Genomic DNA, 57,671 nt, shown 5'->3' with positions numbered 1-57,671 from the left:
ATTGATGAAACAACTGCTTCAATGGAAGAAACTAACGGACTATCTGGTGATATTCCCGTCGTTGCAAAACGGTCTTCCCACCACTGACTGCGAATTTTCTGAACCGTATCAACGATCTTCTGTCCTTCAGATGTTAAATTCAAGATCTTAGTCTTACCCGCACCGTCAGCCTTGGTAAGATAGTTCAATTTCTCCATCTTATTAATTTCCCGAGTTGCCAAACCCTTATCAATTACCAATGAACGGGCCACTTGATTTTGACTAATATTTTCATAATCGCTTACAGCCAAAAGAATACATGCTGCCGTTGGATTTAAGTTGATTTTACTGAACTTTTCTCTGGTGTCCTTATAATACTGTCTATGTAAAATAGAAATGTCCTGTGCTAAATAGCCGATATTTTTCATTTATTTTCACTCCAGTGAAAAGCTTTCTGTGTTGACAAATCAACACGAATGATTTATTTTTTACCTATAATTAATAATTATAGAACAAAACTAATTAAAAAAGAGGTTGGAAACAATGACAGAAAAAATCAATGGTGCTAAAGCGCTTATCCAAACAATGATCAATCAAGGAGTCAAATATGTTTTTGGATTACCTGGTGCCAAAATCGACCAACTATTTGAATCTCTAGAACACAGCGATGATCCTAAGACCCCCAAGTTGATCATTACCCGCCATGAACAAAATGCGGCATTTATTGCTGCTGGTATTGGACGCCTGACTGGTAAGCCTGGAATTGTCGCTACCACTTCTGGCCCCGGGGTTTCTAATTTGGCTACTGGATTAATTACTGCCACTGCTGAAGGTGATCCAGTTGTTGCTTTAGGTGGTCAAGTTCCCAGAAATGATATTGCGCGTTTAACTCATCAAAGTATTTCAAGTAAAGAGTTACTTTCAGCAGCTACCAAAGACAGTGTTGAGGTCCAAGATGCTAACAACTTATCAGAGTCATTTGCTAATGCTTATCAAAATGCTACTGCTCCCAAAGCAGGTGCTTCTTTTATCTCAATTCCTCAAGATGTATTAAACGATACCGTAACTAGAAATACAATCAAGCACTTATCTCCAATTGAACAAGGCGGAGCTGATCAGGAAACTGTTAACGAGATCATTAAAAAAATCCAAAATGCAAAATTACCAGTAATTCTAGCTGGTATGCGTTCATCTACCAATGAAGTTACTCATAAAATTCATAAATTTTTACATAAATTCTCAATCCCAGTTGTCGAAACTTTCCAAGGAGCTGGAGTTATCTCCCAAGATCTAGAAAAGAATTATTACGGACGGGTTGGATTATTCCGCAATCAAATCGGTGATACTATCTTGAAGGAAAGCGATTTGATCATCGCTGTCGGTTACGATCCAATTGAATATGAAGCACGTAATTGGAATGTTGGACGAACTGGCGAAATCATCAACCTTGATAGCATTGCACCCGAAATCACTAATGACTACCAACCAGATTTAATTGTTCAAGCAGATATTGCCAAGACCTTAGACGAAATCAGTGAACAATTGCCTAGTGATATTGATCTCGGTGAAGACATGCACAAACACTTAGCTGAACAACAAGAAAAGTTCACTAAAAAAGATGCTATTCCTGAAAATCATTCTGATAAAAATGGTATCCATCCTCTAGCAATCATTCATGCTCTTCAAGATCAAGTTAATGACGATACAACTGTAACAGTTGATGTTGGAAGCCTTTATATTTGGATGGCACGTCATTTTAGAAGTTATAAACCAAGACACTTGTTATTCAGTAATGGTATGCAGACATTAGGCGTAGCTCTACCATGGGCCATTGCAGCCGCCCTTGAACGTCCTGAACAACCAGTAGTTTCAGTAGCCGGTGACGGTGGCTTTCTATTCTCTGGACAAGAATTAGAGACTGCCGTTCGCTTAAATCTTAACATTGTTCAATTAATTTGGGATGATGGCTATTATGACATGGTTCGTTTCCAAGAAATTGCTAAATATGGTCATGATGCTGGTGTTAAATTAGGACCCGTTGACTTCGTAAAATATGCTGAAAGTTTTGGTGCTACTGGTATGCGTGTCGAAAAATCCGAAGATTTAGAGGATACCTTAAAAAAAGCTTTTGCTACTGAAGGACCTGTAGTTATTCATATTCCAGTTGATTATTCAGATAATATTAATTTAGCATCCAAACTTGTTGACGATGTTTTGAACTAATCAGAAAGGAAATTAATTATGACGAATACAAACACACTTTATCAGCATGGTACCCTAGCGTTACTAGTCCCTGGGTTACTAGATGGAACTATTACCATGCAAGATCTATTGAAACACGGCGATACCGGTATTGGGACTGGCGAGGGACTTGATGGCGAATTAATTATTCTTGACGGCATTCCCTACCAAGTCGATAGTGACGGTAATGTTAATATCGTTAAAGATGACTTTACATTACCATTTGCTAACAGTCACTTTGCTAATTATCAATCTTTAACTAATGTAGAAAATATATCTCAAAAGGAATTAGATAAAAAAATTATTTCAATGACTAGTTCTAATACCTTTTTCTCCATCAAAGTCCATGGAACCTTTACTAATATCAAAACTAGAGCTGTTCCTAAGTCACATAAACCATATGCTACTTTAGGCAAAACTGCTGAAGATCAAAGTGTTTTTTCTAAAGACTCCGTTGAAGGAACTCTATTGAGTTACTATGCTCCTCAGATTTTTGATGGCGCCGCAGTTGGTGGGTTTCATCATCATTTTCTATCGGATAAGCACGATTTCGGTGGCCACGTTCTATCTTTCACAGTTGAATCTGGTAAAGTCGAAATTCAACAATTTGATACATTAGAACAACATTTGCCAACAAAAAATACTGATTATATGAATTATGATTTTTCTGATTGGGATATCCTAGGAGAAATTCATAAGGCTGAAAGTTAAATATAAGAAAAAAAGCCGATCCACCACCATTTAATATGGTCGTTGGGTCGGCTTTTACTATACAAAATTAACACTACCAAAAACGTCTAGCATGGTCTTCGTGCATTCTTCTTTCAAAATCATCAAAACTTTTTTCGGAGTATATTCCAAATGCACAATGTTCTTGCAAATATTTTTGATTTCCTAATGTTTGAGGAATCTTCTGTAACGATTGTTCACCGAAACAATGAGAATAATCTACAACTGCTAAAGGACGATTTTGGATCAATGCCTGTTTCATAGCAATATTCGTTCCTCCTTTTAAAGTCGTCTCAATTGCAATCGTTCCATCACTAATACCGCTTTGCCATTCATCTCTCGCAGCCAATAGATGTGGCATAGTCTTAATACCTAGGGCATTAGTAGAAAGTAATAGTCCCCCAGTTTCAGCAATTTCTTCAGCCATCTTTTGATTTTGTTTTGGATAAACATTTTGATCTAGACCTGATGCTAAAATTGCAATAGTTTTCTTGGTTGTTTCCATGGCAGCTTGATGAGCATAAGTGTCACAACCTTTTGCCAAACCACTAATAATTACATAGTCTTCAATTTGGGTAAATCTTTTAGAAATTTCTAAACATATTTCTTTACCAAAAAAAGTCGGTTTTCTAGTACCTACTATTGCCACACTCCTAGGGTGATTCAGTAAATCCAAATTTCCCTTAGCGTATAAAACCGGTGGATATCTTTTCAAAGTTAACAAATTTTTAGGATAATTTTTATCTCGATAACTAATAATTTGAATTTTCTTCTTTTCAGCTTTTAGACCTTCTTCAAATGATAAATCTACATATTTCTTCCAAATTTCTTGATTTAGAATCCCACTGGTTACAGCATTCCTCATTGTGATCACATTAGAATCTTTCAATAAATCAAAATTCTCAAGCACATCTTCGGCATCAATCACTGTATCCAAATATCTTCTAACTGACTGCATTCCAACATGTCTTATTTTTAGACAAGCTAACATTAATTGTATTTTAGGGTCCATCAAATTTTCCTTTGATATTTTTAACTATAGTATCTAGAAATACAAAAATTACAGCAACAAAAAAAACGAACTTCTAAAAGAAATTCGTTTACAGTTTATTTTTAATTTAAATTCCACTACCAGCACTAACAATTGCTTCTTCACTGGAACCATCGAATTTAACTGAGATCCAGACACTGGCTAAGATCATAGCCGAGCCGATCACAAATCCGACTGAAATTTGTTCTCCCAATAACAACCATCCTAAAAATGAACCTACGATCGGTTGAATCAAGTAAAACAAACCTGAAGAACTAGCGCTAATAACTTTTAGACCCTTATTCCACATAACATAGGCTACAGCAGTTGAAACTGCCCCAATGTAAAGCAAACTAAAAATAACTTTAGGATCTAGGAAATTGATACTTGTAAGTGATGATGTATCACTCAAAATAAATGGCGTCAGAGTAACTACAGCTACTACGGTTGACATAATAGTAATTTGTAAAGAACTGTATGTCTTTACTTTCTTGACTAAAACTGACATCAAGGCCCAAGTTATAGCAGTAAGTACCAAAAGCATTACTCCCAAAATAACATTGCTACCAGACATCTTTAATCCAACAATCATCACTACTCCTAAAATAGCAATAATGACTGAAAAGATTTTAACTTTATCAAGTCGTTCCTTCAAAATCAACCATCCAAAAATAATCATAAATGCTGGGATAGTTGATGTAATAACAGATCCGGTTTGGGCATTTGACAAACCCGTTCCCATTTCTTGGGCAACAAGAGAAATCGTATTACCAATTATTCCGATCCAGAAAATCAATTTCAAATCACGCCAATTGATATGCCATTTTTCTCCCTTTATAACTGAATATCCAATTAAAAATACTAACGAGACTAAGTATTCCAACCAAACTAATTGAATTGGATGTACCTCATCAACGATAATTTTTACAACTACGAACATTGCTCCCCATATAATAGCAGCAATGCTTAATTCTATAGATCCAAGAACCCTTTTAGACTTCATGAGTAATATTTCCCTTCGCTTTGATTTCACTTTGAATTCATTGCTACGCTACCCTCGCGAATAGCCGAAATATTACTGCTGTCAATTAACGATAAATACTCACCTTCCTTATGGTTAACGTTATTAGTATAACATCATAGTCAAAAATATTTTAATATTGATTAAATTGGCATAATAATTGCTTGTGGAATGGCAGAATTCCACTCCAAAATAGTTAGTTTAAATTTCCAATTTTAAATCCGTAGCGTATGTATTTACGAAAAAAAATAAAGATATATTGACTCATTTTTCAATCATCAATATATCTTTATTTAACCTAAAAATCCCATCATCTGTAGCCAACCCAAGAACAAATCAACCCATTTAGAAGCCCCCGCATTCAAGTATTTATTCTTTCCAGGTTTCTTAGTAACGTACGTTCCTAGAGCCAATCCATGAATACCTGAACCAAACATATGATACTCAGCCGGAAGACCCAGCTCAGTCATTTTTTCTACATACATCAATGAGTTTATTACATAGACTAATTTATCCGTTCTTGTTTGCCAAACAAAGGCTGGTTTAGAGTTTTTGTTTAAAAGATTCTGTGCTTGCCACAAGGTTGGATCAGGACTAATGGATCTTCTAATCTTTTCATCATTTGGAAAACTTCCTTTTACCGTCATATCAATCACTGGATATCCCAATATTATTGCTGCATGTGTGCCACTATATTGATCTAGTTGATATTTTGTACGTAATTTTGAATCAGTTGCTACGCCATTATATGCAGCCACAATATGTCCGCCTGCCGAAAAGCCTGCCAAAATAATTTTCTTTTTATCTACATGTCTTGACTCTGGTTGATGATTTATCCAATCAATAGTTTTAGCCATTTCCTGCAATGCGTAGGGATAAACTGGCTCGTTGCCAATTAATTGATATTCTAAGACTACTACATGCATACCTAATGAATTGAACTTTAGTGCAATTGGTTCTTCTTCTCTGTCTGAATGAAATGTAAAACCTCCACCAGGACAAATAATTATTACCGGATAGTCAACTTCCTGATCAAAATCTGAGATCTGATCAAGCCAGTAACCTTTTACTCTAAATTTATGATTAGAGCTAGCGAGATCATATTCTCTCATTTCCATGTTTAGATATCTCCCTTATTAAGCAACCTTCAAATTGTCTACATTCATCGGATCACTCTTTTTAACTAACATTTTATTAGTAAATCCGAACAGATATACCAATACTACTGAAATTAAAAGTGTTCCATAATGTGAAATTAAATAACCATAAAAATTACTGCCGATACCAACTCCCGGAGTTATAAAGGCCGGAAACCCAATCAAAGCACCTGACAAAGCATAATTATTAACTTTCAAGAATCCCGTCAAACCACCACCGATGGCACTAGCAATACTTGCGACTACAAAGACTCTCTTATATTTCAAATTTATACCATATAAAGCTGGTTCAGTAACTCCACAAAAGGCCGAAATCGCAGCTGCTAGAGAAATTTCTTTTAGATGTTTATTCTTAGTTCTCAAGAAAACAGCCAGAACAGCTCCACCTTGAGCAACCATTGTGATTGAAAGAATTGAATTAATATAGCTATGACCATTTGTGGCAATATCGTTGATCACAATCGGAATAAGTGCCCAATGTAATCCAAAAATGACCATAGTCTGATAAACTCCCCCAATGACCAAACCACATAGAGTAGGACTGAAACTATAAATAGAAACCAAGCCATTTGATAATCCCTTACTTAATACCGTAATAATTGGTCCGACTCCAATAATAATAACCAAACTTAAAATTAAGGCTTCCAATATTGGTACAAAAACACTTCTGACATATGTTGGGATTATTTTTTTCAAGAATCTTTCAACATATTTTCCCAACCAAGCGGCCACAATAATTGGAAAAACCGATGATACATAAGAAACTAATGTTGTTGGTATTCCCAAGAAATTAGTACTGGCTGTACTAGTTTTACCTGCTAGAGTAACAATTTGTGGGTAAATCAAAATCCCACCAACAATTGCTAAAACAATTGGATCGGACCCCAGCCTCTTTGCTGCAGTGAATCCTAAGACAACTGGCAAGAAATAGAAGGTTGCATCCCCAATCGCATTCAGCAAAATATAAGTACCACTAGTTACTGATAAAATTTTGAATCCAACTAATGCTGCTAAGATTCCTTTCAAAATACCTGAACCAGCCAAGATTCCAATAATTGGGATCATTGAAGCTGTTAACACACTGATAAAGTTGCTAGTACTTTTTTGAATACTTGCCCAAATTCCAGTTTTGGCTGATGTATCTATTACGGAAGTATCATTATTAGCATGTTGTGTCCCAATTTGTTCAATAACAGCATCGTAAACATCATTTACAGCTTGTCCAATAACAACTTGATATTGACCTCCAGCTTTAGTGACTGTAATTACCCCATCAAGATTTTCAATCAATTCATCATTAGCCTTGGACTCGTTTTTTAAATAAAATCTTAACCTCGTTATGCAATGAATAACACTATTAATATTCTCCGCTCCACCAATGTTGTCCACAATTTTAGTAGCCAATAATTCATACTTATTATTAGTATTCTTAGTGACTGCTTTCTTGATATCCTTTATTGCAGCGACGGCAACTACAGAACCTACTTGAATATTTTTATCAAAATTAATTATCATTAATTCTTGCAAAATATCTTTACTATTAGTAATTGCCACAATAACCGTTGGTATCTTTTTAGCATCATGAATCATCTTTAAATTCATTTTTACAATATCTTCACCCATTGTGACACGATCGCCCTGTTTAACCAATACATCAAATGGTTTACCTTTTAATTCAACGGTATCTATACCCATATGAATTAAAACATCAACTCCATTATTAGTTTTGATTCCCAGTGCATGCTTGGTCTCAGAAATTACTGTCACGACTCCATCAACTGGTGCAACCACCTTGCCGTCTATTGGTTCAACAGCAAAACCCTGTCCCATTAAGCCTTGTGAAAAGACTGGATCTTTAACTTTCGATAATGCTAGCAAATTGCCATTAACTGGTGTACTTAACGATAATAATACTTGCTCAGTCATAATAATCATCCCTTTTGAAAAGTTATATTTGATCGCGCTTACATTATATGTTTAAACATCTTTTACGTCAATTTATATACAAAATATCTTTTCAATAAAACATTTAATTATTTTTTAGACATGATAGTGGACAATTATTGATTAAGACTCTATTATTACATCAATAATATTTAAGGAGACAATATGCGGAAAAACTCATGGATCACCTGGTTGGTACTATTAGCAGCAGCATTTGTCGTTGTTGAAACCAATCCCCAAATTGTTCCTAACGTTAAACAGGAAATTAAAAAAACTAATAATAAATTACAACCTTACTTTTATTTATTGACGGCTAATATCAACAATAAAATCAATGGTAAGACTGAGACTACGACTGACAGTCAAGTTGGAAAAGTAACAACCCCAACAGAATCGCCACTGAAAGATATGACCACATCCAATACGTATTATTATCATTTTAAGGATAACGTACCTCAATCAGTTAGGCAGGTTTTTCTCAATGCTATTAATGAATATAACAATACCGGTATCGTCAAATTGATTCCCGGCAATGAAGGAACTAATCAAAACAACATCACCTTCTTCGTCTACCATAAAAAAATCGATAATTTTGCTTCTAGTACAGTTGAATTAGGTAATGGTGGTCCATCAGCCTTACAACTTAATCACTATGCTATAAACAGTGGTCGAGCTGGTCTAAATCTAACCTATCCTAATATGTCGGTTAAAGATTCAGTTGCTATGCATGAATTGGGTCACGCTTTAGGATTGGCCCATAGTTCTTACACTAATTCAGTTATGTATCCCATAGATCAAGGTATTTCAAAACTATCTGAAGCTGATTTAAACGGATTAAAAAATATCTATAATCGTTAAAAAAGCTCTTCTAATGATCAATTAAACGATCATCAGAAGAGCTTTTTGAGTCTAAACACCTAATAAAGTTATCTCTAACATTTGGTCAAAACTATCTCTCGAAGAAATCTGTTTACTATTAAACCTTCCATTTCCAACATGAACGACCTCTCCAATAATTAGATTACGCAACATTCTGGCAATGATTATTTTTTGTTGATCATCTTTAATAAGTTGATTCAAGAATAATCTTAAAATCTTATAAACTGAATCGATACTTTCTTCCAAAGCACCTTCTCTTTTCTGTTCAACCGGGATACTTAATATCTGCTGAGCAATCAAAAAATTATCCAAAGCATATTGTGTACTAACATTAGCAAATGCTTTTATCGCTTGTTTACCCGATAATCCTAATAAATCCGCATTTAATCTCGTTGCCAATTGATCGAAAAAATTCATTGCTACGGTGATTTTTATGTCCGTTACATCAGAATAGTAATTATAAATTGCTTGTGATCGAGTTCCTAATTTTTTACTCAGATTTGTAAAGGTCAATGATTCCTGTTGCTTTATCAATTCAATAGCTGCTTCTATAATTTTTTCTTTTGATAAAGTTCTTGATGTCAAAGTAAAACCTCCCACTTGATTTTTACATATTGTAATTTATAATTACAATATGTAAAATAAATTAAATTAGGTGATGCTTATGAAAATAAAAACTGATTTTTATACGATTCCAGATCAATATGGTTGTAACATAAATAAAAGTTCATTAAATCATGGAATTAATCAACAATCTTTTCCCTTTTCGATCATTGATATTCCTACCACAGCAAACTATCTAAGTTGGTCATTAATCGACTATGACACTATACCATTGATAGGTTTACCGTGGATACATTGGTTAAGTGCCAATTGTCCAGTAAATAAAACTCAAGTATTAATTGCTTCTAATTTTAGTAAATCATCAACTATTCCTCAAGGAAGAAACTCTATTGACTCAATAGTTCAAAAACTGCGTCATCCCTTGTGGAAACACTCAAAGTTTTATCTAGATCTAACGAATCATTATTCAGGGCCTCGCCCGATGAAGGGTACTCACAATTATCGTCTATCAGTTTATGCAACTAATAGTCCCCTTAAATTACAAGTCGGCTTTGGATTGAATGAACTTCTAAATCAAATTGACCCAATTATGGTTTCTGAAACTAGTCTAAATTTATCTTACGAAAGAAGGATTTAATAATGTTAAGTACAATTTGGCTAATTATTGTCGGTATTTTAGTCGGAACATTTGTCATTTCATTGGGCGGCGGAGGTGCTGCCATATATTTGGGAATACTCTCCTCAGCATTTCATTTATCTCCAGCAGTAGCTGCCGCCACTTCAATTGTAACGGCTCTTCCTTCTATCATCATCGGAACAATTGGTTACATCAGACAAGGAAAAGTAAACTTCAAAATAGGAAACCAAATGTTGATTGCCGCCCTACCAGCAGTAATTGTCGGATCTCTGATTGCTCCCCATATTCCTACCAATTTATACAAATGGATCATTGCCATTATTTTAATTGGTTTAGGTCTTCAAATATTTTTTAAACATGAGAATAAAAGGCAAACAAAGCCTAATCGTCTTGCCGCCTCTTTCTATGGTGTAATCAGTGGACTAATGGTTGGAGTTGCCGGATTAAGCGGTGGAGGCCCCGTTTTGGCCGGTTTATTATTGTTAGGATTGGATACCTTCAAAGCAACTGCAACCTCAACTTACGTTTTAGTAGGCATGAGTATTTTGGGAGCAGCATTTCATCTAACCACTGGAAACGTTTATTGGCAAGCTGGAATTCCATTAATTATAGGAACCGTTATTGGCGCTATTTTAGCACCTTTTGTAGTAAAATTTCTTTCTCGGGATGGACATGGTGGCCACTTAAATTATGTCATTGCCATCCTTTTAATCTTTATGGGTATCAAATCTTTATTTTAATTCAAAAACTAGATATACAAAAATAGCCTTTATTAATTGATATCCTATCAAATTAGTAAAGGCTATTTATTTTAATTTACTTTAAACTCAGTTTTTTTAATATTCCTTTTTACTGCTTCACGTCTGAATAAGTAGCCTAAAATAATAACCACCAAAACAATGAGAATCAAAGCAGTTAGCATAATATTATGAATCCCTTGAAAGAAAATTGTTTTCATTTCAGGAACATATGCCTTAGGCAATTCCTTAGCAACCGCAGCATTACTCAATTTATTCATCATTGACATCGTAATGTTACCATGACTTTCTCTAACACCTTTAATCAAAGCCAAATTTAAAATAACACCATAAATTGATGACATGAACGTCTGACTTAAAATTCTTACTAGATATGCAAAGGATGTGGAAATAGGAACATCTCTGGGTTCAACATCAAATTGAACAGCAATCAATAACGCATTAAAACAAACACCAACACCAAATCCTTCAAAAACTCCCATTATCAATAAGAAAGCATAACTTGCTTGTTGATTGGCCCAATAAAGACCTGCAAAAGAAACCAGAAACGCTGCTGTACCAATTGCAATAATAGTATATGGGCTCATTTTTCTTTGAATCAAAGGCTCTAATTCTGAACCAATAAAATTGGCAATGGCACCAGGAATCTGAGTCATTCCTCCAACCAAAGCACTAAGTCCCATGATTCCCTGAGCCCACATTGGAATATAAATATTAAAGGCCACAAATGATCCCCACAAAAGTGCAAATAAAATTAAATCAATAACTAATTTTTCATTTTTGAACAAACGATTGGGGACAATTGGATCAACCACTTTATTTTCGACACGTGACATCCAAAAAATCAATAAAGCTCCTAGGATTATAAAAGCAAGCGTAACAAATATTGATGAGACGCCTAATAATTGAATTCCAATCAAAAAAGAAGTCAATCCTAATACCATCAATATGGCACCGGAATAATCAACAACCTCTTGATTAAGATGTTCTTTAATATTGAAAAACATTGCCACAATAGTAATTGATAACAATGCTAAAGGTGTCACCAATCCAGCCACCAATTAATGGTCCAACAATTGAGGTTCCACTGAATCCAGCTGAAGCAATCCCAATAACCTGTGACCGCCGTTTAATATTCTTGAATATTTGTGAGTAAATAATGAACGGAATGGTATTCATTCCTCCAGCACCAATTCCCATGACACTTCTAGCTGTAATAAACCAAATAATATTAGGCGCTAGTCCCTGGAATAAGGCTCCAATCATGAAAACTATCGTTGCCGTAATATAGGCAATTTTGTTACCTTTCTTCTCCCCAAATTTACTCCATAGTGGCGTTGAAACAGCCATTCCTAATAAAAATATTGCGACGATCCAGCCCATATATTGAATACCATGCAAATCACTGATAATGGCTGGTAATGCTGTATTGATTATAGTTGCATCAAGTCCGGCCATCATATTTGATAACACTAATGCAAAGGTAACCAATAATTTACGATTTCTACTCATTCCTCTACTTCTTTCTGATAATTAACAACAAAAAATAAGACCCACACATAGTGCAACGTCTTATCCGCTGGTAATACGCAATTATGATATTTACTAAAAAGCTTATATTTATATATACTTATCTAATAACTCATATGAATTACTATAAACCTTAAAGTACACTCTAAGTCAAATTTTTTACAATTCTTCAGGCTCATCAAGAACCTCTTGCAATCTGTTAAAGAACTGAGCAGTTTGATATCCATCACAAACCGCATGATGAATTTGGAAACTTACCGGTAATTTAATACCATCGGAACGCTTTTGAAATTTACTTGCTGTTACAATTGGCAATAAATAATTATCCTTATTACCAATATTTAAATTAAAGCCAGTAAAATTAGTCCAGGGAATCATTGATATATTAACGACATTCTTAGGAACAGGTTGTTTAGGAAACAACTTCCCTGTATCGCGATACTTTGCAACATCATCAATATAATCACGATGGAATTCAGCGAATGTATAAGTATCTTCAGTATCAATGTTGGAAAATAGCTCACGCTTATTATCAAATATTGAATAAAACGCTGTACTACTATCATAAAATCCTAATTCGCCTTGATCGTTAAAATCCATACGATACAAATAATTAGAATTTACAACACGTAAAACTGCATAAATAAATAGAGGATAGAATTGATAGTCATTTTCCTTAACAAAATGTAAAGCCTTCTCAATGTTGATCTCATATGATGCACTATAAGTGGTTTTTTGATCAATAAAATATTCAAAGACTTCTTTTCTAGTCCAACTGTCTAAATCTATTTTGGTAAATTCCATCGTGATACCTCCTAGGTAATTATATTTCTCCTTATATCATACATCTTTTGTTAGATATATCTCCTCTTATTAAGGTCATCTAGTGAATTAGCATATTAATTTCTAAGAAGAATGTTATAATATTTCATGAACATATGTTCGCATAAGCGAAATATTTAAGGGAGAGATTATCTATGACTAAAAGAACATATATGGCAATTGATTTAAAATCCTTTTATGCGTCTGTTGAATGTATTGAACATAATCTTAATCCACTAAATGATAATCTCGTTGTGGCAGATAATTCTCGAACTGACAAAACCATTTGTCTAGCTGTATCACCAGCTTTAAAAAAGTTTGGTGTTCCTGGTCGGCCTCGATTGTTTCAAGTTGAGCAAATTGTTAGCAAATTGAATTATCAAAGACTACAGACTAACCCAACACATCGCCTAACCAAATATTCTTCAATTAACCGTCAACATCTGATCAACTCACCCACACTAAAAATCGGTTATAAAATTGTTAAACCTCGAATGAATTTTTATATGCACAAAAGCACTCAAATTTACGGCATCTATCTACGTTTTATTGCTGCCAAAAACATCCATGTTTATTCAATTGACGAGGTGCTAATGGATGTAACAGACTATTTGAATACTCATAATATCAGTGCTCATGCATTAGCTAAAAATATTATTCAGGAAATCCAATCTGAAACTGGTATTACTGCCACTGCTGGTATTGGTAGTAACCTTTTTCTTGCGAAAGTAGCAATGGACATTGTTGCTAAACATATCCCTGGAGATTCTGATGGCGTTAGAATTGCCCAAATGAATGAACAACAATATCGAAAATTACTATGGGCCCATCAGCCTATAACGGACTTCTGGAGAATTGGCCACGGAACCGCCAAGAGATTAGAAAAATTGGGACTATATACAATGGGAGATGTTGCACGTTGTTCATTGGGCAGTCTTTCCGATGAAAAAAATGAAGAAATACTCTATCGGGAATTCGGTAAAAATGCAGAACTGCTCATAGATCATGCTTGGGGACATGAGTATGCAACAATGGAAGATATTAAAAACTACCGTTCTGATGATCATGGCCTATATTCCGGTCAAGTTTTAATGAAACCAACCGCTTATGAAGATGGGCTTAAAATAGTCCGTGGTATGAGCGATAATTTAGCACTAGAGTTAGTACGAAAACATGTAGTGACAGATAGGATCGGACTAATAATAGATTATGATATCAAAAGTCTTCAAATTGATAATAGCTTTAATGGTAAATTAACAACCGATTATTATGGTCGTAAGACTCCAAAGCCCGACCATGCCTTTATCAATTTAAAAGCCGCCACATCCTCTGCAACTGAATTACGAAACACGTTTAAAATGCTTTACGAAGAAAATATCAATAAACAAATGTTGATTCGAAGAGTTACCTTAATTGCTAATCATTTAATTGATGAAAATTTGATTGCCCAAAAACAACAATTTAAACAAATAAATCTTTTTACAAATCCTGAAAAAGAAATTATCCAAGATAAACATGCCCAACTCAAACGTCAAAGAGATCGTAAAATTCAAGAAACCATTTTGAATTTACAAAAAAGATTCAATAATCGCAACATTATTCTAAAAGTATCCGATCTCGAAGAAGGTTCAACTACGATTCAACGTAACAATCAAATTGGAGGACATCATGCTTAATGGATGAAAAGAAATTAATTGAACAAAAAATATTTAACGATACCTCCAGCTACCAAAATATTATGAATATCCCCCATCAACATTCCAAACGACATCTACCTATGAATCAAATGGATCGAGCTTCTCAATTCGCACCTTTTGGAGCCTTGGAAGGTTTCAAAGATTTGATTAAAGAAAAATCCGATTTATATATCAGAAAAAAATATACATCCGCCGAAGATGAGATTAAGATCAAACAACAATTAAAATATCTTCAAGAACATCACTTACTAGTGGATGTTAATTACTTTAACGATGAGTCTGGTTATTATGAACATTTGAAAGGTTTTCTGCAAAAAATTGACTGGAAAAAGGGTAAAGTTTATTTTGAAGAAAATTCTGTTGTAATTCTTAATATCCGATCGATTAAACTTAAAAATCCCTAAAAACCATTTTATTATCGGAATATTAAAAATAATATATACAAATAAAGCTATATTGACCAATTACACTTGGATCAATATAGCTTATTTATGATCTTAAATAAGAAATAGAACGTACCTACCACACTAATCAGCTTCCTTAGCATTATGTATCATTCTTTTCATAGTCTAGTGTGCAAACAATTTATATCAAAAATAGAAACTGCACTTATCCAGTAAGAAAAACTCTTTAATAAAAATCAGTCTAATTTGTTTAAATAATTTCAAATCCGTATCCTCGAATATGTTCTTTCAGCATCTCCAAATAATTTTTGGCAATAGGACTTAATTCTAATTGACTATGTTTCAACCACCCCAATGTCATTGAATCATCGATATCCAAAGGAATAGCCACAATTTTATCATCATTCAATTTATTACTAATAATTCCAGAACTAATAGTATATCCATTCAAACCAACCATTAAATTAAAAATAGTTGCACGATCACTAACTTTAATATTCTTTTTACGATCTAAGGTACTTAAAATTTCCTCTGAAAAATAAAAAGAATTATTATCCCCTTGCTCATAAGATAAATATGGATAATCTGCTAGATCAGCTAAAGATACTTTTTTCTTTTTAGTTAAAGGATTTTGACGACCAACAAATACATGGGGAGAAGCCTGAAACAAAGGCGTAAACTCCAAATCATACTCCTTAAACAAACGTTTCATAACTTGCTGATTAAAGTTATTCAAATATAAGATTCCAATCTCACTTTTAAAACTAGATAAATCTTTTAAAATATTCTCGGTTTCAGTTTCTCGTAAAGTGAACTGATATTCATCTGCTTTGACTGTTTTAATTAATTCAACAAAAGCATGCACGACAAAAGCATAATGTTGTGCTGATACCGAAAAAGCCTTTTTCTGGATTGTTTCTTTTTCATAACGTCCTTTTAATAATTGAACTTGGTCTAGAACTTGCCTTGCATAAATCATAAATTCTCGACCTTCATCGGTCAAAGTAACACCTAATTTGCTACGTAACAAAATTTGAATTCCCATTTCTGATTCTAGTTCTTTAATAGCATTCGATAAACTAGGTTGTGTTAAATATAGTTGTTTGGCGGCTTCATTGATAGATCCGGTTTTAACAATTGTCTCCAAATATTGTAATTGTTGGATTCGCATTTTATGCCTCTAATATTTTTTTCTTTAGTATATTCTTTATTATAGTTTAAAACTATAACCCATCATTACTTTTATCAGTTATTCAATATCAAATTACAATGTTAATTTATAAACAATAAATAACTACCACAAAAGGGGACATTTTTATGACAACATCTATTATTGGCTTTCCAAGAATCGGCGAGAATCGAGAACTAAAATTCAATACAGAAAAATATTGGCGTAAGGAAATTACTGAGGGAGAATTACAAAATTTTGCCAAAGATTTGCGTTTAAAACATTGGAATTTGATCAAATCAGCTGGAATTGATGGTATCCCTAGTAATGACTTCTCATTTTTCGATACAACACTTGATACAGCTTATTTATTCAATATTATTCCTGAATCCGTCAAGAAACTAAACTTATCTCCATTGGATCGATACTTTGCGTTAGCTCGTGGATATCAAGGCAATAAAGGTGATATAAAAGCCCTTCCCATGAAAAAATGGTTCAATACTAACTACCACTACTTAGTACCCCAATTTACTAAGGACACTGAAATCAAATTGAATGGTTCTAAAATATTTGATGAATATCAAGAAGCAAAGGATAATAACATTCAAACTCGTCCAGTCATCGTGGGACCATTCACATTACTATCACTCAGTGAATTTCATGACGTAAAACCAAGTGATTTTATTGATCAATTAATAAAAACCTACCAAGAAGTATTCGAAAAATTATCTGCTCAAGGGGCCGAATGGATTCAAATCGATGAACCAGAACTGGTAAAAGATGTTACTGGTGAAAAGAAGGAATTATTCCAAAACATTTACAATAAGTTGCTTCAAGATAAAGCAGGTTTAAAAGTACTTATTCAAATCTACTTTGGTGACGTTAGAGACGTCTACAATGATTTGATCAAACTTAACGTTGAAGGAATCGGTCTTGATTTTCATGAAGGTAGGAAAACTAACCAATTAGTTCAGTCGGGATTCCCAGATGACAAAATCCTCTTTGCGGGTGTTGTTAATGGTAAAAATATTTGGCGCAATCATTATGCTGAAACAACTGATTTAATTAAGAGTTTACCTGCCAAAAACATCGTTATATCAACTTCTTGTTCACTATTACATGTTCCTTTTACAATTGCAAATGAAACTTTCCCAACAGAAATCAAACAGCACTTCGCTTTTGCTAAGGAAAAGCTTACTGAATTGGACGACATTCAGGCAATTCTTAACGGCGCCGGGCATGAAGCTGAAACAAAAAATAAAAAATTATTTGAAAAACCTCGAATTCAACCTAACCAAGCCGTTCATGCACGCATTAAGAAGTTAAACGATGACTCATTCATTCGACACCCTTCATTAGCCAAACGTGCTGAGATTCAAAAGAAAGAATTTAATCTCCCATTACTACCAACTACGACTATTGGTTCTTTTCCTCAAACTAAAGAGGTCAAAAAAACCAGAGCTCAATTCCGTAAAAATGAAATCTCTCAAGAAGACTACGATAGTTTCATTGCTAACCACATCAATGAATGGATCAAGTGGCAAGAAGATATTGGTTTAGACGTCTTAGTCCATGGTGAGTTTGAACGTAATGATATGGTTGAATACTTTGGTCAAAACTTAGATGGTTATCTATTCAGTAAAAATGGTTGGGTTCAATCTTATGGAACTCGCGGCGTTAAACCACCCATTATTTGGGGTGATGTTTCTCGTAATCGTCCTATTACCGTCAAATGGTCAAAATATGCCCAAAGTCAAACCGATAAAATCGTTAAAGGTATGTTGACTGGACCTGTAACAATCTTAAATTGGTCTTTCCCACGTGAAGATATTTCAATCAAGGACTCTACAATACAAATTGCTTTAGCAATTCAAGATGAGGTTCTTGATCTTGAAAAAAATGGTATTAAAATCATTCAAATTGACGAGGCTGCTTTACGTGAAAAATTGCCTTTGAGAAAAACCGATTGGTATTCAGAATATCTTGATTGGGCCGTCCCTGCCTTTCGTTTAGTTCATAGCAAAGTTCAACCTACTACCCAAATCCATACACATATGTGTTATTCCGAATTTACTGATATTATTCCTGCTATCCAAGACCTAGATGCTGACGTCATTTCCTTTGAGGCATCACGTTCCAATCTAGAAATTCTTGATGCACTTCAAAAGGAACATTTCCAACTCCAAGTTGGACCTGGCGTTTACGATATTCATTCACCACGAATCCCTTCAGTTGAAGAAATCAAAACTACTATTCATAAGATTCTTAATAAGGTTCCTGAAGAAAAAGTTTGGATCAATCCCGATTGTGGACTTAAAACTCGTGGCATCAAAGAAGCCAAGGCCAGCGTAGAGAATTTAACAACCGCCGCTAAAGAAATTCGAGAGGAACTGCTCGTTCATGACAGAAACTAATAAAACACCAACATTATCTTTTGAAGTCTTCCCTCCTAACTCTGAGGTCGGTGTTGATAAACTAACTGATACACTTGATCAGCTTAAAGAATTACACCCCAGTTTTATCAGTGTTACTGCTAGCAATCATAAATTAAATTATGAAAAAACAACAATTGATTTAGCTAAGTATGTAAAAGATGCTTTGGGTTGCAACACAATGGTGCATATGCCAGCGGCTTACGTTACTAAGGTTGAAGTCGATAATGTTTTGAATCGACTAGAAAAAATGCATATTAATCAGGTTTTGGCCTTACGTGGAGATATTGTTGATGGATATGTACCTGAAACTGACTTTAAATATGCAAGTGATTTAACTAGTTACATAAAAAAACAGAAACCTTACTTTGAGGTTTCCGGCGCATGTTATCCTGAGGTTCATCCCGATTCAAAAAACCGAATTGATGATATTAAACATCTCAAAAACAAAGTTGATGCTGGTTGTGATCAGTTAATTACCCAGCTCTTTTATGACAATGATCAGTTTTACCGTTTTCAAGAAGAATGTGCTATCGCTAACATTAACGTACCAATTTTGGCTGGAATTATGCCTATTGTTAATCGCAAGCAAGCACTACACGTTATTGATAACTGTGCAGCCAGGTTGCCTAAAAAATTTATCAATATTTTGGATAAATATAAAGACAATCCAGTTTCTCTCAAGGAAGCCGGTATAGCTTATGCTGTGGATCAAATCGTTGATTTGGTTACCAATGACGTCGAAGGAGTCCACCTCTATACTATGAACAAATCAGATACTGCTAAACACATCTTTTCAAATACTGCTTCCTTATTTAATTTAAAGAACATCTAGAATAATATAAAACAACAGTATAAGCGTGGAACAAGATAATTACCTCTTAAAGCAAATAATCCCTAGTAATCGTATTTTTGATTACTAAGGATTATTTGCTTTAATGCTCGAAAAGTGAATATATTTATATTATTCTTTCAAGGCTTCAATAATAGCTGGTTCAATTTTTTCAGGTTTAGTAATGGGAGCAAAGCGTTCAATAACTTGACCATCTCTTCCAATCAAAAACTTAGTAAAATTCCATTTGATTCTTCCATGGCCGGAGGCATCCTTTAGATAAGTAAAAAGCGGGTCTTCACCTTCACCGTTTACAATTATTCTTTGGGTCATAGGAAAAGTTACACCATAATGCATTTGACAATAATCACTAGTTTCCTTATCAGAACCTAATTCTTGATGGAATTGATTAGTTGGCAAACCCAACACTTCGAATCCCTGATCATGATATTTTTTATAAAGTTCTTCCAATCCCACTAATTGTGGCGCAAATCCACATTTACTAGCAGTATTAACAATTAACAAGACCTTACCTTGATAATCATTAAAATCAATCGTAAATCCATTCATTTCAGTTTCTTTGAATTCATAAAGTGCTGTCATATTTTGCCTCCTTATTTTTGTTGTCTTAAAAATCCATCTTGCATTTCATAAACATGATCCGTCATGGCTAACAATCTCGTATCATGTGTGATCATAATAACACCTCTTTGAGATTCATGGGCAACTTGTGCTAATAAGCTGACTACTTGCTGAGCCCGTTTTGAATCCAGACTGGCCGTTGGTTCATCTGCCAAAATAATTTCCGGATTATTATATAAAGCTCTAGCAATTGCAGCGCGTTGTCGTTCACCACCAGACAAGTTACTAGGATAATTGTTAGCAACATTTTGAAGATCTAATAATCGTAATAACTCGGCACTATTTCTAGATCTCCTTTTAGAACGTGAAAACTTGTCTACTACCTTAAATTGATCATTAACACTTAAAAAAGGAATCAAATTTGAAGCCTGTAGAATAAAACCAAATTTATTAAATCTTAAATCGGTTCTTTGTCCAGAATTCATTTTGCTTGTATCTTTACCATTTACAAAAATCTTACCTTGAGTCGGTGATTGCAATAAACCAAGAATAGTTAAGAAAGTGGTTTTTCCTGAACCCGAAGGTCCAATAATAGCTACAAACTCTCCCTTATTCAAAACAAAGTTAGTTGGATGTAAAGCTTCAACAAGTGTTCTTCCTGAACCATATTGTCTATTAACATTAATCATTTCAATCAACGGCATAATCTATTCCCCCTCGATAGCGGATAATGGATCTATTTTTAATACTCGACGCATAGATAACGAACCACCTAATAGGGCCATGACCATAATAGCTAGTGTTAGAACAATATATGCTAACCAGTCACTATAAAACGGTACCGTCTTTGGTAAAAAGAACTGAGTCACACCAATCAAAAGTAAAGCCAATCCCGCACCAATACCAGTTAAAATAAGAATTTGATAGAAAAGCGACTCTATTATCCGAGCAGTTCTAATACCTTGAGCTCGCATGACACCATAAAGACTAATCTTTTGAATCGTAATGATATACATGAATATTCCTATGATTAAGAAAGTGATAATAACCATCGCAGCAATCATGAAACTAAAAACCAACACCTGGGCTGTATACCCCGGAATATGATTAATTAAATCTTTAATGGAAATCTGTTCCAGCCCAGTGGCGTTCACTTTTTTATTATTTTTAAACACCAAGGTACTTATATTCTTGGTCCGACTAGAACCATACTTCATCGTTCTAAATACATCCATATTCGTAAAAATAACTGGAGTTGCGAAGAAACTATTATTCTTAGTTATTCCTACTACCTTATAGTATTTGGAACTTCCATTGATTTTAATTTGAGAATTTAACTTGATAGAATCATTTTTCAAAGCATCATCAACCACTACTTCATGATTCTTCTCAGGCAAACGACCATCAATTAATTTAGGACTGATAAAACTTTTCCAATCGACACCAAAGACATTCGTATTAATTTTTTTCTTGGAATCCTTTAATTGGGAAACCACTGACACCTGACCAAGTTTTGCTACATCTTTTCCTTTGTCATAATCTTGATAACTATTTTGTGGAATCGTTGAAGCAACTAGACTTTTATTAGCATAACCTGAAATAACAACAGTCTTTGCATCCCATTGATCAACGGCCGTCCTGTTCTCCCTAGCCAGGCCAACAGCCAAACTTGTTAAAAAGAAAACCATATAACTAATTAAAAAGATGGTAAAAACTACCAAGAGGTATCTCATCTTATTATGAAGAATCTCCTTAATCGCTAAAAACATAATTCTCACCCACCCTTTTTATCATGTATCAAGTCTAGCATCATGCGGTATCTAGAACAATTTTATTGATTATAACAATGATTTAAAGAAGAAATCATTATAGGAAATTGATCGTAAATTCAGAATGATTTGTTTTAGACAAAATAAGACCTAGTAATCAAAATACGATTACTAGATCTCATTTATAACATTTATTTAATTATTAAGAGTCCTGACGTGTTGCAGCAATGTCGACTTCACGGATGTTAACTTCTTGTGGCATATCGTACATAAATTTAACAGTTTCGGCAACTCGTTTAGGATCAAGTACTACACCACCCATTGTTTCTTCCCAAGCAGCATAATCTTTCAAAGCTGATTTACTTGTTACATGAGTCAAAAGTTCTGTTTCCGCTGCACCGGGTGCAACCATCATGATACGAACATTCTTCGATGAATTTTCTTCACGAATTGTTTCTGACAAACCATGAACACCAAACTTAGATGCCACATAAGCAGCATGGTTCATAAATGTCTTCTTGCCCGCAATTGATGACATGTTCAAAATTGTTCCATGTTCACGTTCACGCATATCATTCAAGACAATTTGAGTACCATTCAAAACTCCCATCACGTTAGTATCAAGCATTGTTTGCCATTCGTTAGGATCTTGATTTTGAACATTCCCCAATAACATAACGCCTGCATTATTAACTAACAAATCAGTCTTACCATATTTTGCTTCAGCCTTACGAACAGCCTTTTCAAATTGATCATAATCAGTTACATCAACGGTATCAATCAAAACATTATCCATACCTGCAGCGACTTTTTCTAATTTTTCAGTACGGCGTCCCAATAATAATAGTGGAAAACCATCCGCGTTAAATATCTTGGCAATCTGTTCACCAAATCCTGAACTAGCACCTGTAATTACAACTAAATTTTTCATATATATAATACCTCGTTACTTATAAAGATTTTTTCAACGATTTACAGTATAATGGCATATATTATTGACAACAAGTACGCACTTTAAGGTTACTAGTACCTGTGGAAAACTAAGGAGCAGTATTTTGGCGAAATATTTAAATGAGTTTGATGCAACAATGCATATGATCCAAGGAAAATGGAAAATCATGATCATGTATGAATTGGCTGAAACTGGTGAACGTCGCTTCGGAGAATTACAAAGACATATTAAAGAGGTCTCCCACAAAACATTAACCAATCAATTGCGTGAATTAGAGGATGATGGATTAATAACTCGGCATGACTTTCAAACTGCCGAACCACATGTCGAATATCAATTAACCGACAATGGGCGCTCTTTGATTCCCATTCTCGATGCCATTTGTACTTGGGGTGACACACACATTGATCACAACTTAATCGATCGTTCTCTTTGCGATGAATAAGCTTAAAAAAGGTCGATCTAATAACTATTTTTAATAGTTACTAGATCGACCTTTTTTGTTCATTCAATTAATTTTTATCCCAGCTTGTTTCAATATTTTACTTTCAATCCCATGTTCTAATTCCTTATCATGATGAATTGGAACTGGTAGCGTCACATTTGTTTCAGGATTATACATTTTCAAATGTGATCCATTTTGTGATTTCTTAACGAAACCATTCTGTCTCAATATTTTTACAATCTTTTGGGGTTTCATTGCCATATTAATCATTCCCCTATTATATCTCATTATACTCATCATTTGAAAATTGAGGAAGTTAAGTGTCTCTAGACAAATATTAAATTTATCATTTTTGGTAATAAATATTTTTGCTTATTGAAACCGATTACAGTGTTTTATATAATATGATGTTTATACAAGTTGGATTGTATATAAAAAATACTGTAATTATTTCTTAAGGGGTACACAATCATGAAAAAATATAAATATATCTTTTCCTTGATGATATCCATAATATTCACACTTATATTCGGTAACAACTCAATAATCTCAACTGTTCAGGCAGTTCCTACTACTAAGGAAGTATATCAAAACACACCACCTGGAATGTCGAAAATTTCTGATCTGATGGATATCCCGGCAACTTATACTGGAACTACCAATATGAACAATAGTGCACATATTATCAAACCTGGTGATGCCACTTATCAAAATACTGCCGATATTATTGAACTGATCAAGGACTCCGGTTCAACTAATCAACTAGGATCGGCCTGGGGCAAAGTTAATGGAACTAATGATAATAAATCATTTAATTATCTTGACTTAACCAAGAAACAAACTATTTCAGCCTGGTTTTACATGGGAAACTCTGTCTCAGCTGCTCCCGATGGATTAGCTTTTGTGCTACAAAACGATACAAAAGGTGCAAATGCCATTTCACAATATAATGGATCACCCAAATCGGGAGAAACACTTGGAGTCTGGGGTGGTTCAGCATCCCCAACTATTTTATCAACATCTCTTTCCCTAGAAAAAAATGCTATTCAAAATAGTTTTGCCATAGAGTTTGATCCGCTCTTAAACAAGGAAATACCTACTTCTTCATTTGGAAAAGATGATTCATTTGATTCTAAAAGATCCGGAAGTGACTTTGATATAAAAGGACAACATGTTGCATGGAACTATCCTGGTGATTCTTCCACTTACGTTCCTCAAACTTTAAATTTTATATATAAATATTACGAATTGAACCATAATCTACTTGCTGGTAATACATACCTATCAGGATATGATGATGCCCTTACTGGCGCTTCGGTTAAATATTCATGGCGGAATTTTATCATAAGCTATACACCACCCGCTTCCGGTAGTACTCAGGCAACTATCCAATATTATATTAATAGAAAATACTATGATGGAACATTAAAACCCTTTGCCAATTGGGATGGTAAAACATTCAATATCGATATTAGTAAGTTTAAGGCAACCGATAAGAAAGTTCGTTGGGGATTCACCGCTGCCAACGGTTCTCCAAATTCCACTAGTCAACCGATCGCTGTGGTTATGGAATCAATGCCATCCGTTGCTGATATAGCTACTAACGTAACTATGCTTGACTTGACTCAAGATGGACGTGAGATAAAAGATCTTGATAAGAATCCTACGGCCGACTCAAATGTTAACGACGGCGATAAATTGAATCTTAAATATTCATTAGCATATACATCAGGTATCATCGGAACTGGTACTTTGAAAACTCAGATCGGTTTACCTCAGAATGTTAATTTCACAGTTGACAGTAATGGAAATATCGGAACTATTTCTTATAAAAATAAATCTGGAACTATTACTACCCAAAATATTTCTGCTTCTACTCTAGGCACTGCAACAAACACTAACAACAACACCATTAACGTTGTAAATCTAAATTTGACCTCGCTTGACGATACTAATAACACTAATATTATTGTTTCCTTAAATGGAACTGCTAAGGCTCCAACAAGTACTACTCCACAAACAATCACCGTTAATCAAGAACATACATCCTTCAGAAGTGATTACTATTCAGGCGATATTATGAGCCCAAAGTTTCTGTTGAATAATGAAGTTTTATCTGCAACAAGTACTAGTTCAACCTCACAATCAATTAAATATGACGATTATGCTAAACTTCAAGGAACACTTAAGTATCTCAAGGGTTCTAATTTTTCAGGGGACAATTTAAGTGCAACTATCTTGGTCGACAATAATCAAAAAATAATCAAGAATGATGTAGCTGTTTCAAAAGGAGCCACACAAGGAACCTTTAACATTACAGACCTAACTGGAGCAATTTTAACTCCTGGTGATCACACGGTCAGCCTTACTTTTACCGACTCTGGTCATAGAGTTTCTAATACTCTCAATTACGCTATTAAAGTTGCTGACTACAAGAATTTATTGATTTCTGCAACAACAAGCAATTTGAATCAAACTGTAAATCAAGACTCTGATACCAACCTAACAGGTAGTCTCAATTATGATGATAATAGCTCATTTTTAGCATCTAATATGACACTTTATTGGTCGATAGATAATGGAACTGCTACTACACAAACTCTTGGTGGTAATGGTCAGATAACTACTGCTTCATTTCAATACACTGTTAGTAAGGGATTATCAGTCGGAACTCACGCTGTAACAGTCTATGCCTCCGATGGCGTCCGCAAATCTAATACCTTAACTTATAATTTGAACGTTACCGACAAAAAATTAATTCTGTCACCAACTGACAATAATATTACTATCAACGATAATAAAACTGTTACATTGAATGGGACATATCAATATTCCGATGGTACAAGCGCACTAGCCACATCTGGAACTTTTCAAGTAAAAAACGAAGGTGAAGCTATTCAAGATCCTGTGACTATTGGCCTTGAACCAGATGGTAATACTAAAGGATCAATCGGTTCTGGTTCTCTAACAATCAACCTAGATCCAATTGCCAAAAATAAACTCGGTGGTTCCCTAGATGACTACATAGCTAAAAAAAGTGGTCGTTTAAAAGTTGGTAGAAATGAAATAACTGTCAAAGTAACTGATGGTGTCAGAGACTCTAATACCGTAACTTATATCGTTAACGTTCCTAAATTAACTGCTACAATCACCGCCTCATCAAATACAGACTATGATATCACCTCTATCAATGGTCAAAAATTACCACTAAATTTCAATTACTCTGATAATTCTTATAAGGTTGCCGGTTATGATTTAATTGCCAACATTTCTACAAACGGAACATTAACTTATATGAAGGAAAACAAACCTAACCCTGATACTAGTGGTACTATTCCTATGGATCCGACAGTTGTAGGTTTAGATCCAAAACAAACAGAGACTCCTCAAGTAGTCACCTTTCGCTATTCAGACCCTTACGGTCGAGTAACCAACACTTTGACCTATAACTTAAAATTAGTAAGAACACTTTTACAGCTAAACGTTTTACCAAATTATTCTTTTGAAGATGTTAAACCTCTATCTAACCAAAATTCTCTGATCAATCGTAATGGGAAATGGGACATTTCTGTCAGAAGCTTCAAGTCAGCTTGGAGGTTAACAGCTCATTCTTCCGACATGATCAAAACTCAAGGTAATACAACCACAAATATGAACGCTGAAATAGTCTTCTCTAACAATGGTCAAATTGCTAGTCTAAAAGATGGTACTCCAACAATTGCTTCAAATAGTAATACACAGGGTGCAGACACAACCTTTGATGTCACAAATGATTGGGATAATAACAAGGGGATTTTCTTGGAACCAACCGGTCCATTGATCTCCGGGACCTACAAAGGACAAATAAATTGGGACTTGATCAACAGCATATAAACACAACAAAAGGACAAATTATGTCAATATAGACTAATTTGTCCTTTTATTCTTAATAATTTTTATAAATAACCATGTGATAAAGTTGTATTATATAAATTATTGAGGGTATTCATATGAAACAATTACATAATTTTAAAGTAAAAAATAAATTTTATAAAAGTGAAAAGTCTTGGTTAATTCCACTAGCAGCTGCGTCAGTAATTGCTGGAGTAACAGTTACAAGTCCAATAAATACTAACATCATACATGCAGCAACTAGTGAATCAAGCACTGAAGCCACGAGCTCCACTCCAACAGCTAAAACTATTACAAAAATGCCGACTTTAGCAAACTTTTATATTAGTGTTAATCAAAAATACATTCCCTATAATGCCAAGGGAGCTGCTTTAGTATTGCCATATGCAACAAATCACATGGCAACAGGCGATTCATTGTATGGTTTCTATATCGTACTTCCCAAATCTATAACTGGTAATTTGGAAGAATTTCAACAAAGTGCCGATAATTACGTGGCCGCTATAAAAAATGATTACACCAATCCAGTAGATAAAAACTATCCTGGTCAAGGTATATTACTTAACAGTCTCAAAGTCTATCAATTAAACAATACGTCTGATGATCGCCAAGTTTTTTATTTTAGACCTGATGACGATGCCAAAGTAGGTACCCCAGATCCTGATCCACTTGCTGATGGAGGAACTACAACTCCTATGAGAATAAGAATGTCATTGCCAATTCAAACTGGTGCTGATATTGCTTCCACCCCAGCTTCGATTACCGTTAACGCTGGTGTTCCCTCTGAGGTAGCTACTCAGGATGTTCTATTTATTGGTATTGGAGATTGGGACTCTACTGGGCAAAGTTTATATCCTACACTATCTTCAAGTTCTTTAGGAATAACTGATGCTCCTGATAAGAATCTTGCTGGTGTTGCTTACACCGCTCCTTTAAGTGGTAGTCTCGCCGAAACTATTACCTATATTCATACGACCGTTAAAGATACATATACCGCTTATGATAAAGATTCAGAAACATCTGATGGTGCATATACCAAAATTGGCTATGATAAAACAACATCCGGAACTGATGGAACTACTTATTCACTATTTGATTTTCTAAAGGCTCCTCTTTCATATTTCTATGCAGACCGTAATAAATACTGGTACCCTTCTTTAAGTGTTGAAGTTAATGATAAGCCGATAGACTTGAACTCTACAATGACTTATGCACCAACGTCTGTGTCATCTAATACCACTACTGTAAATGGTCATTCATACAAAGCTTTCATGAATGAAATCAAAACTAAACTAACGCCACATGATTCAACCATCTATGCCAGTGAAAACCCCACATGGATACCCGATTCTAATATCGGTATTATTGATCCAGAAGGTAATTTAGTTAAAATCAGCGATATGGCAAAGACTAGTACATCAAGTAATACAACCACATATACCTATACGGATCCTAAAGATAAGACAACTGCCGACTTAATGGACTACCAGCCCAATATGTTAACAGTAACGTCCAATGTTAATCCGCAGAAGGCCGGTTCTTATACTGTTACGTATGCCTTCAAAGATTCTCAAAGCAATACCACTAGAGCTTCAGCGAATGTGGCCGTAAAGGATAGTAACGCAGCTATTACTGGTAAAGATGTTACAACATCTGATCCACAAAATTGGAATCCTATTGAGGGAATAACCTCTGTTACCTCCTCTGATGGCACAACTAAATTAACACCAGAACAAATAGCAGCCGCTATCAAGGACGGAAAAATAACTACAACAATTATCGATAAAGATGGTAAAACAGTAGATTCATTAACTAATGCAAAATATGGAGCTTACTCCTTAACGTATAACTATACTGATGACGATAATAATACTGTTATGTCTCAGCCAGTTACTTTGACAGTGGAAACTCCGGACCAAAGTAGTATTGCGGTTCAGGGCTCAACTATTAAAAACGGTGGTACATGGGACCTTGATAATGGAATAACTTCTGTCAAAAAATCTGATGGAACAAATATGAGCTCTGAGGAAATTAAAAACGCTATTAATAATGGTAATATTACCGCAACAATCACCGGACCTAATGGTGCTACGTCAATTAATACTACCAACCCAGGAGATTACAAGGTAATTTATACCTATAAAGATGATCAAGGAAAATCAGTCACGCTAGATCCTATTACCGTGACAGTGAGTGAACCGTTAGTTGATAATAGTTCTTTAACAACCAAAGACACTACACTAACAACTGGAAGCACTTGGAACCCTGCTGATAATGTAACAACGTTAGTTGATCCAAGTGGTAACAACTTGGTTATCAATCAAGCTCTGGAAAACAAAGTCCTTACTTACACTATTCAAGATAGTACAGAAACGCCCATTGATTCAATCGATACTTCCAAAGCAGGAATTTATATAGTTACTTATTCATATACTGATTCTAATGGTAAAACTCTGACCTCAAAGGCTACTGTCAAAATCATTGATAATCCAAGTTCTGGAAATACATCTAGTGGTTCATCAAATGGAAATTCTTCTACTTCAAATGACAGTGGAAATACGTCAACAGATAATACTTCTTCAGATAATGATAATAGCAATACCATTACTACTGATCCTGGCAAACCAAATAATGATAATTCAAATGATTCAACTGGAAGTAGCAACGTTCCAAACAGATCAACCGCTACTGGTAGTGCAAATACCTCTGCATCAAACAATGATTCTAATAATAGTGTAAATACTTCATCAATAAATAACACTTCTACCTCTAATGCAGCATCTGCATCTTCTCCTCAGATTGCTGACAATGATTCATCTCAAGTGACTACCCCAAATAATCCAATTAATAATAGTACTACATCTGAGACCAGCGATACTAAGTCAACAACTTTACCTCAAACTGGTAATCAGAATAATATTTGGTATTCTAGATTGGGAGTATTATTGCTGACAATACTTGCAACATTTGGATTTAAAAAGAAAAATAATCAATAACAAAATAAAAAAGTATCTCCTAAGTTTATAACTTTCGAGATACTTTTTATTTGTTTAAGATATTAACTATCTTTTTTTCTAAATACTTTCTTGAACATAACTACTGCAAGGGCTAGTAACATTGCTCCAATTGAAGTTACTCCAAGCACTTTCTCTCCAGCATTTGGTAGACTCTTCCCATCACTAGATTTTCCGGAACTACTTGCGGAGTTTTGGATTGATTTATTAGCATTTGACCCTTGATTTCCACTAACTAATCCAACACTTCCACTTGAACCATTACTACCTAAACCATTGCTATTAATTGAACCACCTCCATTAACACTATTATTTCCACTGTTGGAAGAATTACTACCGTTACCAGTGCCATTTCCGCCTCCGTTATTACCATTAGAAGCGTTGCCACCATTACCAGTGCCATCTCCTCCATTGTTACTGTTATTTCCATTGTTTTCGTTGTTACCGTTGTTACCGTTGTTGCCATTGTTGCCATTGTTTCCGTTATTGCCGTTGTTGCCGTTGTTGCCGTTGTTGCCATTGTTGCCGTTATTGCCGTTATTGCCGTTGTTGCCGTTGTTGCCATTACCGCTGGAATCTTTTGCTCCAACAGTTACTTGGACAATATTGCTACTCTTATTGTTACCACCATTCTTGGCAATCACTTGAACTTTAATCACATCATCTTTATTTAATACACCTGTGTCGATAGAGAATTTTCCATCTGATCCAATTGTACCTATCTTTTGACTGCCATCCGGTAATGTTACAACTACCTCAAAGGTTGTCCCTTCTGGAATTGGAGTTTCTAAATCAACTGAACCAGTGACTTTTGTATCTCCGTCAACGATTGGATCAACTGTTGGTGCATTAACATTATAGTTATCTAACGGATTATTAACTGATGGTAAACCATCATCTACTAATGCAGACACCTTCGGACCACTCTTTTCAAATTGACCGTTTTTGGCAACTACCTGCACATCCACATAGTCACCACCTGTTAATCTTCCTGTATCAATGGAGAATTTTCCATCTGCCCCAATTGTGCCAGTCTTTTGACTACCATCTGGTAGAGTCACAACTACTTCAAAAGTTGTTCCTTCTGGAACTGGTTGGTTTAAGTTTACTGTTCCCGTAACTTTGACATCACCATCTGTAATCTTATCAACATTTGGAGCTACAACTTCGTAATTGTTCAAAGGATTAACTTCTGATTTTTCTACAACTGTCAATGGTACAGAAGAGCTATCTTTAGAATAACCATCATTTTCTGCTGTTATCTTAACAGATAGAACATCCCCGGCCTTTAGTTCACCTGTATCAACAATGAAATTACCATTTTCATCAACACTGCCTTCTACCTCACTGCCATCCGGTAACATTACTACAGCTTTAAAGGTTGTCCCTTCTGGAATCGGTTGATTCAAGTTTACTGAGCCACTTATTGATGTATCGCCATCTACCGCTGGGTTTACCATTGGTGTTGAGACATCATAGTTTGCTAATGGATTTTCTTCAGGAATTCTCGCACCTACAGTAATCGTAATTGAATCACTGCTCTTTTGATTATCGCCATTATGTGCTACTACTTTGACTGACAGTATGTCATTTTCATTAAGTTCACCTGTATTGACAGTAAAGTTGCCATTTTCATCAACCATTCCCGTAACCTCTGTTCCATCAGCCAACGTCACGACTGCTTCAAAAGTTGTTCCTTCTGGGATTGGTTGTTCTAATACAACTGAACCACTTACCGATGTATCGCCATCCACCACTGGATTTACCATTGGTGTTGAGACATTATAATTAGCCAACGGATTTTCCTCTGTTGCTGGAGCTACTGTTACTGATATTGAAGCACTATCTTTAGTGTTTTCACCATTCATAGCTACTACTTTAACTGATAGATTTTCGCCAGCTGCCAATTCGCCTGTATCAACAGTGAAATTACCATTTTCATCAACATTACCTTCCACCTCACTGCCATCTGGCAATGTTACTACGGCCTTGAAAGTTGTTCCTTCTGGGACCGGTTGTTCTAATGATACTGAACCACTCACTGACGTATCACCTGCTATTACTGGATTTACTGTTGGAGTTGCCACATTATAATTAGTCAACGGATTTTCCTCTGTTGTTGATGCTTGAACTGTTACCGAAACAGGGACACTATCTTTCATGTTCTCTCCGTTTGTAGCCACTACCTTAACCGATAGATTATCGCCAGCTACCAATTCGCCTGTATCGACAGTAAAATTACCATTCTCATCAACATTACCTTCCACCTCACTGCCATCTGGTAATGTTACTACAGCCTTGAAAGTTGTTCCCTCTGGAATTGGTTGTTCTAATGATACCGAACCACTTACTGATGTATCACCTGCTGTTACTGGATTTACTGTTGGAGCTGAAACATTATAATTAGCCAATGGATTTTCTTCAGTTGCTGGGGCTACTGTTACTGATATTGAGGCACTATCCTTCGTATTTTCTCCATTTGTAGCCACTACCTTAACTGATAGGTTTTCGCCGGCTATCAATTCACCTGTGTCGACAGTGAAATTACCATTCTCATCAATAGTACCTTCTACCTCGCTGCCATCTGGCATTGTTACTACGGCTTTGAAGGTTGTTCCTTCTGGTACTGGTTGTTCTAGTACAACTGAACCACTCACTGATGTGTCTCCTGCCGTTACCGGATTTACTGTTGGAGTTGCTACATTATAATTAGTCAACGGATTTTCTTCGGTTGTTGACGCTTGAACTGTTACTGACACCGGACTACTATCCTTAGTATTTTCTCCATTCGTAGCTACTATTTTAACTGATAGGTTTTCGTCAGCTACCAATTCGCCTGTATTTATTATAAAGTTGCCATTCTCGTCAATATCTCCCTCAACTTCACTGCCATCTGGTAAAGTTGCTACAGCCTTGAAAGTTGTTCCTTCTGGTACTGGTTGTTCTAGTACAACTGAACCACTCACTGATGTATCCCCTGCTGTTGCTGGATTCACCGTTGGAGTCGCCACATTATAATTGGCTAGTGGATTTTCCTCAGTTGTTGACGCTTGAACTGTTGTCGAAGCAGAATCACCATATTTAATACTACTGCCATTTGTAGCTTTAATTTTTACCGAAACGACTTCGTTTGCAGATAGAGCACCTGTGTTTATAGCAAAACTCCCGTCCCCATCTACCGTTCCTGTAACCTCACTGCCATCTCCAAGAGTTGCCACAGCTTCAAAAGTTGTTCCTTCCGGTACTGGTTGTTCTAATGCTACTGAACCACTTATTGATGTATCACCTTCAGTTGCATTATCAAGGCTAGGAGTTGCAACGTTGTAATTTTCTAACGGATCTACCCCATCATTTGGGAAATTCAAGGTAACTGGCTCACCATCTTGATCTATGAATGAAATAACATCAGCTGAAATTGCCGCATTATTAACTACAGATGCTCTAATTGTAGCAGTTGGAGTATTGGGATCACTCACAGTAGTTGTTAATGTTCCACTGGTTTGTCCTAATAAGTTTGCATTCAATGCTGAGTTTAGAACTGTTGAACTACCATTTCCAATTTCATCAATCAAATTAAATAACGGATTTGTACTCTGTTTCAAAACATTCAACGCAGTATTAACAATTGGATTAGCAGAACTAATTCCATTTACGGCATCTTCCAATCCATCAAATAAAGATGCATATGCTTGATGAACATAATTACCTAAACCATCAGTAAAATCTACTGAAATTGTTTTTCCATCAGCAGAAACAGTTGCAGGGAGAGTTGCTTGATAAGACCCTAACTGCTTTAGCTCTTTTAAATCATCAATTGCATTTTGCAAACCACTAACATTTGTACCAGTTATGGCTACTGCCGCTGCAAAAACATCAACTGCGGTTTCTACCGTTGCAAATAATAAATCCACTCCAGGTATATCGGCGGGTACGATTGGTAATAATTGGGCATCAATTTGCACATTGGCACCACCCACGACCTTCCCCTGTAGTTCAGATGGTAAAGAATAAACTAATACTTTTTTATCAGCCAGACCGACACTGGCAACACCGGTACCTGAATACCTTAAAGATAAATCATAGTTTCCTTGTGAATTAGGTGTCATAGTATTACCAGTTGTTGATGTTAAACTGGCATTAGTCAAAACTGAAATATCTGCTAAACCTGCCATAGGCATAATGGTACTATTTTGATTTTGAGCATGGTTATTGCTACCATCGACTGCGGCACTTACTATCCCTGAACCTGCATTCAATAACAATAACACTCCACTTGATAAATATATCGTGGTACTCAATATTTTTTTCTTATTATTAATCATACGCTCACCTCTAATTTTTTTGTGAAATATTTAACACTTAAAATCTTATCATGTATAAATTTTCCTGTAAACAAAAAACTTATAATTATTATAATTTATATTTAATGATAGTATTACTTTTTTATAATCAAAAAGATCATTTTATTAAAAAAATATGATGATTATAAAATCCTAAAATATTATATAGATATAATGACCTTTAAAATAAATACTACAAAATAATTCCAGTTTATTATTTAAAAACAAATATACTTGTTTGATAATCAAAAAAAGCAATTAACACGAGAAAAAATCTCACATTAATTGCTAATTTTTTTTAACAAATTTGAATAAATTGCTCAAATTTATCATATTTGATTCAAAGTTTTACTGCTTATTCTATACTCCCAATATCAAAAACGTCATTCATAAATAAAAAATGATGATTTTTATAAAAACTAAATTTGCCAATTAAAACTCATCGCTGTATTATGTAAGAAATAATATTCCGATAGCGAACTAATCTTCGTCATGTTACTAATAGACATTTCTACTAGGCTGGAATAGCCTAAGGAGTGTCTTTTTTATGCACAAAAAGCAAAAAACATTTTTAATTTTATTAACAGCTATGAACTTAAGATTACCAATTACAGCCATAGCACCATTGTTTGGTGATATTCAAAAAACACTGAACGTAAATAGTACTGTTACTGCTCTATTAGTTACAATTCCACTATTCTGTTTTTCTATTGGAGCAGTTATCGCACCACGGTTAAACAATATTTTTGGTATTCGCCCACTTTTAATCTTTACTAACGGTCTCTTACTCTTGGCCAATATTCTTCGTCCGATTACTACAGTAACCTTATTGCTTAGCACTTTTTTAATTGGCAGTTCGATTGCATTATTGAACATTTTAATCCCAATAATGGTATCTCAAACCACAACTGAGCTACCTGAAACTACTAGACTCACAAGTTATTATTCAGTAACAATGAATTCTATTTCAGCAATAGCTACGGCCATAGCCATTCCAGCATTATTTGCTTTCATGATCAGTCTATTGCCAACTCCTTTTACTAAACCTAAAAAGGATTCAACAACTCAAGGACTTTTGGATACTCTGTTTTATGACAAAATCGCTCAAAGATTAATCATTTTTATGGGACTACAATCATTAATTTTTTATAGTCTTATTTCTTGGTTGCCCGCAATATATCAGAGTTTTGGTGCCTCAGCCGGTAAATCAGGTATCTTATTATCAATTTTTCAATTCATTGGCATTCCAGCAGCAATCGTTTTGAATTATTTTACAGATACAAAAAAAATCCTCTTAGTCCTAGGAACTGGATACCTAATCGGTATAACAACATTATTTTGGTCTGGTATTGGTTTGTGGATTTCTGCTATCATTTTGGGGTTTACAACATCTCTCATTTTCAGCGTAGCTTTAAATATGATTGCCACAAGTAGTAATCGTCCTATACAAATCGCTAACAGATCGGCCTTAGCTCAATCAATTGGATATCTTTTGGCCGCCATTGGGCCAGTTTTCTTTGGTCGTTTACATGATAATTTTCATAGCTGGTTAATCATTTTGATTATATTAGCCTTTTTAATGATACTAACAATCTTGACTGGGATCCGCGTAACCGAAAATATAAAGTCATAATCACACTTATTGTGTAACTTTAGTTATAGTAGGATAATGAAAGCGATGACAAATAAGGAGACATTTTAATGACTTTTTGGCTTAAAAATATCAAAATTGAAAAAAATTATATCTACAGTGATGATTGGATTTCTGGCACCAAAACTGAAAATGTTGCCATTCTTATTGATGATGGTAAATTTAAAAAGATAATTCCTATGAAAGAATGGGAAGATTCTGTTGGGGATACAGTTATTGACGGTCAGGGAAATCTACTACTACCAGGTATTATTGAAAAACATTGTCACTTAGATAAAAATAAACTTGGTGCGCCCTGGCATCCAGTTAGTCCAGCCAATTCAATCATTGAAAGATTTGAAGCTGAGATTCCAGAACTCAATGCCTTAGATATCTCTATCGAAAATCGGGCTCAAAATCTGATCAATTTGGAACAATCACATGGTGTTGTCGCTTTTCGTTCTCATATTGACATTGAACCCGCCACTGGATTACGACATTTTAATGCAATTAAGAACAAAGTAAATCATGATGGCATTAAAGCAGAATTGGTTGCATTTCCACAGCACGGCCTCTTACGTTCCAATTCGGTAGCTCTAATAGAACAGGCCTTGACTAATGGAGCAACTTATATTGGTGGGGTTGATCCCTATACTTTAGATGGGGATTATAAAAAATCACTAGCTACAACCTTTAATCTAGCTAAAAAATATCATACTGGAATCGATATTCATTTACACGATCGCAATGAAGCTGGTAGAAAAACCTTCTTAGAAATAATACGTTTAACCAAAGAAAATAATCTACAAGGACATGTCTATATTAGTCATGCCTTTGGATTAAATGATTTTACTTTAAAAGAACGTAAACAATTGTTTGCAGAAATGGCTGAATTGAAGATTCAGATCGTCTCCAGTATTCCAATTGATCCAGATACAATTCCACCGCTCGATGAGTTACAATCTGCCGGTGTCCAAATTCATATCGGTTGTGACAATATTGATGATGCTTGGTCTAGTCTAGGCGACGGTTCAATTCCCGAAAAGCTGGTTCGGTACTTGGAAATGTATCACATATCAACACAAGATGGACTTTCACAGTCTTTAGGTTTAATTACCGATGGTATTACTCCATTAGATAAAACCGGCAAGCAAGTTTGGCCTCAAATAAACGATGATGCTAGTTTTATCCTAACTACAGCTAGTTGTTCTGCCGAATTTGTCGCACGTAAAAGTCCTGTTAAGCAGAGTTATTCATCAGGAAAGAAAATCAAATAATACAAATCACATTACTCTTTATAAAAAAATGATCCAGCAACCAATAAAAAATAGTTGCTGGATCATTTTTTTATTTAACAGGTGCCGGCTTACCAAAGAAATAACCTTGTGCATAAGGAATTCCTAGCTTTTTTGCCATTTTGAGATCATCTTCAGTTTCCACACCTTCAAGAATAAAGTCCAAATTATTCTCCTGAGCAGTTTTATACCAAAAATTCACTCTTTCTTCCAATTCTGCGTCACTTGCAACCTTACGAAGATTCTGCATTGCAAATTTCATTCCATTAACATATGGCAATGCCCCACGAACTAATTCAAATGAGTTATCACTACCAACATCATCAATCATGATCTTCATATCGGCTGATCGGTACAATGCACTGATTCTTCTCGTAGTCTGTGAATCCTTCAAATCAGTTATTTCAATAGTTAATCTATTAGGACCCTCTGAACTCTTAGCAAATTGAGTTAATGCCCTTGCTACCTCAATATCTTCAAACTGACTAGCTGTTAAGTTGAGATTAAAGTTCTGAACATCTGTATGTTCCATAAAATCCTTTAATAGAGTAATCTGCATCCAAACTGGAATCTCAAAATAATCTGGAAGAATCCAGCGTTTTTGCATCGAATCATATGTTCTTAAAAGAAGTTCATGATAATACATACTAGGCTCTTCTTTAGCAATATCATAAATACCTTGAGAAAAATAACAATAATCAGACAAACTTTTTTCCTCATGAGGCATCCCAGAAACAACTTTGTCATTCAATGTTATCGTGTCACGTCCATATTGTTTACTTTTCAATAAAGCATCATCGGATCGCTTGTAAATATTATTTACAGTCGTATCCTCTGGTTGTATAGCGGTTAATCCAACTGAAACAGTGACATTTATATTGCGATCCTCATAGGCAAACTCACTCTTACGAATGCCTTGCCAGCATGCTTCTACAACAGGCAGAGCGTCCTGTACCTTACTACCAGGAAAAACCACATTATATTCTTCCCCGCTAGTTAAGAACAGTTGATACTCTATCCCAGAATCTGACAAAACCCTTTTCATTATCTCAGAAGTACCTAAAAGAACCGCATTACCAGCCAGTCTGCCGAAACGATCATTTACTTTCTTTATATTATCCAAATCAAACGTTGCAAAGCTTAAATCTGTTCCAGTGTCCTGTGCCTTTTTAAACATTTCTTGAAGTTCTTTTTGATGATCAACATAACTATTATTCTTTATTCCTCTTTCATAGTCAGCCAACCGTTCCAATTGTCTCTTACGCATATCCTCTCGATAATGTCGTATCCAATATCCTAATACAAAAGCAACCATTGTACCAAAGAGCAATACCGCTTGGAGTGCCCATTCCGTAGTAACTTTCATTCCCATAGAATATTCAGGAACCGTAAACCAAAAAATACTAGCTATTATGACCGCTCCTAAAACCCCAATACCCCATTGACGAATAATCTTCTCCCGATAGATCTTTAATAATACAATCGAAATAACGAAAAGAACCAAGGCTATTAAGGTTAATGGTTCAAACATATTAGGAGCATGATGCATATACCAAATTTGAATCAATGCAAGAAATTGTATTACAATCTCTAATTTAGAAAACCCACCAAATAATAACGGCAATATCAAGATAAATAACGCCCAATTATGATACATGATTGCTGAATCATTATGAACAAACAGCATAGCATCAAGATGTACAAACGTACCCAAACCAACAGTTAATAAGGTAAGTGCTATTCTGCGTATCCATTTTCTTTGCGATGAAATATTTGGTTGATCAAACGTTGCATTCCATAACCTTTGAAAAAATTGTATGAATCCTATACTAAAGAAACTAACAACCATCACCCTGACAAGGAAGATTGGTATGTCGGCATATAATCGTTCAACAGTCATAAACCCCTCCATGAAAACTTATTAATATAATAATATATTATTTATAGATTGTTTGGAAATTTATTTTGCCCCAGACAAATAAACTAACACCTTCTCTATCATTTTTTTACGAAACATTATTTAGATTACTAACTAATCAACACCTATCTATCCTTTGGTTTATAATTATATTTATCTTCCGAAGGAGATTATAATATGACAAAACAAGCCATTTTTTTCGTAGAAAACGAATACGCTGATTGGGAGGGATCATATTTAGCCAGTCAACTTAATCAAACAAAAGATTGGAAAACTAAAACTGCATCCACTCAACGGACAGTTAAATCTATCGGTGGTTTTACCACAACCGTTGATTATCTAATCAAAGATTTACCTGATAATATTGATTTATTAATATTAATTGGAGGTAATTCTTGGAACCTAGAAAATTCTTCCCTTGTCGCTTTGATTCAAAAACGTCTAGATAATAATCAACCAACTGCAGCAATCTGTGGTGCAGTTGATTTCTTAGCCCGTAATTCTTTATTAAACAATTATAAGCATACTGGTAATTCTCAAGCACTGTGGCAATCATATACCAATTATACGAATCCAAATGACTTTGCTGAACAACAAGTAGTCATTGATAGAAATCTTATCACCGCCAACGGAACTGCAACATTGTCCTTTACTAATCAAGTACTCAAATTGATTATGAATGATTCACCAAGGGAAATTGATAAGATAACTGACCTATATCGATTGGGATTTTATGATTATTGTAAAAAGTATGGGAATCCATTTGAATAAGAACTAGATTAATATTTAACTGTAAAAGAATCTCTAAATGATATCTACCCCAAGAATTGTTCTAATTTTTGGGATAGATATCATTTTCATAATCATTGCTATAATTTGGTAATACTTACCTTGATTGGTTTAACATATTTGAACTCATATTTAGTGTCCGGAATATTATCATTAGAATATTTTCTATTCTTTTTCATTTTCTTCCAGTATTTCCAATCAAAAATTTTACTTATCAATGCTAAATTTTTTCTCTCTATCCTCTTTAATTTAACTGATTTAATATTATGTTGCATTAGTGGAAGCGCACTAGCACTGTTGATAATATAATGTCTATTCATTTTCGGTTGAACAATACATAACCAGTGTGAATTCACGAAATGGATATGCTTCTCAATTATCTGTATTAAAATAAATTCATTATTTTTTAAATCACTAACATTTTTAACAAGATCATCGTCCAAAATTTCCATACCTATATTATATTCAGATGCTAAAAGTGACTTTTCATTATTACTTTTAAGATAATAATCGTCTAAAGCCTTTACGGCTACGTTACTATCGAAAATTCACCGACATATGAACATTTCTTCCCTTCTGTAAAAAAACTCAGCATATTTTCAGCTAACTGAGACAATTCTTTATTATCATCTCTGCTACCTGACATGTATTTTAAACCGTTAACGAATTCGTAAATGAAACATGTCGGTCCGTCTTGTGATATTCTTTTAAAAATCTTATTTTCTCCTTTGATTACTATTTACTCATTATTCAACAAAAAAAAGACTCCACGAATCGTGGAGTCCTTTTAATATTCAACTAAACAAATTTAGTTAAGCTTTTCTTTACTTACAACGTTCAACTTGTCATCTAAGTCATAAACAACTGGTTCACCAGTAGTCATCTCAACGTCCATGATATCAGCATCAGAGATGTTTTCAATGTACTTTGTAAGTGCACGTAGTGAGTTACCATGAGCAGCGATGATAACGTTCTTGCCATCAAGCAATTTAGGAGCGATTTCATCTTCCCAGAATGGAATTACACGTTCCAAAGTAACTTTAAGGTTTTCGCCACCAGGAATAATTCTTGGGTCCAAGTTTGCGTAACGACGATCTTGTGCTGCTGAACCTTCGTCAGTAGCTTTCAATAGTGGAGGTAATGTATCGTATGAACGTCTCCAGATATGAACTTGTTCATCACCGTATTTTTCAGCTGTTTCAGCTTTGTTAAGACCTTGAAGTGCACCGTAGTGACGTTCGTTAAGTCTCCATGTCTTTGTTTCAGGAATCCATAATTGGTCACAGCCTTCAAGAGCATAGTGCAATGTCTTGATAGCACGTGTCAATACTGATGTATATGCTTGATCAAATTGAATACCTGATTCTTTAAGAAGTTTACCAGCGTTTTGGGCTTGTTTTACGCCTTCTTCACTAAGGTCAACATCAACCCAACCAGTAAATTGGTTTGATAAATTCCATTCACTTTGTCCGTGACGAATGAAAACTAATTTTGCCATTTGTAATGATCCTCTTTTCATTTCTTTAACACTAAGTATTTTACACGATTTTGGCAATAAAAAAAAGAGAGTGACTTGCAATTTACAAGATAATTGCAGAATCAAACTCTTTTTTTCATTATTGTTTGTAAATAGGTGTATCTAGTTCCTTCAAAGTAGTGATATCCAACTTATTTTTAGAATTCTTATTTAAGTAAGTATTAACATCATCATTGCCTGCTAATACAGCGCTAACCTTATCTTTGCCATCAATTAAGTCAGAAATAATATCAGCATTTTCGCTCTGCTTCATCACAACTGGAATAACTTCAAATCCACTATCGCGAAGAGTCAATATTTTCTTATAGTATTCAGAATTAATTGATACGAAGATAGTCGCTGCGGTTTGTTTCAATGCTTGATTCTTTAACCACCAAACAATTAAATCTTCATCACTATCAAAGGTACTGATTAGAACATTGCCTTCACTGAACAATTGAATATAAGGCTCATCATTGGTATAGCTCTTAATCAGAACTAATGTACCATCTTGACGATAGAAATTCTCACGGACAACCTTATTAGCATCTCTGTGATCATAAAATTGTGTAGCCGAGATAACTCCATTAACATCAAAAATATCACGACTCAACAAATTATCTTTACGATAATGACGAATGATCTGTAATTGATGATTAGCATTTCTGGAAACTTCCATCACTAATTTATCATCAGAATCCAAAATTTTATCTACCTTATCAGTAACATGTTGTACACGATAATTAGCGTCAAATGGAATTTCTGCTGGAGTAGCTGGCGTATTAAAGTTTCGTCCTTGTAAATCATTATACATATTCAATAAGAAAGCATTACCATCAACGAAACCGGCATTTTGATAATTCATCCAAGCTTGATCGACTTGGTCATTGTAAGTAACTGAAATAGCATTTGCTAGCAATCCCTTATCAGCCAAGGTCATTGTCAATTGTTGCCACATTTTGCTTGTTTCATCATCTGGATTAGCAGCTAAGTCATCAGTAAAAATGTAATAATCACGATTGGCATCCATATAAATCTCGTTAGCCATCTCATCAGTACCAAACCATTCTTTCAAAGAAGCATTGATATCATTGATTCTATTAGTTGCTTGCTGACGATCTTCAACTTGATCACTATTAGTGTTACGCAAAACATGATTGCAGTAACTACGATCGGCCAATAATTGACTACGCAATTGAGCTTTTAGATCAGCCCCTTGATCCAAAGTACTTTGCAAACTTTGCTCGGTATATTGCCATTCCTCATCACCTGCCATTTGTGGCTGTGGTTGAGGTTGTTGTGGTTGATTTTGATCAAAATAGTAATTATTGTTTCCACCATTATTATCGAAATTCTGGTCTGGTGAAAATTGTGTACCCATCCCCGCCTGAGCATCATTATATTGATTTTGAGCCTGATCAAAATTATTTTGATCTGGTTGAGGTTGTTGGTAAGAAGAATTATTTAGATCAGAATAATTATCATCGTTATCTTTATTTTTTCTATCGAAGAATGACATAATTTAATCTCCCATCTACGTCAGTTGACTGCATTTAACTTCATTATATATGACAAGTATACTTTAAACTTAATTATAACGATTTCTTTAATTTTATTCTTTGTTTTTTGTTATTATTTCCAATCGAGTGTACACCTAAGATATCTAGGAAGAAAACAAAAATCGGAATACCAATGATTAATCCCCATGTTCCTAGCAATTCTTCAGATACAATCAGCACTACAAATGTGAAGAAAATTGGCAAATGCGTCATGCTAGACATGAATTGTGGATTTAAGAAGTATGTTTCTATCAAATGAATTACGACAATCATAATCACAATATAAATAACATAACGAATACCACCGACTGAATAAGCCACAAAACTAAGCGGTATCAATGAAATAATTACACCAGCAACTGGAATCAGAGAAAGAATAAAGACCATAACTGCTAAAGCAATTATTCCTGGCATTTTCATAAAAATTAAAGTAATAGTTGTTAAAGTAGTATTAACAACAGCAATCATCAACTGTGCTTCCAAAACAACGCCGAAGGTATTAACAAATTTCTTGCCGTAATAAAACAAATCAGAAAACAACCAACTATATTTACTATCCAAGAATTGACGACCAAACGCATTCATTTGCTCAACTTGACTGGTGTAAAAGAAACTCAATAAGAAGGAAATAACAATATTAAATCCAACTGCGCCTACACTACTAATATAATTGACAACTTGTGTAATGGCTGCCTTGATTTGATTATCCAAGTTGATCTGCTGTAAATAATTATAAACCACATTTAAATAAGGATTTGAACGTACTTCTTTACTTTCATAGAACCTTTGGAGTGAATTAAACATCTTTACCGTCTGACTGATCAACTGTGGTACATAGTTAGTGATGACAAAAACCAATAAAGCGATAATTATCAAATAAACTGGTGCTATTACCCAAATAGATTTAATCCTGGGTAATTTTCTCTGCACCGCCCTAACTAACTGAACTGACAAAAAGGTAAACGTAAACGTCAATAAGAAAAGACTCATCATACTACGAAACAAATAAAATACAGCAATTACTAGCAGTAGTAAGACGAATCTTCTTAATCGTTTATTCTCGACAAACTTATCGTACAAACTCATATAACGCTCCTCACATACACATACTTATTGAAAACAATATAGCTATCCCTAAAATACTATAGACTGTATACCGATGGTACCAGATAATTGCTGTAAACTCACGAAACATCGCTGGCCACTTTAACATTTTAATAGTACTTGCAGCAGCAAATCTCACTTTTAGCCCTAATCTTCTAGCATGTAATTTAGCTCTAGGAATATGATAATCACTTGTTACTATGATAACCCTAGGAAACCTATCTTTCTTCCAAAGATCATGAATCTTAATAGAAGAAAATTCTAGATTTTGAATTGTATTAATGGACTTATTTTCCACAACAATCATATTCTCAGGAATCCCTTGTCCAAGTAAATATTCCTTCATCAATATTGATTCAGCAGTTTGTCCATTTTTTCCTCTACCACAACTAACAATCACTACCGGTTTGACGTCCAAACTTTGATAAATTTTAACCGATTCATCTAATCTTTCCATTAATATTGGCGTTACACGGTGACCTATACATTTATTTCCCAGCACTACTAAGAAATCAGGTTTGTTAACTGGTTTTATTTTCTTAAGATAATAACCAATTTGATACATATATATCAACATGATTATTAAAAATAATAAATTCACTACTCCAAAATTAAAAATATAGGCTCTAATAATCCAATTTGAAACAATCAGCGATAGTAAAGGAAATCCTAAAATGGTCAAAATAGATAGCACTATCGCAAAGATTGGATGACGGCTATAGACATACCTTGTTTTGAAAATCATTAATAATTCAATGACAGTACTTATGGCCATCAATAAAAAATTCATATCTTCCTCCAAAATCTAATTCAAAGTAAATTTTAATTCTGGTACGTTTAATGGAAAGTCCTTCACCATAGTCCAAGTTACCGTTGTTGAATCCTTATCTGGCTGTTTTAACAAGAATAGCTTATTGTCCAAAGACCCATAGATAAGAAACTTCCCCTTGGTTGTTGTTACAGCAGGCCCATTTTCCGAATAAGACGAGGGTGAAACCAAAAAGATATATTGCATAGCTGGCTGCTGGCTTCCATTAACACTAATACCTTGATAATCGCTTGGTTGCAAATTGGTTCCATATTGATCACCAAAATTAACCCCTATACTACCAATTTTTTTATTATGATTATCTGAAATTGCAGCAACTAATTGCATCAAATCAGCATTAGATGTTAAAGGATTATCCTGATATTTATCATAATAATCTTTCGTTTGAGTTATAGCATCTTTTAAGTTCGTTTGTGTAGTGTCTGTTTTGGTTAAAAGATTAGCCTTCGTATTTGTTTGACCATCTTTAACTCTAACCGTATAGTCACTAGAATATAGATATAATTGATCTCCATCGGCTTCAATCCTAATCTTGGCCCGACCTATCTGATTGCCAGTGGCCTTAGAATCAACCTTCAAGTTAACACTTTTAGGTAATAAACGATCCTGATTTTGTCCATGGTAATAATAATCAATTGTGACTAGATTCTTAGGTGTTAAGTACATTTTGCCATACAAGTTCTGGACATTGCCACTTTCCACCAGCGTCGTCATTACCACTTTACTATCAGTTTCATCTGATAATTTTTGAGCAGAATGTTCAGTTAAAGTCATCTGGTAAGTTCCATTTTGATTTATCGTTAGATTACCATCTGTTCTTCGATAATTAATAATCGTTGAAAAATAAAAGTTGCCAATCAGGTTATCATTATCGGTTAACGGCGTTGTATTACTATCAACATTGATAATATGATCAAACAGCTGATTATATGCTATTGATTGCGACTTTTTCTTCAATGACTTGCTAATATTGGATTTGCTATCACGCTTGGTTATATAAGCAAATTTATAAGTCTGACCACCTGATTGAACATAATAGCCCTTCATATGTTTACCATATACATTCTCATGATAGTTTTTTATAATCTTCAGAACTAGGTTATTCTTAGCGGTTTTAAATGTAATTGTTTTGCCATCACGGTTTAAAACGTATTGTGGATTATCGAATTGATTATTGAAACGATTAATCCCAACTTTACCATCAATTGTCGTAATGTCTTTAATTTCAGCTCGTTGATCTTTCAAAAATTTAATTGAAACTGTATCATTTTCCCCTTGATCCTGATATAAATACCACGTTTTATCAGATGACACTACGCTTGAGGTCTCTTTGGGCTTGCATCCCACCAAAACTAAGGCAAAAATAAACAGCATACTTAATACAACATAGAATTTTTTTCCCATATCTTAAGCCTTTCTTTACAACAATTATACAACTATACCAATACTTGTTATTGAATAATGATAGCAAAAAAAGACCCACTTTTCAGTGCGTCTTTTATAATAATCTGTTATTAAATTTGAAACTATTTAATATAACTAGCATCTACCCATTCGTTTGTAGCTACACGATGATACTCAACACCATTATATGATTTAACTTGGTCAGTATACCACGGAGTGTTATTAGCTAAACCACGATTTGAAACATTCTTAACACTACCATCATCCTGGAAGGCTACCAGTGGAACGAATGAACCATTAGAATTAGCAACGTTGATGACATTACCATTATCAGTTGAATTACCTGAATCGGAACCACCATTAGTTGTTCCCTTCAATTGATTGTAATACTTACCAACTAGATCATAGAATTGATCCATGCTGTAACCCCATTTAGCAAAGTAGCCAACTGGGTCAGTATGTGTTGTTTCACCCCATTTTTTAGATACATCATTATGTGACATAACTGTAACGCCTGGTGTGAATGGCAAGTTATATTGAACAAGTTTTGAAGCTGTGTAATAAGCTTGGTTAGCAACTGATCTAGCAAATGCATCAGTTGAACTTACTTCACACAATTCAACTTGAACAAACTTAGCGTTAGCAGTTGGACCAGCACCCCAAACGGTATAATCAGTATTCTTAATATTTATGATCTCGTTATTATCAACAAAGGCATGAACATATGTATAGATGTTTGACCATTCACGATTGAAATATGTTACTTCGTTTCGAGCTGTAGCCCCTGGTGTAGCAGTTTCATGAATAACAACACCTTCTGGCTTACCAACACCGTTTTCGTAACCATTCCAATAACTAAATGTTCCCTCTTCGTTAGTTATTGAAACTGGTTGGATATTGTTGTTATTGATATAGTCATTGATTGCTGATGTAGCAGCTTTTGTTGTTTGAACATTGCTGCCCAATTGTGGAGCTACTTGTCCCACTGTAGTAAACCCTATACTAGCAAGTGCAACAGATGTTGCAACACTAGTCATAATTTTCTTTTTAGATACCATTTTAATATTTCCTTCCCGCCGTTAATTTCCTTAACGTTATAAATTATAACAAGTTTTTTTACATTTTTAACGAAAGTAATAAACCTGTAATGAGATGGTAAAATTCAGATAACGCTCATTTGCTCCAACTTTTTCAAAAGCTTGCTACGACGGTATCTTAAAGCTCTTGAGGTATGGTTATAACGCTTCGCCAATATTACTAAAGATACATTTTCGATGAAATGTTCCTGCAATAAAATTAATTCAAACTCCGACAATTCAGAGAAGTCTATGAACCCTAAATCGACGCATATTTGCTCTTCAGGAACCCTTTGAAAATCAAACTTCTCTAGAGAATGAATATCATAATACTTCTTTTCTTGACGTAATATGTCAGTTAACCTCCATGTAAGTTTTTGAAAAATGAATGGGTTTACCTTAGACAAATCGTCTTCCTTTTGACAATAATTTACATATGTTTCTGCATATATGATCATGGCTTCTTGAAAATAATCCTCGTAATCACTTCTTGTATTAAAAATATGTACCCTCTTTAATACCCCATGAATCAATTTTTGATTTTTTAAAGCATGTTGAAAACCTGGTTCTAAATTCATATTGTGAGTTTCCTTCCATTTTACTCACAAGCGCTTGTGCAATTACTAATATAATCAACTTTTGAATGTAATATTAATTGCTAAGTTGAACTAGAACCAGTGACTTAATTGCATTTTATTTTCTCGACAAAAAAAGAGAGTACCTAATCAAGGCACTCTCTTCTTCACTTCAGTGTAATCTTTTTAATTTGTTCAAATTATATCTATAAAGCTTCATTAGTTCTTTTGCTTCCAAATTCTCTATCTCTAAATGTATTAATATATAATCTATTATTCGGTCGGTAGTCTCATCTACTTTAAGTGTATTCTGTATCAATGATTGATGTTTATTACACTTACAATTCTCATGCTTACGAACCATCCCTGTATTACTCGGAGGATTCAAATCCATCATTCCTCCTTGCAAAAGAATCTTGCAGAGACTAACTGACTTCTCACTTATCATGCAGACATCATGAATTCGATTTTCTAAATTACCATGTGGAAAATTCAATTTTATTTTATAACCATGTACCGTAGTAAAATATGCCGATTTATTATCTTGGTAATAGGTCTCAATATAATGTAACCCTACCCAATCCGAACTATTTCTACTTCCACCGGTCATTGGCATATAACTGACATATGCAAAAACAAATGGCATATAATGTCTAAAATTGAACAAAGCATATATAGCCTTAGACATTGCGAATCCTATTCCATTCAACTTGTAAAATTCATTGATTAATTCCTTGGTTGTCCTTATATCAAAGAAAACCCCAAATTTCTCATGGATGATAAGGGAATTACCAGAAGAAATACCATAATTAGAAATATCCAAAATTGCGATAATTTTGCTATCTACCTCGAACGATTCAAATCGATATAATAATGATATACTTTGATTAAGCAATAGTTCTTTACATATCTCTTTATCGTTAAACTGATATAGCGATACCATAAAGGATTCTCCTTAAAGAGATTTATTTATACCTTGTTAAGATACGCTTTGAATATATCAGAAAACGAAATTCTCAGTTGTAGCAATTTTTAATTTTTACACAAATTTTACGTAATTTACTTACCCAACAATGTATTGTGAATCTACCCATTCATTAGTAGCAACACGATGATATGTTACTCCATTAAGATCTCTAGTTTGATCAGTTTGCCAGAAAGTATCATTTCCTAAACCACGGTTATTAATATTAGTTACACTGCCATCATCATTGAAGGCAACTAACGGAGCAAAATTACCATTAGTATTCTTTGTTTTGATAACTGCTTTATCATCAACGCCATTACTATTTCCAGTTTCATTAGTACCATATGCATAGCCTGTATTCTTCAAGTTATTATAGAAGTAACTGATCAAATCATTCATTTGATCCATACTATAGCCCCATGTTGGGAAATAAGTATCTGGATCAACATGATCTGTCTGTTTCCATTTCAATGATGTCTGGTGATGAGACATTACTGTCACTCCAGGAGTATCTGGTAAATTATATTGAAGTAATTTTGAAGCAGCATAATAGGCCTGATTTACAATCGACTTTGTAAATTTATCATAATCCCCACTTGGTACACGACATAGTTCTACTTGAATAAATTTACTATTGGCAGTAGCACCAGCTCCCCAAACAATATAATCAGTGTTGTGGATATTAATAATTTCCTTGTCATCAACAAAAGCGTGAACATACACACTCTGTTGTTTCCAAATATTATTAAAAGAAGCAACTAAAGTTTCAGCATCTGTATTATCCATAGCAGTTTCATGAATAACAACACCTTCTGGTTTACCGACACCATTTTCGTAACCACTCCAAACACCAAAAGTACCCTCCCGATTTTGAATTGCGGCTGGCTGAACCTTATTATTGATAATATAATCATTGATTGATTCAGCTTTGACGGTATTAGTGTTAGATATAAGCAATAAAATCCCTAATGTTGTTAACAACATCGAAACTAATGAAAGTTTCCTTTTGTTCATAATCATATTCCCCTTTTTATAGTGATAAAAACGTATATAAATAAAACAATAATGCTCCCACAATCAAAATACCTGATGCAAACATTGTTTGACGACCAATCAAGTTTTGAAATAATACCTTTAAATACGAAGAGATACTAATACTTTCATCAAATGTACTATTCAAATAACAATCAATCGTCTTCTTATATAGACGATAATATTGATTACGGAATATTAATGACATAATCATTAATATCAATCCAGACCACATTCCCCAAATAATAAGCGAAACATCAGGCGTTTTATTAATGATATAAATTCCGGACACAAAGATTCCCAAAGAAATAATCAAAAGAAAATTAAGAACAACCGTTACCTTATTCAATAAATTTAATCTACCATCTTGCTCTGGAAATCTCTTTTTTAAATTAATTTCTAGTTGATAAAACCATACTTGATATTCATTACTTTTAATTTCTTTTTTATGTAACTGTGAAATGCCCTCAAGATAACTAAAAAGTCCTAAAGCAAAAACGATAAGGGCAATAATTGTTTTTAAAACTAACATATATCACCTTTCTCTTTAATATTTCACAAATCATTTACTACCCAACAATATATTTAGAATCTACCCATTCATTAGTAGCAACTCGATGATAAGTGATGCCGTTTACTTCCTTAACTTGATCAGTTTGCCATGGTGTATTATTAGCTAATGCACGGTTTGATACTGGTTTAACACTACCATCAGATTGCATACTCATAACGGGTACATAAGAACCCGTAGTATTATTAACATTAATCACGCTAATATTATTACTTGAGCTATCTTCAATATTACTATTTGTCGTTACACTATTGTTGTAGCCTTGTGGTGCCTCATAACTGGTAAAAAAGCCATCATACAACTGGGAAACATCAAAGTTTCCATAGCTACCATCAAAATTATAACCACTAGTCCATTGCCAACCATGTGCATTCGGATACCAATTTTTATCGGTAGCATCATATGGATATGCAGCAATCCACCCTTTATTAACGTCCATCTTGGTACCTAACCAAGAACCCATCGTATAAATATCAGAACGATAACCATATTTAGCGACTTCATTCATAAAGGCCGTATTATTAGCATTATTTTGATCCTTAGAGTTAGCAGATTGTTCTGAACTTTCCACATCAGCAGCCAAAACAGCTCCAACGGGTAAGCCATCATCTTTAGCAGTTTGAGCAGCAAAGTCAGCTTCAGAAATTGCTTGAGCAACTGTACTATATCTAGCATAATGATAGCCATTGATATATAATCCCGCCGCTTGAGCTGCCTTAATATCTCCAGCAGCATAGGCATCCTTGAAAGATCCGCCTTCACTAATTTTAGTAACCGCTGCTTTCACTCCATAATTATCATGCATATCTTTAAAATTATCGATCGTCATTTCACCATTGTTATTAGAAACATCGACCATGTCCATTCTAGCGGCATCAACATTAGTAGCACAGAAAAAAAGTGCCCCCAGAGATACCGTTGTAGTTATTAAAGCTACAACCCTTTTATTAAAAATCATTAACCCATTCTCCCCTTTATTAGTCTGCAACGATTATTATTGTAGGGGTATTTAGATAATATTAATTAATTATTACAACGAAGTAACAAAAACGTAACACGGATGAAAAACGAATTTTTAATAAAAATCAAGAAAAATAGCATTATTGATTTATCTATATAATTTTTAATCTTTTGAATAAAAAATATCCTCAGTCTTCTTTTAGATTGAGGATATTTTTATATGAATTTTAAAAATTGATAATTTTATATTTTATCACTGTAGTAGTTCATATCCGAACTAATATGTCACTTTAATTATACTGACGAATCTTAGGAGGAATATAGCTATCCATAAATCGAAATATTTCTTCCAAAGAGTCTGAGAAAAGCAGTTTTTCTCGATCATTGCTAGTTAGAAATTCTTTACTAACCATACTATCAAACATTGATTTCATAGGTTCGTAGTATCCTGAAATATTATAGAAAACACATGGACTATTATTATCGCCTAGTCTTGCCCAGGAAAATGCTTCAACAATTTCTTCTAGGGTCCCCGGTCCACCTGGTAAAGCAATGCAGCCATCAGCTTCCTCAAGCATCATCTTTTTACGAACACTCATATTATCTACAACTTTTAAATCTTTCAATCTATTTAAAGAGGCACCTCGATCCATTAATTCCTTAGGCATGATACCATGGACGATTCCTCCATTATCCAATACAGTATTAGCTAATAGTCCCATAAGACCAACGCCACCACCGCCATATACTAATTCCAAATTATTCTTTGCTAAATATTCACCCAGTTGAATCATTGATTCTTTATATACATCGTCGTTTCCTTCAGATGCACCACAATAAACTGCAATTTTTTTCATAAACTATCCCTTCTTAATCAAAAATATATAAAAATATTATCATTAAAGAGATTATCTAGAAAGTCGAATAATGCTAATCTTCTTTTAGAATATCTAACGATTAAAAAAAATTCCAGCAATTGAAGCCATCAAAGCTATCAAGACCCACCAATAGCGGGCCAAAAATTCCCAGAAGTTCATAGGTCTATACTGTGAATGCTTCTTTTCGTCTGAATAATTATTTTTTTTTGCATGATTAGTCCCACCAAATACCAGTTCATTCAAATCAACATCTAAAATTTCAGTTAATTGAACTAAGGTTTTCAAATCGGGGGTTGTTTCTCCCTGTTCCCATTTAGATATCGCCTGTCTTGAAACGAATAACTGGCTAGCTAACTGATCTTGAGATAAATTGCGTTGACGTCTAATTTTTACTAGCTGTTGGCTAAATTGATTTTTCATGACATCCACCGCCTTTCTTTATCCCGATAATAACAATTAATCACTAAACAACCTAGCAATTAGGTACTAATATTACGCAAAAGTTAACCTATACTTGCGCAACTGGCACGGGCAAAAGTGGTTGCGAATGTTGATATACAAGCAATCGAGTTTACTAAGTTAAATTTTTCAGATTGGGTCTTCTATATATTACATAACTATTTCTAGTAGTTGAATTCTTATAAAAAGAATTATAATTCTCAAAAACGTTTCTCCCTAAGTTATTGGCAAAAGATCTCACCGACTCACTAGCAGAAATAATGCCTGACAATTCAAAATCATTTAACTGCATATAATGTTTTAATTCTGTAGCTGCTTTGGAAGGATTATTCAAATCAACCATTAAAACATCTTCATATTCTTCTGAACTTGGGCCACCTTCACGTTTTAAAACTAAAAAATCCTTTTCTTTAGAAATTGATATATCCGCATATTGTTCTGCATGAAAATGTGGTTCCACCAATACTAATAATTTTTTCATTAATTAACATTCCTTTTTGTAAAGATAGCATCAATTTTAATGCTCACTTTTTCAATTAAATCACTCCAATTAAAAAATCACTTGATTTAATCATAAAAGACATATTATTCATCATAATCATGTTAGAATCAAAATATTTTTAGAATCTATTTGATTTTTCATTGTACTAAATATTTTTTGAATTATGCTTGAGATATATCATTGTTTACTGGAGGTATAACTATGCGAGGGATTTGTAGATTAGTTTTACTATTACTTTGGATTTTAACAATTTCTATTTTTGTAATTATTAGTTCAACTCGTGGCTGGTGGTATCTGACTCCTATTATTGCCTACAATAAACCACAGGGTGCCTTTGGTTGGTTATTTTCAATTACCGTATTTTTATCTATTGTTTACTTCGTTTATTATCATTTGATTAATATAAAAAAATAATTAATTATGTTTAACAAAAAAGTCACTTAAAAAATCAACAAAAACCTAATGGGGAAAAACTATACCATTTGAAAAATATCTATCTAAATAAAAAGTCACTCATGAATCCCAATAAGATTCATGAGTGATTTTTATTAATTATTATTTTTCATTTTAACTAAAGTACGGCAGCCCAGTACAGAACTAAAAATAATTTCCCCATCTGACATGGTAATTTTCCTAGTTTGCCTATTGATCGATTCAACATTATCAACATTCACAACATACGATTTGTGACATCTGAAAAACTTTTCATTCTCAGATTCAATTTCCTTCATCGTGTTATAAAACTCAAATTGACCATTCATCAAATGGACGATCACTTTATGTGGCACTGGTGAACTCTCAAAGAATAAAATATCCGATATTTTAACAGACTTCAATTGATCACCTGTTTTAATTTGATAATATTCTTCACTTTTTGATTCCTTTTTTTGAAATTGTTCATTACATAGATCAATCGCCCTGGTTACTTTCCCCTGAATTTCATCAGGAAAGTCTTTTAAGATGTAATCTAAGGCTTCAATTTGATACTTAAAAGTTAAAAACACCATTTCTGAATGTGTAGTTATAAACACTATTTTACTGTCAAAGTCATTTTTACGGATTTTTTTTGCCAATTCAATCCCATCAATATCTGACGATAAACCAATATCGAGAAAATAGAGACTCTTTTCAGTATCATTTTTTTCCAAATAATTCAAAATTCTGTAAGGATCACTTGTCGCTAATTTTAATTCCATATCAAGATTTTCTATTAATACATAATTGTTAATATAACTGACTATTTCATTTAGTTGCTTATAGTTGTCCTCACAGACAAATATATCAATCATCCTTGATATCACCTACTTCAATGGTAATCTTCTGCAAGAAATTATTGTTTACTTTCATGGTTTCTAGCATTAGATTCTTATTTCTGTTTATTATTTCAGTAAGGTTGCTTAAACCCATACCTCGACTTGCTCCCTTTGTAGAAAAACCAGCCCTTTTCATTTTCCATACAGGTAACTCATTATCACGTACTGAATTCTGAACAATAATCATAATCTCGGTATCGACATCAATAATACCTACTTGAATTACCCCATGGTCTTGTTCCTTCGTCTCTTCAATTGCGTTATCTAAAATAATTCCCATAGCAACGGCCAAATCTAATGTATCTGTATGAAAGTTCTTTATTTCATTTTTTGATTCGAACGATACATTGATCCCCTCCAATTGAGCAGAATATAGTTTATTGAAGAAAATACTCTTTAACTCCTTGTTGCCAACCTTACTTATATCCTCAAGTTTATACTTTTCCTGCCCCATTTTTGAAGATATTGGCTTAATCTCTGCATTGTAATATTTCTTCAATCCTTGTATATCATCAGTTCTAATATACTCATCCAGAGAGAGCAACGTGTTTTGATAATCATGTCTAAATTTTCTTAATTCATTGTAATGTTTTTCCATTTCATGAATATAACGATTATTATTTTTAATTTGTAATTCCTTTTTTTGCAAATCAAAGTTCTTTTCTAAATCCTTTATTCGTGAAAAATGAATAACTAACAATATTAAAGAGGCCATTACTAAAATCAACAAATTATAAATCAAATTATCTAATTTATTTCCTGAAAGAATTTCTGTAAAAGTCATGAGTATTCCAAAAACAATTAATATGAGTACAGACAGAGACGTTTCTAATTTTGAAATCCCAACCAAATTTTCAAACTCTGATTCTTTATTATTTCTGACAATAAGGTACAAAATCGGCATAAATAATGCCTGAATCATAATAAAGCTAACTATATAAGGAATATTAAAATGCGACAATCTCAAAATTATATCTGAAAGATGATCGGCCGTTAAGTTTATTACATAAATCAACGCTTCCAATACCAGTGATTTTTTGACGTTTGAAGTTAATAAAAAAAGATAAAATAAATTCAAAAATACACTAACTAGAATAGATACTGCCTGATTGATATTCGTTAACAATATGACAATTGGTACATTAACAAAAACCATAAATAAATCGACCCATTTCAATCTGAATTCACTCAACATGATTTTTGCATTCATAAGAAATACAAATCCCTGAACTATTATTGTTACAGCCAAAAATATCACCCGCTTAATTATATTTATAATTAATCTATCTCAAATTATATCAAAATAACAACTATGAAATTCGCATCAATACGTTAATGATTAAAAAAGTATATTTTACGACCAAACCCTTTTATAGAGGGCATATTGAATAAAATGAACATAGAAATTAGTATGGTTTTTAAATAATACTATTTCAAAATATTACAATTGTGTTACAATAACATTACAAAAGAAATACAAATTCTATTTCATGCAGACTTATTAGCATTTCAACTCAAACTAGATTTTCTAATAGTTATTAAATTATCTTTAAAATTCTTTATTTATTAATAAAATCTTGCTAAAATTCTACATGAATACTGAGTTTGGGAATTTCATAGGGAGTGATTTATGTAACCGGTTTTGTTTTCTTGCTACAAAAAATATGCTAAAGGAATTGAATTATCATGAAAAATAAGTTTTTAAGTACCATCGGGGGAATCATGGTGTCGGCTGTTCTACTAACATCATTAGCCGCTTGCTCATCAAATCAGAATTCAACAGAATCAAAAGACTCATCGACCAAGACCGAATCTGCTAAGAAATCTAATAAGAGTAGCAAATCCAAAAAAACTAGCAAACAAAAAAGTTCTAAAAGCGATAGCAAGTCCAATCAAAAAGATGCCGATAATTCCACAAGCCAACAACAAAGTACATCTCAAAGTACCAACTCTATTGGTCAGAGTACTCAACAAACAACAGGAACTTCAACACAATCTAATCAAACTCAAGGACAAGCTGCTTCAAATCAACAGACTCAAGCACAACCAGTAATCTCTAATTCACAACAAGCTGTTAGTTTAGTAGCTCACTCAATGGGAGAAGCAGATCCTGGTTCATTTAATGTTACTGTTCAGTCAGATGGATATCACGTTTATCTAAAAAACACTCCCAATCCTACAGTAGTGGTTGTTAGATCAAATGGTAATTTCTATGACGTTAATGGCAACCTCACTGGAACATTTGAAAAAGTTTCTGGACCAGACGGCGTTAACAATGAACCATGGCATGGATAATTAGTAAGCACCTAATAACTGACCGTATTGAAAAATAAAAAATCATCCGTACTCTCATTTGAGAATGCGGATGATTTTGTGTGTTCATTTATGCGGCGATTTTTTGATTATCTTCGTTAGTCGTTTTCAATCGTGATGATTTAAAGTTCCACGGTAAATAGGCTTCTAGTTCCTCTGGTATT

General features: G+C 34.0%; 49 protein-coding genes and 1 pseudogene (1 of these 50 running past the window's edge). 17 read left to right on the top strand and 33 right to left on the bottom strand.

What is annotated here, in order from left to right; translation table 11 throughout:
• Window positions 1-407: the 5' portion of a MarR family winged helix-turn-helix transcriptional regulator gene (locus CBP76_RS08890; RefSeq protein ID WP_102196548.1), read on the bottom strand. 22 nt of this gene lie to the left of the window's left edge; the window shows 407 of its 429 coding nt (coding positions 1-407); the start codon lies at window positions 405-407; its stop codon lies beyond the left edge, outside the window.
• A 115-nt stretch (window positions 408-522) separates the two neighbouring features.
• On the opposite strand from CBP76_RS08890, the gene alsS reads away from it, so the two are divergent.
• Window positions 523-2,202 (top strand): acetolactate synthase AlsS, encoded by a 1,680-nt coding sequence (gene alsS / locus CBP76_RS08885; protein WP_102196547.1) that lies wholly within the window; start codon window positions 523-525, stop codon window positions 2,200-2,202.
• Between the two features lie 18 nt (window positions 2,203-2,220).
• Window positions 2,221-2,931 carry an acetolactate decarboxylase gene (budA, locus tag CBP76_RS08880; RefSeq protein WP_102196546.1) on the top strand — a complete coding sequence of 237 codons (711 nt, stop codon included), beginning with the start codon at window positions 2,221-2,223 and terminating at the stop codon, window positions 2,929-2,931.
• A 73-nt stretch (window positions 2,932-3,004) separates the two neighbouring features.
• Here the strand turns inward: budA and CBP76_RS08875 are convergent, their stop codons facing one another.
• The 4 genes from CBP76_RS08875 to CBP76_RS08860 form a co-directional block, all read right to left on the bottom strand.
• Complete coding sequence (locus tag CBP76_RS08875; protein ID WP_102196545.1) at window positions 3,005-3,961, bottom strand: DNA-processing protein DprA; 957 nt, start codon at window positions 3,959-3,961, stop codon at window positions 3,005-3,007.
• A gap of 106 nt (window positions 3,962-4,067) precedes the next feature.
• Entirely contained in the window at window positions 4,068-4,982 is a 915-nt protein-coding gene (locus tag CBP76_RS08870) for a DMT family transporter (RefSeq protein ID WP_102196544.1), read from the bottom strand.
• 311 nt (window positions 4,983-5,293) lie between these two features.
• Complete coding sequence (locus tag CBP76_RS08865) at window positions 5,294-6,118, bottom strand: alpha/beta hydrolase (protein WP_102196543.1); 825 nt, start codon at window positions 6,116-6,118, stop codon at window positions 5,294-5,296.
• A gap of 18 nt (window positions 6,119-6,136) precedes the next feature.
• Window positions 6,137-8,092, bottom strand: a complete 1,956-nt coding sequence (locus CBP76_RS08860; RefSeq protein WP_166667238.1) for a PTS sugar transporter subunit IIABC — start codon at window positions 8,090-8,092, stop codon at window positions 6,137-6,139.
• Between the two features lie 174 nt (window positions 8,093-8,266).
• Here CBP76_RS08860 and CBP76_RS08855 point away from each other — a divergent pair, with 174 nt between their 5' ends.
• Window positions 8,267-8,959 (top strand): M57 family metalloprotease, encoded by a 693-nt coding sequence (locus tag CBP76_RS08855; protein WP_102196541.1) that lies wholly within the window; start codon window positions 8,267-8,269, stop codon window positions 8,957-8,959.
• Between the two features lie 51 nt (window positions 8,960-9,010).
• Here the strand turns inward: CBP76_RS08855 and CBP76_RS08850 are convergent, their stop codons facing one another.
• The gene (locus tag CBP76_RS08850) at window positions 9,011-9,565 is read right to left on the bottom strand and encodes a TetR/AcrR family transcriptional regulator (protein ID WP_102196540.1); all 555 of its coding nucleotides are present in this window, start codon (window positions 9,563-9,565) and stop codon (window positions 9,011-9,013) included.
• Between the two features lie 79 nt (window positions 9,566-9,644).
• Here CBP76_RS08850 and CBP76_RS08845 point away from each other — a divergent pair, with 79 nt between their 5' ends.
• Together CBP76_RS08845 and CBP76_RS08840 are read left to right on the top strand one after the other, a co-directional pair.
• Entirely contained in the window at window positions 9,645-10,181 is a 537-nt protein-coding gene (locus tag CBP76_RS08845; protein ID WP_166667237.1) for a YbhB/YbcL family Raf kinase inhibitor-like protein, read from the top strand.
• A gap of 2 nt (window positions 10,182-10,183) precedes the next feature.
• Window positions 10,184-10,921, top strand: coding sequence for a sulfite exporter TauE/SafE family protein (locus CBP76_RS08840; protein WP_102196538.1), 738 nt, complete (start codon window positions 10,184-10,186; stop codon window positions 10,919-10,921).
• A 71-nt stretch (window positions 10,922-10,992) separates the two neighbouring features.
• Here CBP76_RS08840 and CBP76_RS08835 read toward each other — a convergent pair.
• Together CBP76_RS08835 and CBP76_RS08830 are read right to left on the bottom strand one after the other, a co-directional pair.
• A pseudogene (locus tag CBP76_RS08835) lies at window positions 10,993-12,451 on the bottom strand (MFS transporter).
• Window positions 12,452-12,628: 177 nt separating this feature from the next.
• The gene (locus CBP76_RS08830) at window positions 12,629-13,273 is read right to left on the bottom strand and encodes a CatA-like O-acetyltransferase (RefSeq protein ID WP_102196537.1); all 645 of its coding nucleotides are present in this window, start codon (window positions 13,271-13,273) and stop codon (window positions 12,629-12,631) included.
• A 173-nt stretch (window positions 13,274-13,446) separates the two neighbouring features.
• Here CBP76_RS08830 and CBP76_RS08825 point away from each other — a divergent pair, with 173 nt between their 5' ends.
• On the top strand, window positions 13,447-14,967 hold the full coding sequence (locus CBP76_RS08825; RefSeq protein ID WP_102196536.1) for a Y-family DNA polymerase: 1,521 nt from the start codon (window positions 13,447-13,449) through the stop codon (window positions 14,965-14,967).
• The gene (locus tag CBP76_RS08820) at window positions 14,967-15,392 is read left to right on the top strand and encodes a hypothetical protein (protein ID WP_102196535.1); all 426 of its coding nucleotides are present in this window, start codon (window positions 14,967-14,969) and stop codon (window positions 15,390-15,392) included. The genes CBP76_RS08825 and CBP76_RS08820 overlap by 1 nt, the downstream gene beginning before the upstream one ends.
• Before the next feature lie 250 nt (window positions 15,393-15,642).
• Here the strand turns inward: CBP76_RS08820 and CBP76_RS08815 are convergent, their stop codons facing one another.
• Window positions 15,643-16,563 carry a LysR family transcriptional regulator gene (locus CBP76_RS08815; protein WP_102196534.1) on the bottom strand — a complete coding sequence of 307 codons (921 nt, stop codon included), beginning with the start codon at window positions 16,561-16,563 and terminating at the stop codon, window positions 15,643-15,645.
• Window positions 16,564-16,709: 146 nt separating this feature from the next.
• Between CBP76_RS08815 and metE the strand changes: the two genes are divergently transcribed.
• Together metE and metF are read left to right on the top strand one after the other, a co-directional pair.
• Entirely contained in the window at window positions 16,710-18,974 is a 2,265-nt protein-coding gene (gene metE, locus CBP76_RS08810) for a 5-methyltetrahydropteroyltriglutamate--homocysteine S-methyltransferase (RefSeq protein WP_102196533.1), read from the top strand.
• A complete protein-coding gene (metF, locus tag CBP76_RS08805) occupies window positions 18,961-19,827 on the top strand; it encodes a methylenetetrahydrofolate reductase [NAD(P)H] (RefSeq protein ID WP_102196532.1) in 867 nt (288 codons plus the stop codon). Before metE ends, metF begins: the two co-directional genes overlap by 14 nt.
• Before the next feature lie 129 nt (window positions 19,828-19,956).
• Here the strand turns inward: metF and CBP76_RS08800 are convergent, their stop codons facing one another.
• From CBP76_RS08800 to CBP76_RS08785, 4 genes are all read right to left on the bottom strand, one after another.
• Window positions 19,957-20,427 (bottom strand): glutathione peroxidase, encoded by a 471-nt coding sequence (locus CBP76_RS08800; protein WP_102196531.1) that lies wholly within the window; start codon window positions 20,425-20,427, stop codon window positions 19,957-19,959.
• An 11-nt stretch (window positions 20,428-20,438) separates the two neighbouring features.
• On the bottom strand, window positions 20,439-21,110 hold the full coding sequence (locus CBP76_RS08795) for an ABC transporter ATP-binding protein (RefSeq protein WP_102196530.1): 672 nt from the start codon (window positions 21,108-21,110) through the stop codon (window positions 20,439-20,441).
• Between the two features lie 3 nt (window positions 21,111-21,113).
• On the bottom strand, window positions 21,114-22,175 hold the full coding sequence (locus CBP76_RS08790; protein WP_102196529.1) for an ABC transporter permease: 1,062 nt from the start codon (window positions 22,173-22,175) through the stop codon (window positions 21,114-21,116).
• A gap of 202 nt (window positions 22,176-22,377) precedes the next feature.
• Window positions 22,378-23,106: an SDR family oxidoreductase gene (locus CBP76_RS08785; protein ID WP_102196528.1), complete on the bottom strand. Its 729-nt coding sequence runs from the start codon at window positions 23,104-23,106 to the stop codon at window positions 22,378-22,380.
• Between the two features lie 157 nt (window positions 23,107-23,263).
• Here CBP76_RS08785 and CBP76_RS08780 point away from each other — a divergent pair, with 157 nt between their 5' ends.
• Complete coding sequence (locus tag CBP76_RS08780; RefSeq protein WP_102196618.1) at window positions 23,264-23,572, top strand: winged helix-turn-helix transcriptional regulator; 309 nt, start codon at window positions 23,264-23,266, stop codon at window positions 23,570-23,572.
• Window positions 23,573-23,635: 63 nt separating this feature from the next.
• On the opposite strand, the gene CBP76_RS08775 is transcribed toward CBP76_RS08780, so the two are convergent.
• The gene (locus CBP76_RS08775; protein WP_057892690.1) at window positions 23,636-23,833 is read right to left on the bottom strand and encodes a type II toxin-antitoxin system HicA family toxin; all 198 of its coding nucleotides are present in this window, start codon (window positions 23,831-23,833) and stop codon (window positions 23,636-23,638) included.
• 210 nt (window positions 23,834-24,043) lie between these two features.
• On the opposite strand from CBP76_RS08775, the gene CBP76_RS08770 reads away from it, so the two are divergent.
• Both CBP76_RS08770 and CBP76_RS08765 read left to right on the top strand, forming a co-directional pair.
• The gene (locus tag CBP76_RS08770; protein ID WP_102196527.1) at window positions 24,044-27,445 is read left to right on the top strand and encodes a hypothetical protein; all 3,402 of its coding nucleotides are present in this window, start codon (window positions 24,044-24,046) and stop codon (window positions 27,443-27,445) included.
• Window positions 27,446-27,561: 116 nt separating this feature from the next.
• Window positions 27,562-30,459, top strand: coding sequence for an LPXTG cell wall anchor domain-containing protein (locus CBP76_RS08765; protein ID WP_102196526.1), 2,898 nt, complete (start codon window positions 27,562-27,564; stop codon window positions 30,457-30,459).
• Window positions 30,460-30,521: 62 nt separating this feature from the next.
• Here the strand turns inward: CBP76_RS08765 and CBP76_RS13195 are convergent, their stop codons facing one another.
• Window positions 30,522-34,799 carry an adhesive domain-containing protein gene (locus tag CBP76_RS13195; RefSeq protein ID WP_166667236.1) on the bottom strand — a complete coding sequence of 1,426 codons (4,278 nt, stop codon included), beginning with the start codon at window positions 34,797-34,799 and terminating at the stop codon, window positions 30,522-30,524.
• Window positions 34,800-35,364: 565 nt separating this feature from the next.
• Between CBP76_RS13195 and CBP76_RS08755 the strand changes: the two genes are divergently transcribed.
• Together CBP76_RS08755 and CBP76_RS08750 are read left to right on the top strand one after the other, a co-directional pair.
• A complete protein-coding gene (locus CBP76_RS08755) occupies window positions 35,365-36,450 on the top strand; it encodes an MFS transporter (protein WP_102196525.1) in 1,086 nt (361 codons plus the stop codon).
• Between the two features lie 68 nt (window positions 36,451-36,518).
• Entirely contained in the window at window positions 36,519-37,724 is a 1,206-nt protein-coding gene (locus tag CBP76_RS08750; RefSeq protein ID WP_102196524.1) for an amidohydrolase family protein, read from the top strand.
• A gap of 70 nt (window positions 37,725-37,794) precedes the next feature.
• Here the strand turns inward: CBP76_RS08750 and CBP76_RS08745 are convergent, their stop codons facing one another.
• Window positions 37,795-39,642 (bottom strand): sensor domain-containing diguanylate cyclase, encoded by a 1,848-nt coding sequence (locus CBP76_RS08745; protein ID WP_166667235.1) that lies wholly within the window; start codon window positions 39,640-39,642, stop codon window positions 37,795-37,797.
• A gap of 195 nt (window positions 39,643-39,837) precedes the next feature.
• Between CBP76_RS08745 and CBP76_RS08740 the strand changes: the two genes are divergently transcribed.
• Entirely contained in the window at window positions 39,838-40,431 is a 594-nt protein-coding gene (locus CBP76_RS08740; RefSeq protein WP_102196522.1) for a type 1 glutamine amidotransferase family protein, read from the top strand.
• 98 nt (window positions 40,432-40,529) lie between these two features.
• Here CBP76_RS08740 and CBP76_RS08735 read toward each other — a convergent pair whose 3' ends face one another.
• The 15 genes from CBP76_RS08735 to CBP76_RS08665 form a co-directional block, all read right to left on the bottom strand.
• Window positions 40,530-40,892, bottom strand: coding sequence for a hypothetical protein (locus CBP76_RS08735; protein ID WP_102196521.1), 363 nt, complete (start codon window positions 40,890-40,892; stop codon window positions 40,530-40,532).
• Between the two features lie 365 nt (window positions 40,893-41,257).
• Window positions 41,258-41,947, bottom strand: a complete 690-nt coding sequence (locus tag CBP76_RS08730; RefSeq protein ID WP_102196520.1) for a 2,3-diphosphoglycerate-dependent phosphoglycerate mutase — start codon at window positions 41,945-41,947, stop codon at window positions 41,258-41,260.
• 118 nt (window positions 41,948-42,065) lie between these two features.
• On the bottom strand, window positions 42,066-43,484 hold the full coding sequence (locus tag CBP76_RS08725; RefSeq protein ID WP_102196519.1) for a hypothetical protein: 1,419 nt from the start codon (window positions 43,482-43,484) through the stop codon (window positions 42,066-42,068).
• Between the two features lie 73 nt (window positions 43,485-43,557).
• Complete coding sequence (locus CBP76_RS08720; protein ID WP_102196518.1) at window positions 43,558-44,610, bottom strand: AI-2E family transporter; 1,053 nt, start codon at window positions 44,608-44,610, stop codon at window positions 43,558-43,560.
• A 10-nt stretch (window positions 44,611-44,620) separates the two neighbouring features.
• Window positions 44,621-45,418 carry a YdcF family protein gene (locus tag CBP76_RS08715; protein WP_102196517.1) on the bottom strand — a complete coding sequence of 266 codons (798 nt, stop codon included), beginning with the start codon at window positions 45,416-45,418 and terminating at the stop codon, window positions 44,621-44,623.
• 15 nt (window positions 45,419-45,433) lie between these two features.
• Window positions 45,434-46,861, bottom strand: a complete 1,428-nt coding sequence (locus CBP76_RS08710; protein WP_102196516.1) for a hypothetical protein — start codon at window positions 46,859-46,861, stop codon at window positions 45,434-45,436.
• Between the two features lie 122 nt (window positions 46,862-46,983).
• Entirely contained in the window at window positions 46,984-47,919 is a 936-nt protein-coding gene (locus CBP76_RS08705; protein WP_102196515.1) for a peptidoglycan recognition protein family protein, read from the bottom strand.
• A 104-nt stretch (window positions 47,920-48,023) separates the two neighbouring features.
• On the bottom strand, window positions 48,024-48,515 hold the full coding sequence (locus CBP76_RS08700; RefSeq protein WP_102196514.1) for a sigma-70 RNA polymerase sigma factor region 4 domain-containing protein: 492 nt from the start codon (window positions 48,513-48,515) through the stop codon (window positions 48,024-48,026).
• A 169-nt stretch (window positions 48,516-48,684) separates the two neighbouring features.
• Window positions 48,685-49,455 (bottom strand): hypothetical protein, encoded by a 771-nt coding sequence (locus CBP76_RS08695; RefSeq protein ID WP_102196513.1) that lies wholly within the window; start codon window positions 49,453-49,455, stop codon window positions 48,685-48,687.
• A 120-nt stretch (window positions 49,456-49,575) separates the two neighbouring features.
• Window positions 49,576-50,493 (bottom strand): peptidoglycan recognition protein family protein, encoded by a 918-nt coding sequence (locus CBP76_RS08690; protein WP_102196512.1) that lies wholly within the window; start codon window positions 50,491-50,493, stop codon window positions 49,576-49,578.
• A gap of 16 nt (window positions 50,494-50,509) precedes the next feature.
• Window positions 50,510-51,043, bottom strand: coding sequence for a TetR family transcriptional regulator C-terminal domain-containing protein (locus CBP76_RS08685; RefSeq protein ID WP_102196511.1), 534 nt, complete (start codon window positions 51,041-51,043; stop codon window positions 50,510-50,512).
• 37 nt (window positions 51,044-51,080) lie between these two features.
• The gene (locus CBP76_RS08680; protein WP_102196510.1) at window positions 51,081-52,040 is read right to left on the bottom strand and encodes a GH25 family lysozyme; all 960 of its coding nucleotides are present in this window, start codon (window positions 52,038-52,040) and stop codon (window positions 51,081-51,083) included.
• A 292-nt stretch (window positions 52,041-52,332) separates the two neighbouring features.
• Window positions 52,333-52,899, bottom strand: coding sequence for an LOG family protein (locus CBP76_RS08675; RefSeq protein WP_102196509.1), 567 nt, complete (start codon window positions 52,897-52,899; stop codon window positions 52,333-52,335).
• Window positions 52,900-52,992: 93 nt separating this feature from the next.
• Entirely contained in the window at window positions 52,993-53,340 is a 348-nt protein-coding gene (locus tag CBP76_RS08670) for a helix-turn-helix domain-containing protein (RefSeq protein WP_102196508.1), read from the bottom strand.
• Between the two features lie 154 nt (window positions 53,341-53,494).
• Window positions 53,495-53,860: a hypothetical protein gene (locus CBP76_RS08665; RefSeq protein WP_102196507.1), complete on the bottom strand. Its 366-nt coding sequence runs from the start codon at window positions 53,858-53,860 to the stop codon at window positions 53,495-53,497.
• A 222-nt stretch (window positions 53,861-54,082) separates the two neighbouring features.
• On the opposite strand from CBP76_RS08665, the gene CBP76_RS08660 reads away from it, so the two are divergent.
• The gene (locus tag CBP76_RS08660; RefSeq protein ID WP_102196506.1) at window positions 54,083-54,295 is read left to right on the top strand and encodes a hypothetical protein; all 213 of its coding nucleotides are present in this window, start codon (window positions 54,083-54,085) and stop codon (window positions 54,293-54,295) included.
• A 134-nt stretch (window positions 54,296-54,429) separates the two neighbouring features.
• Here CBP76_RS08660 and CBP76_RS08655 read toward each other — a convergent pair whose 3' ends face one another.
• Both CBP76_RS08655 and CBP76_RS08650 read right to left on the bottom strand, forming a co-directional pair.
• A complete protein-coding gene (locus CBP76_RS08655) occupies window positions 54,430-55,170 on the bottom strand; it encodes a LytR/AlgR family response regulator transcription factor (RefSeq protein ID WP_102196505.1) in 741 nt (246 codons plus the stop codon).
• Window positions 55,163-56,443, bottom strand: a complete 1,281-nt coding sequence (locus CBP76_RS08650; protein ID WP_102196504.1) for a GHKL domain-containing protein — start codon at window positions 56,441-56,443, stop codon at window positions 55,163-55,165. The genes CBP76_RS08655 and CBP76_RS08650 overlap by 8 nt, the downstream gene beginning before the upstream one ends.
• Before the next feature lie 437 nt (window positions 56,444-56,880).
• Between CBP76_RS08650 and CBP76_RS08645 the strand changes: the two genes are divergently transcribed.
• A complete protein-coding gene (locus CBP76_RS08645) occupies window positions 56,881-57,489 on the top strand; it encodes a hypothetical protein (protein WP_133120393.1) in 609 nt (202 codons plus the stop codon).
• The last annotated feature ends 182 nt before the right edge of the window (window positions 57,490-57,671 follow it).

The sequence above is a fragment of the Companilactobacillus nuruki genome (genome assembly GCF_002872255.1).
Classification (GTDB): Bacteria; Bacillota; Bacilli; order Lactobacillales; family Lactobacillaceae; genus Companilactobacillus; species Companilactobacillus nuruki.
This window is presented reverse-complemented; position numbering and strand designations above follow the sequence as displayed.

What these genes read in the sequence shown, in the direction of transcription:
- alsS (WP_102196547.1), top strand. Translation starts at nt 523, where the DNA reads ATGACAGAAAAAATCAATGGTGCTAAAGCGCTTATCCAAACAATGATC.
- budA (WP_102196546.1), top strand. Translation starts at nt 2,221, where the DNA reads ATGACGAATACAAACACACTTTATCAGCATGGTACCCTAGCGTTACTA.
- CBP76_RS08875 (WP_102196545.1), bottom strand. Translation starts at nt 3,961, where the DNA reads ATGGACCCTAAAATACAATTAATGTTAGCTTGTCTAAAAATAAGACAT.
- CBP76_RS08870 (WP_102196544.1), bottom strand. Translation starts at nt 4,982, where the DNA reads ATGAAGTCTAAAAGGGTTCTTGGATCTATAGAATTAAGCATTGCTGCT.
- CBP76_RS08865 (WP_102196543.1), bottom strand. Translation starts at nt 6,118, where the DNA reads ATGGAAATGAGAGAATATGATCTCGCTAGCTCTAATCATAAATTTAGA.
- CBP76_RS08860 (WP_166667238.1), bottom strand. Translation starts at nt 8,092, where the DNA reads ATGATTATTATGACTGAGCAAGTATTATTATCGTTAAGTACACCAGTT.
- CBP76_RS08855 (WP_102196541.1), top strand. Translation starts at nt 8,267, where the DNA reads ATGCGGAAAAACTCATGGATCACCTGGTTGGTACTATTAGCAGCAGCA.
- CBP76_RS08845 (WP_166667237.1), top strand. Translation starts at nt 9,645, where the DNA reads ATGAAAATAAAAACTGATTTTTATACGATTCCAGATCAATATGGTTGT.
- CBP76_RS08840 (WP_102196538.1), top strand. Translation starts at nt 10,184, where the DNA reads ATGTTAAGTACAATTTGGCTAATTATTGTCGGTATTTTAGTCGGAACA.
- CBP76_RS08830 (WP_102196537.1), bottom strand. Translation starts at nt 13,273, where the DNA reads ATGGAATTTACCAAAATAGATTTAGACAGTTGGACTAGAAAAGAAGTC.
- CBP76_RS08825 (WP_102196536.1), top strand. Translation starts at nt 13,447, where the DNA reads ATGACTAAAAGAACATATATGGCAATTGATTTAAAATCCTTTTATGCG.
- CBP76_RS08820 (WP_102196535.1), top strand. Translation starts at nt 14,967, where the DNA reads ATGGATGAAAAGAAATTAATTGAACAAAAAATATTTAACGATACCTCC.
- CBP76_RS08815 (WP_102196534.1), bottom strand. Translation starts at nt 16,563, where the DNA reads ATGCGAATCCAACAATTACAATATTTGGAGACAATTGTTAAAACCGGA.
- metE (WP_102196533.1), top strand. Translation starts at nt 16,710, where the DNA reads ATGACAACATCTATTATTGGCTTTCCAAGAATCGGCGAGAATCGAGAA.
- metF (WP_102196532.1), top strand. Translation starts at nt 18,961, where the DNA reads ATGACAGAAACTAATAAAACACCAACATTATCTTTTGAAGTCTTCCCT.
- CBP76_RS08800 (WP_102196531.1), bottom strand. Translation starts at nt 20,427, where the DNA reads ATGACAGCACTTTATGAATTCAAAGAAACTGAAATGAATGGATTTACG.
- CBP76_RS08795 (WP_102196530.1), bottom strand. Translation starts at nt 21,110, where the DNA reads ATGCCGTTGATTGAAATGATTAATGTTAATAGACAATATGGTTCAGGA.
- CBP76_RS08790 (WP_102196529.1), bottom strand. Translation starts at nt 22,175, where the DNA reads ATGTTTTTAGCGATTAAGGAGATTCTTCATAATAAGATGAGATACCTC.
- CBP76_RS08785 (WP_102196528.1), bottom strand. Translation starts at nt 23,106, where the DNA reads ATGAAAAATTTAGTTGTAATTACAGGTGCTAGTTCAGGATTTGGTGAA.
- CBP76_RS08780 (WP_102196618.1), top strand. Translation starts at nt 23,264, where the DNA reads ATGCATATGATCCAAGGAAAATGGAAAATCATGATCATGTATGAATTG.
- CBP76_RS08775 (WP_057892690.1), bottom strand. Translation starts at nt 23,833, where the DNA reads ATGGCAATGAAACCCCAAAAGATTGTAAAAATATTGAGACAGAATGGT.
- CBP76_RS08770 (WP_102196527.1), top strand. Translation starts at nt 24,044, where the DNA reads ATGAAAAAATATAAATATATCTTTTCCTTGATGATATCCATAATATTC.
- CBP76_RS08765 (WP_102196526.1), top strand. Translation starts at nt 27,562, where the DNA reads ATGAAACAATTACATAATTTTAAAGTAAAAAATAAATTTTATAAAAGT.
- CBP76_RS13195 (WP_166667236.1), bottom strand. Translation starts at nt 34,799, where the DNA reads ATGATTAATAATAAGAAAAAAATATTGAGTACCACGATATATTTATCA.
- CBP76_RS08755 (WP_102196525.1), top strand. Translation starts at nt 35,365, where the DNA reads ATGCACAAAAAGCAAAAAACATTTTTAATTTTATTAACAGCTATGAAC.
- CBP76_RS08750 (WP_102196524.1), top strand. Translation starts at nt 36,519, where the DNA reads ATGACTTTTTGGCTTAAAAATATCAAAATTGAAAAAAATTATATCTAC.
- CBP76_RS08745 (WP_166667235.1), bottom strand. Translation starts at nt 39,642, where the DNA reads ATGACTGTTGAACGATTATATGCCGACATACCAATCTTCCTTGTCAGG.
- CBP76_RS08740 (WP_102196522.1), top strand. Translation starts at nt 39,838, where the DNA reads ATGACAAAACAAGCCATTTTTTTCGTAGAAAACGAATACGCTGATTGG.
- CBP76_RS08730 (WP_102196520.1), bottom strand. Translation starts at nt 41,947, where the DNA reads ATGGCAAAATTAGTTTTCATTCGTCACGGACAAAGTGAATGGAATTTA.
- CBP76_RS08725 (WP_102196519.1), bottom strand. Translation starts at nt 43,484, where the DNA reads ATGTCATTCTTCGATAGAAAAAATAAAGATAACGATGATAATTATTCT.
- CBP76_RS08720 (WP_102196518.1), bottom strand. Translation starts at nt 44,610, where the DNA reads ATGAGTTTGTACGATAAGTTTGTCGAGAATAAACGATTAAGAAGATTC.
- CBP76_RS08715 (WP_102196517.1), bottom strand. Translation starts at nt 45,418, where the DNA reads ATGAATTTTTTATTGATGGCCATAAGTACTGTCATTGAATTATTAATG.
- CBP76_RS08710 (WP_102196516.1), bottom strand. Translation starts at nt 46,861, where the DNA reads ATGGGAAAAAAATTCTATGTTGTATTAAGTATGCTGTTTATTTTTGCC.
- CBP76_RS08705 (WP_102196515.1), bottom strand. Translation starts at nt 47,919, where the DNA reads ATGGTATCTAAAAAGAAAATTATGACTAGTGTTGCAACATCTGTTGCA.
- CBP76_RS08700 (WP_102196514.1), bottom strand. Translation starts at nt 48,515, where the DNA reads ATGAATTTAGAACCAGGTTTTCAACATGCTTTAAAAAATCAAAAATTG.
- CBP76_RS08695 (WP_102196513.1), bottom strand. Translation starts at nt 49,455, where the DNA reads ATGGTATCGCTATATCAGTTTAACGATAAAGAGATATGTAAAGAACTA.
- CBP76_RS08690 (WP_102196512.1), bottom strand. Translation starts at nt 50,493, where the DNA reads ATGAACAAAAGGAAACTTTCATTAGTTTCGATGTTGTTAACAACATTA.
- CBP76_RS08685 (WP_102196511.1), bottom strand. Translation starts at nt 51,043, where the DNA reads ATGTTAGTTTTAAAAACAATTATTGCCCTTATCGTTTTTGCTTTAGGA.
- CBP76_RS08680 (WP_102196510.1), bottom strand. Translation starts at nt 52,040, where the DNA reads ATGATTTTTAATAAAAGGGTTGTAGCTTTAATAACTACAACGGTATCT.
- CBP76_RS08675 (WP_102196509.1), bottom strand. Translation starts at nt 52,899, where the DNA reads ATGAAAAAAATTGCAGTTTATTGTGGTGCATCTGAAGGAAACGACGAT.
- CBP76_RS08670 (WP_102196508.1), bottom strand. Translation starts at nt 53,340, where the DNA reads ATGAAAAATCAATTTAGCCAACAGCTAGTAAAAATTAGACGTCAACGC.
- CBP76_RS08665 (WP_102196507.1), bottom strand. Translation starts at nt 53,860, where the DNA reads ATGAAAAAATTATTAGTATTGGTGGAACCACATTTTCATGCAGAACAA.
- CBP76_RS08660 (WP_102196506.1), top strand. Translation starts at nt 54,083, where the DNA reads ATGCGAGGGATTTGTAGATTAGTTTTACTATTACTTTGGATTTTAACA.
- CBP76_RS08655 (WP_102196505.1), bottom strand. Translation starts at nt 55,170, where the DNA reads ATGATTGATATATTTGTCTGTGAGGACAACTATAAGCAACTAAATGAA.
- CBP76_RS08645 (WP_133120393.1), top strand. Translation starts at nt 56,881, where the DNA reads ATGAAAAATAAGTTTTTAAGTACCATCGGGGGAATCATGGTGTCGGCT.